Consider the following 57,671-nt stretch of genomic DNA (forward strand, 5'->3'; position numbering starts at 1 on the left):
TTGATCTATACGACCAATATGATTGAGAGTTACCATCGGCAACTCCGGAAGGTGACGAAGGGCAAGAGCATTTTCCCCACCGATGAAGCCCTGCTCAAAATGCTCTATTTGGCTACCATGGACGTCATCAGGAAGTGGACTGGACGAGTGCAGAACTGGGGGCAAATGCTCCTCCAGCTCTCCGTTTTCTTCCCGGATCGGATCGGCCAATACTTACGCTAGTTTTTTATTCCAAAAGGGTTTACACAAAATACTGGACAGACCCGTGTAAACTTGATTTACAGTTCCAACAACAAGATAGTACAGTACAACTAACAAGCCAAACACCAAACTATTCAAATACTTGCTAAACTTTCAAAAGCTCTTTCCCACTTGAACCATGAGTAGGAGTGAGCTTTTTTGCATACAAAAAATTCAACCGGAAGCGAGTGTCTGCCACGCGTTTCTGCAATTTTTGACCGCGTTTGGGCAGGATTGCATCGATCCATTCGTGAAAGACGGGCAGTACAGACAGGAAAATCTGCACGGCGGCTTGTGGACCCGATCGGTAGAAGAAAGCTACGCCAAAGGGCAAAACGACTTCAAAAAAGACATGATGCTAGTGGAAGCCGGGTTGACCGTCTATAGCGGTGGCATGGGCACAGCGGCGGTGAAGACTGGGAAAGCAGCCGCGAAGCTGGACGTAGACGCGCCAAACACCCATAAAAAGCAGCCCCATGGCGAGGGTGACGCAGACGGCGGAAAAGGAAAAGGAAAAGGGAAAGGCGGCCCTCTGCACGGCTCAGCCGTACAAGAAATGCTGGAAGCCGCACCACTCAAGGACGGGAAGTTTAAGACGAAGGCCAAGGTGCTTGATGAATAGTAGCACTCTAAACTGATTTTGCCAAAATTTTAAACCAGGATCGTTAACTAGACTAAAATTACCGAGTAGGTGAGGAACGAAAAACCTGGTTCCATCCACAAGAAGGTAGTACTTATGGAGAGTGGAACTCGCCTCCTTGACGGACCTCAAGGAATATATCAGCTTGTAGGATAAAAATTCAACTTCCAGGAAAAATTCTCCAGAAAAAGCGAAAGGAAGAACCTTGACCGGCTTTTGCGCCCACCAAGGTTCTTTTGCTTTATACCAACTTCGCCTTTTTCACATGCTTTTTCAACATTAAATGGCCAAAATAGGCGCCGAGCAGCCCGCCAGCAGCAGAAATGGCGCACATGAGCAGAATCATGCTGGGCGTGTCGAAATAGTAGAGCATGTCGGCGATTTGTTCAGGGGTGTAGCCTTTTTCCAGCGTCGCCATGTACGACTCGCGGAAGAAAATGAGCGGAACGACCCCGCACAGCGTATAGCCTACGTAAAAAACGGCATAGGCGATGGCGTTGCGAACCGAGCTGAGGTACGCGTCTTTACCCCAGAGGATCAGCTCGCCGATGAGCCCCATGACAGCGAGCGTCAGCAAGTAGTTGGCGTAGCCGAAGCCGACGAAGTACAGCCCGGTTATGATGGCAGTGAGAAACAAAGTGCCGCGCTTGCGGATTTTGTTGGACATGACCATGTAAAACGGGCCGTTGAGCAACGCGGTGATGCCTCCGACCAGGAGGGGAGACACAATCGAAACAGCCGGGCAAAACGTCATGATGATGAGCATGATGACGTTGAAAATCGCCAAGGTAATAAAATCGCGCATGGTCCATCTGCTTGGGACAGCCAGCGTTTGTGCTTGCATGTAGCATCCTTCCTCTTCTCCAAAATAGTATCCGCCGGTGTTTGACCAGACGGATGAGAGCAGCCAGTCCTCTTCATTCCTCCCTTTTTGCAATGTTCCTATTTCCGAAATGCCGCACAGCCAGCCCAAGTGGCTGCAAGACTTGCGTCCAGGTCGCAGAAGCAAGAATAAGTACAAGATATTGATAATGATAATCGTTGTCAAAATAAAAGAAAAGCTAAAATTTCTATATTTTGGGATGTTTTGTCCCGGAAATCTCCAAATATCTCCTTTTTTTGCCTCTTTTCTGCCCGAAGCGCCTTTTTTTCGACCACTGCGAAACGGAAAGAGAGACAGATTCATTCAAGAAATGTAAAAAAATGACTATGAGTGATCTAGCGCGAGCATAGGGGAGAAAGACAGCGCGAATATGGGGAAAAATCAGGCAGACAGGGATTGTATAATTTTGCAACTGAATATGATAATCATTATCGTCTATTAACCAAAAGAAAGCGGCGGTTGGGCAAGCAAGCAGAGCAAGCAAGCAGAGCAAGCCTGGCAAGCAAGTAAGCAAGACAAGCAAAGCAAGCAGAGCAAGCCTGGCAAGCAAGTAAGCAAGACAAGCAAGCAAGCAAGACAAGCAAAGCAAGCAGAGCAAGCCTGGCAAGCAAGTAAGCAAGACAAGCAAAGCAAGCACAGCAAGCCAGGCAAGCAAACCAACCAAACCAACCAAACCAACCAAACCAACCCAACCAAGCCAAGCCAAACCAAGCATAACTACTCCAACCACCATCAACAACCAAATGGAGGAATCGACAATGAAAACGGTCAAACCGGCGGAACGTTGGCTGCTGGCCAAGCCTGATCCGGCAGATAAAATCCGTCTGTTCTGCTTCCCTTTTGCCGGGGGAGGCGCTTCGATTTACAGAGGCTGGGGTGAGGAGCTGCCGGCAGGGGCAGGCGTGTACCCGATTCAGCTTCCGGGCAGGGAAAACAGGCTGATGGAGTCGGCCATACGGGATATGGACGCGCTGGTCGAAGGGATTTGCGAGGCGATTCACCCGTACCTGGATCGCCCGTTTCTTTTGTTCGGCTATAGTCTGGGCACAAAAATCGCGTTTGAACTGGCGAGAGCCGTTCGCAGAAAATGGCAGCTCGCCCCGCGCGGACTCTTGGTCGCTGCTGGCCGCGCTCCGCACATACCGGAGCCAAGGCCGCTGTACCATTTGCCGGAGGAAGAGTTCGTCCGGGAGCTGCGGCGTTTTTCCGGCACGCCTGAGGCGATTTTGCAAAGCAAAGAGCTGATGGAGCTGTTCATGCCGCTTTTGCGTGCGGACTTTACGCTCGACGACACGTACCGGTTCACGGAGGAGGCGCCGCTGGAATGTCCGATTTCCGCTTTTTGCGGCACGCGCGACCCGGAGGCGAGCGAGGAGGAAATGGCGGCCTGGGCCAGACATACGCGCGGCGCCTTCGCGTTGGACATGATCGAGGGGGAGCATTTTTTCCTGAACAGCAACCGGGAGCAACTGCTGCGGCTGGTCTCCGCAATTGTTGCAGGACACCTAAAAGCGACAGCGCAAGCCGAAGAGCGGTCATGAGGACAGGGGGCGTGACGGGGCCGAAAGTAAAGACGGCGGAGTGGGGCGTCGCCGAACTGATGGAAACGACAGCGTTGCATCTGGCTGAAGACGACATCCACGTCTGGCTCGCTTATGTGCCTGCCTTCCAGGAAAAACGGGGCGAGCTGCAAAGGCGTCTGTCCCCGGAGGAAAGCGCGCGGATGGAGCGGTTTTATTTTCCCGAGGACCGGGAGCGGTTTGCCGTTGCCCGGGCGCTGCTTCGCTCCTTGTGCGGGCGGTATGAGAACATTCCGTCAGAGCAGCTCGCACATATTCGTATGACAACCGATCGCTACGGAAAGCCGCTGCTGCACAGCGAGCGCAAAGCGGGGAAGCTGGCGTTTAACTTGTCGCATTCGCGGCATTTGGTGGCGGCTGTTTTTTCGCGGGAGCGGCAAGTGGGCATTGATGTGGAATGCGTGCGCGATGTTCCCGAATGGCCCGAGCTTGCGCAGCATTTTCATCCGGACGAGCAAGACAGGTTGCGCGCGGTCCCGGCTACAGAGCAGCAACGCGCCTTTTTTGACTGCTGGACGCGAAAGGAAGCGTTTGTCAAAGCGACAGGGGAGGGCTTGTCTCGCCCTCTCCATTCCTTTTGCCTGACAGCGGACGAAAAGGAGGGGCTTTTTCGGGTGCAGGGAGACGGGCCAGGCTGGGACGAATGGAGGATTTTAGCGTTTGCGCCAGCGGCGGGCTATGCGGGGGCCATCGCGTTTGAGCAGGGAAAACAAAGCGGGATTTCCTTGTTCCCGAGACGCTGAGGAACGGGGAAAAATCCCGACTCCGACGAGAATCTTTCATTATACATATCACCTTTCTTGGTTTTAAAAATAAACAAATAAACGTGTAAGAATATGGTAATTTCCTGTCGATAAACGAAGAAATAGAGAGAAAATGGAAGAAAATGCGTTGCAATTTGCCAAAATGTAGAAAAATTAGCCGACACAAGGAATTGACAATGAGAATCAATATCAATATTTTGGTTGGTAGACAAACCAGCATGAGCTTCAGCGAAGTTGGCATGATCCTGCATCATTCAGCTTGGGGTATTCGAATGCGCCCGTAGCTACTTTGGAGGAGGAACGAATGAGAGCAAGCACGGAATGGTTTGAGCAAGCAGCAAAAACTTATGAACAACGCGGGTATTGGGAGCCGTTTACCCTCGGGGAGCAGTTGCGCAGGTGGGCAGACAAGTACCAGGACAAAGTGGCCTTGGTCGAGGAAGAGGAGCAAATGACCTACCGGGAGCTGGACAGCAAGGCGGATGCGCTCGCTTCCGGCTTTTACCGGATGGGGATTCGCAAAGGCGACAAAGTCGCGGTCCAGCTCCCGAACCGGATGTCTTTTGTCCTGACATGCTTTGCCCTGTTTCGCATCGGCGCTGTGCCGATTCTCGTCTTGCCTGCTCACAGGGAAGCGGAGCTGGACGGGATTTTTTCGCTTGCCAAGCCTGTTGCCTATATGATTCCGACGACGTTTTTAGGCTTTGACTACACCAAGCTGGCGGAACATTTGGTGAAAAAGCACGCGTGCGTCCAATTCGTCTGCACAGACGGGGAAAGCAGCATCGGCACGAATCTGGCTACGATCAGCGGGCCGAAGATGGAGCTGGAAGGTCCAGCGTACACGGACACGGCGCTGTTGCTCTTGTCCGGCGGAACGACCGGCACGCCTAAGCTGATTCCGCGAACGCACGCCGATTACGCCTACAATGCCAGGGCGGCGGCCACCCGCTGCGAGCTGACGGAGCAAAGCGTCTACCTCGCCGTCCTGCCGATCGCGCACAATTTTCCGCTCTGCTGCCCGGGCATTCTCGGCACCTTTTCTGCGGGCGGCAAGGTCGTCTTGTGTAAAACGACAAGCTGCGACGAAGCGTTTCCGCTGATTGAAAAAGAAAAAGTGACGATTACGGCCTTGGTCCCTGCGCTCGTCAACGTCTGGCTGGAGGCGCGGGAATGGGATACGGAAAGCGACCTGTCCAGCCTGCAGGTGTTGCAGGTAGGCGGCTCGATGCTCGATGACAAGGTAGCTGGCCGCATCATGCGGGAATGGACGTGCAAGCTCCAGCAGGTGTTCGGGATGGCGGAAGGCTTGATTTGCAGCACGTCGCTGGACGATCCCGACGAGGTCATCATCACGAGCCAGGGGCGTCCGATTTCCGAGGCGGACGAGGTGCGGATTGTCGATGAGAACTTGAACGATGTGGAGCCAGGCGAGTACGGAGAGCTGATCGTCCGCGGGCCGTACACGATTCGCGGCTACTACCTGGCGCCGGAGCAAAACCGCGAGAGCTTCACTCCGGACGGCTTTTACCGTTCCGGGGACAAAGCGCGGATGACGCCAGAGGGCAACATCCAGGTCGGCGGGCGGATCAAGGAGATGATTAACCGCGCAGGCGAAAAAATCATGCCGGCGGAGGTCGAGTCGTATTTGCGCATGCACCCGGACATCCGGGATGCGGCGCTCGTCACACTGCCCGATCCGGTGCTGGGCGAGAAAAGCTGCGCGTGCGTGATCTCGGACAATCCGGGGCTGACACTTGCGGACATTCACGCCTTTTTCCAGGAGAAAGGGGTTGCCCGCTATAAAATGCCGGACCAACTGGAGCTTGTTCGCAGTTGGCCGCTGACCAGCGTCGGAAAAGTCAACAAAAACAAGCTCAAGGAGATGGCCATGACAAAACAAGAAATGGCCGTTGCGCCAATCACTTCATACCGGGAAGAAATGTTTGCTTTTGCGGGAGATGTCCATCTGGCGGCGGCTGAAATCGTGGAGCGCGGACTTTTCGAGAACTACGTGCTCTACGAAAACGGAGAGGAGCTGTCCATCGGGCTTGGCATTCATGCCTTGGCTACCGTGGACGCGCAGCAGACGAAGCTGGCCTACGACGGCCAAACGTTCACATACGAAAACAAAGAGCTGAGCGAGACGATCGACCGGGCGTTTGCCGCGGTGCCGATTGCCGACTGGCGCGCTTACGGAACCGTGAACTTCGGCATGGCTCGCTACTATAACGGGCTGCCGCAGTCGAGCGAAGATCCGAATCTGCTCAAGCTGTTCATCCCGGAGGTCGAGGTGCGCTTCCACAAGGGCGAAGTGCTGCTGCGGACGCTGACAGAGGAGCATGGGCACCAGGTTGGGCAGCTTTTGCACGACGTGTTCGCCGCCATCAACGGGCAGAAAAGCAGCCTCGCGCAAAGGGCGGAGCAGGAAAAGCTGGCGGTTCCCCAGGCGGATACGCACGGTGCCGAGACGTACATGCAGGGCGTAGCGGAAGCGGTGCGCGAGATTTCCGAGCGCAAGTACCACAAGGTTATTTTGTCCAGAAAAATTCCGGTGCACGAGGAGCTGGACATGGTGGCGAGTTACCTCGCAGGCCGCAGAGTCAATACTCCGGCGCGCTCCTTCCTGCTCTCCCTGGAAGGCATGAACGCAGCAGGATTCAGTCCGGAAACGGTTGTAGAGGTGGACAGCGAAGGCTGGGTCAGCACGTATCCGCTGGCAGGCACGCGCTCCAAAGGGACGAGCGAAGCGGAGAGCGACAGGCTGAAAGCAGAGTTGCTGAACGATCCGAAAGAAATTGCCGAGCACGCGGTTTCCGTCAAGCTGGCGTTTGAAGAGCTGCGGAGCGTCTGCGATGCTTCGTCGATTATGCTGACCGACTTCATGACGGTCGCAAGCAGAGGCACGGTGCAGCACATCGCCTCCAGGCTAAAAGGCAAGCTCAAGCCGGAGTGCAACTCTTGGCATGCGTTCCGGGCGCTGTTCCCTGCCGTGACTGCCTCGGGCATCCCGAAAAAAGAGTCGATCGAAGCGATTGGCAGGCTGGAGAGCACGCCGCGCAATCTGTACAGCGGGTGCGTCATGACGTACGACCAGAGCGGAGCCATGGACGCGGCGCTCGTGCTGCGGACGATCTACCAGAAAGACGGCAGCGCGTGGCTACACGCAGGAGCGGGGGTGGTCGAGATGTCGCTGCCAGAGCGCGAACTGGAAGAAACGCGGGAAAAACTGAGCAGCTTTTCCCGCCAGTTGGTCGTCACAAGCCGCGAGCTTGCAGCCGTGAAACAAGAATAGGGGCACATTCGTGGAAAGGAGGAAACCGTGATGAAGCAAGTGCTTGACGACAGCAATTCCGCAGGCTCCGTTTCTTCGCTTGGCTATGAAGAGGTGCGCCGCCAGGTTCAATCTTTGCTGCCTGTGGCTGTCGAGATGGACGACGAGCAAAATCTGATCGAGCTGGGGCTTGATTCCTTGCAGATGATGCGGATGGTCAACAAATGGCGCAGAGCAGGGGCAAAAGTGACGTTTGCCGAGCTGATCGCTTCTCCGCGCCTCGGCGATTGGTGGGCGCTGCTGCAAAAGGGCGCCCAGCCTGACGCGGCAGCCAAGGCAAAAGCGGGCAGGGAAGCCGTTTCAGAGCCGGAGCAGGAGCAGACTGGCGTGCAAGAAAAGACGCCGTTTGCCCTGACAGACGTGCAGTACGCGTACTGGATCGGTCGCCAGGATGACCAGCCACTCGGAGGAGTCGGCTGCCATGCTTACCTGGAGATCGACGGAGCAGGCGTAGAGCCGAAGCGGTTGGAGGCGGCGTGGAAAAAAGTGTTGCTGGGCCATCCGATGCTGCGGGCGAGATTTTTGGCGGATGGGCGGCAGGAGGTGCTGGATGCGCCGTATGAAAAACCGATGGCTGTCCACGATCTGCGAGCGCTCCCGGAGCACGAGCAGGAAAGCGAGCTGGGGCGGATTCGCGAGCGGCTCTCCCACCGTAAGCTGGCAGTAGAGCAGGGGGAGGTTGCCGGACTGGAGCTGAGCCTATTGTCGTATGGCCGGACCCGGCTGCATTTTGACCTCGACCTGCTTGTTGCGGATGTGCAAAGCTTGCACATCATCCTCAGAGATTTGGCGGCTGCCTATGCGCGTGGCGCGGAGCCGCTTGCCCCTGCCGACTGGAGCTTTGCCCGCTATTTGCAGCAGGAAACGGCGCGCCGGGCAGCAGACAGGGAGGAAGCCGCCCGCTATTGGCAGGACCGACTGGCCTCGCTGCCGGGAGCGCCTGGCTTGCCGCTTGCGACGAAGCCGGAAATGATCGGGGCGCCTGTCTTTGCGAGAAGGACCCATCGTCTGAGCGAGTCGGACTGGACGCGTTTGCAAAAGCGGGCACAAGCTTACCAGGTCACGCCAGCGATGGTTTTGCTGACGGCTTATGCCGAGGTGCTCGACCGTTGGAGCACGCATTCGGAATTTTTCATCAACATCCCGCTGTTTGACCGTCAGGCGAGCGAGCCGGGAATCGAGGACGTCGTCGCTGACTTTACGAATCTGCTGTTGCTGGCCGTGGACATGAAGCAGCCGGCGGCGTTTCTGGAGCGGGTCCGCGCTGTCCAGACGCAGTTCCACCAGGATGTGGCGCACGCCGCTTACTCCGGGGTGCAACTGCAGCGCGAGTTGGCCCGCGTCCGTCAGGGAGAGCGCGATTTCGCCCCTGTCGTGTTCGCGTGCAATCTGGGCACGCCACTCATTAACGAGGAGTGCCGCCAGATGCTGGGCGAGTTGTCCTACATGATTTCGCAAACGCCGCAAGTGTGGCTCGACTTCCAGTTGTACGAAATGAACGGCGGACTGCTCCTGGCGTGGGATGCGGTGGAGCAGTTGTTCCCGGAGGGCATGATCGACCAGATGTTCGCGGCGTTTTGCGAGCTGATGGAGTGGCTGGTTGCGCCGGAAAACGACTGGCAATCGGCACCGCTGCTGTTGTCCGGTCTGGCGGAGCGGCAGCAGGCGGAAGACGCCAAAGCGACAACGGCGTTGGACAACGAGCCGCAATGTTTGCACGAGGCGTTTTTTGCGCAGGCGCGCCAACAGCCGCTGGAAACGGCGTTGATTGACAGCAGTACCGCTGCTTCCGTGACGTATGGCGAGCTGGCGAAGCGAGCCTTGCAGGTGGCAACGTTTCTCCGGCAGCGCGGAGTCGGCAGCGGCCAGCCAGTGGCGGTCAGCCTGCCGCGCGGGACCGATCAGGTCGTGGCGGTGCTTGGCGTCGTGGCGGCTGGCGGCTGCTATGTTCCGGTCGGGATCGGTCAGCCGGCGGCAAGGCGCGAGCGGATCCACCAAAAAGCAGGCGTCCGCTACGTGCTAACGGACGCGCAGCACGTACTAGAGCTGGAATGGCCGACGGACGCGGTCGTGCTGACGATGGAAGAGACAGCAGCCAGCGAGCCTTTGCCTGCGCCTGTGCCGACTCCTGCGGAAAGCCTGGCGTACATCATCTTCACCTCCGGCTCCACAGGCGAGCCAAAAGGGGTAGAAATCAGTCACGCCGGGGCGTGGAACACGATTGCCGAGATCAACAGGCGTTATCGCATCGGGCCTGGTGATCGCATTTTGGCGGTGTCGTCGCTCGATTTCGATTTGTCCGTCTACGATTTGTTTGGATTGCTCGGCGCTGGCGGGTCCGTCGTCTTGATCGGCGAAGAAGCGCGCCGGGACGCGGCCAAGTGGGCAGAGCTGGCGGAGCGCCACCAGATTACGCTCTGGAACTCTGTGCCGGTGCTGTTGGATATGCTGTTGATCGCAGCCCAGAGTGCAGGCTACGAGCGGTTGCCGTTTAGGCTTGCGATGCTGTCCGGCGACTGGATCGGGCTTGATTTGCCGGAGCGGCTGAAGCAGGCGGCGCCGGACAGCGAGCTGGTAGCCATGGGCGGAGCGACAGAAGCGTCGATTTGGTCGAATTTTTACGATGTGAAGCTGCCGCTGCCTGCGCATTGGACCTCGATTCCGTACGGACGGCCGTTGGCGAATCAGGCATACCGCGTGGTCGACAGCAAAGGCCGCGATTGCCCCGACTGGGTAGCGGGCGAGCTGTGGATTGGCGGAGCGGGTGTGGCGCTCGGCTATCGCGGCGATCCGGAGCTGACCGCCGAACGGTTCGTGCATTGGCAAGGCTCGCGCTGGTATCGCACGGGCGATCTCGGGCGGTATTGGCCGGACGGCACGCTCGAATTTCTCGGGCGAAAAGACTTCCAGGTAAAAATCAGGGGGCACCGGATTGAGCTGGGCGAAATTGAAACTGCGATGAAGCAGCATCCGGGCGTGCGCGACGCCGTAGTCGCCGCTGTCGGCGATCCGCGCGGCAACCGCCATCTCATCGGCTACGTCGTTTCCGGGCAAGCGGGCGAAGCCGCTCTGTTTGACACCGTATGCGCCGATCCGGCCAGCAGCGCGGAACTGTGGGCAGCCGTGGTGAAGGCCGGAGCAGGCCAGGTGGAGCAGCGGGGCTTTGCGGCGGAAACAGACAAACCGGATCAATTCCCGGCCTTTTGGTCCTACTTGGAGCAGCTCGCCGTCCGCGCGATGTGCCGGGCGCTGAAAAAAGTCGGCGCGAAGCTTGGCGGGCAAGCGAGCTTTTCGCTGGATGAGCTGATGCAGCGCTGCGGCATCGTCGAGCGTTACCGGCCAGTGGTCCAGCAATGGCTGCGTTCGCTTGAAGCCGAGGGCTTTGTCAGGAGCGGAGAAAAGGGAGCCGATCCATACGTTTTTATACGGGAGATTCCGGACGACTGGTTCTCCGCCCCATCGGCAAGCGAGGCGCCGCCTGCATGGGAGCGTCATGCGCAGGCGCTGCTCGCCTATTTGCAAAAGCTGGATGACGTGCAGCGCGGGCTGTTGACGGGCGAGGTGGAGCCGCTGGCTGTCTTCTTCGCGGCTGAGTCCGGGCTGGCGCCGAGCGAGTTGATGCAGGCGCTCCCCGGCGCGAAGCAAAGAGAGCGCATGGCTCAGAGCGTGCTGCAGCAGGCAGTGCGCAGTTTGGCAGACAAGGGACGGCCTGTACGGATTTTGGAGATTGGCGCGCGAAACACTGCCTTGACCGAAGCGCTTTTGACTGTGCTGCCGCAGGACGCGGCCGAGTACACGTACACGGACAGCTCGGCCTTCTTCCTGCAGGCGGCCAAGGCCAGGCTCGACGCCTATCCGTTTGTGCAGGGCCAACTGCTCGATATCGAGCAAAACCCGCTCATGCAAGGCTATGAGGCTCACCAGTACGACGTGGTGATCGCCGCCGATTCCTTGCACCGGGCGAAGGACGTGGAAGCGGCTATCGGCCACGCGCAGGCGCTGCTCGCGCCGGGCGGTTTGCTCGTGATGCTGGAGCTGACGCGCAACAGCCGCGTGCAGCAGGTCAGCACCGCTTTTCTGGAGGATGGCTTTACCCGTCTGCAAGACGAGCGCCGCCACGAGCAGCAGCCGCTCATGGCGGCAGAAGCGTGGGAGCGCGCACTGCAGCCGTCGTTTGCCCAGGTTATGGCGTTTCCGCGGCCGGATGATCTGGCGAATGTCTTTGGGCAGCACGTCATCGTGGCGCAAGCGCCTGACCGTGGCAAGCGCTTCAATCCGGCGCGGCTGGCCGACTTTTTGAGCGAGAAGCTGCCGGATTACATGGTGCCGACCGCTTTCCTTTTGCTGGACGCCTTGCCGCTTTCGGCAAACGGAAAAGTCGATCGACAGGCGTTGCCGACTCCGGACAGTCTGCTTAAGGGCAAGGCGGAAAAAGCTTTTACCGCGCCGCAAACGCCGCTGGAAACAGAGCTTGCCGCGATTTGGCGCGAACTGTTCTCCGTGGAGCGGGTAGGCATGGACGACAATTACTTCGAGCTGGGCGGCGATTCGCTTTTGGCGACGAGGCTTTCCGCGCTGGTGCGCAGCAGGCTGGGCGTGGAGCTTTCGCTGGGGAAAATTTTTGAAAAGCCGACGATTGCCGAGCTGGCGCTGTACGTACAGACGCTCGTGGAAGCGGTTGAACAAGAGGCTCGGCCTGTCGCCAACCTGCCGCAAATTGTCCCGGCAAAAGAGAAGCGGCAAGAGCCGTTCCCGCTTACGGACATCCAGCAGGCGTACTGGCTGGGGCGCAGCGGGGTCTATGCGCTCGGGAACGTTTCGACGCATTGCTACTTTGAAATCGACGGGCGAAGCCTCGACTTGGAGCGGATCGAGGCGGCATGGCAGCGGCTGATCGACCAGCATGAGATGATGCGCGCCGTCTTTTTGCCAAATGGTCTGCACCAGCAAATTTTGCCGCAAGTGCCGCGCTACCGGATCGCGGTGAACGATTTGCGTGCGTGCACGGAAGCGGCAGAAGCGGAAGCCTTGCTGGCGATACGCGAGGAGATGTCGCACCAGGTGCTGGCAACCGATGTGTGGCCGCTGTTCGACGTGCGGGCATCGCGCCTGCGGGACGGCCGGGTCCGCCTGCATATCAGCTTCGACAACCTGATTTTTGACGGCTGGAGCATGTTCCACCTGCTGAGCGAATGGACGCGGCTCTACCACAAGCCCGACGCGCCTTTGCCTCTGCTCAACCTGTCTTTCCGCGATTACGTGCTCGCTCTGGAAGAGCTGAAATCGACCGAGCTGTACAAGCGCGATCTGGCATATTGGACGTCGCGTCTCGACGATTTGCCGCCTGCACCGCAACTGCCGCTCGCGCAAAATCCGGACACGATGACCGAGCAGCGCTTCGGCCGTCTGGAAGCGCGGCTGGAGCGCCGAACGTGGCAGCGGCTGAAGGAGCGCGCGGCGGAATTCGGGCTGACGCCATCGGGCGTGTTGCTGACCGCGTACGCCGAGACGCTTGGCGCGTGGAGCAGAAGCAACCGTTTTACGATCAACCTGACGCAGTTCAATCGACTGCCGCTGCATCCAGAGGTCAACGCGATTGTCGGAGACTTCACGACCTTGACGCTTCTGGCCGTGGAGCTTGGAACAGGCACCTCGCTTCTGGAGCGGGGACGCAACCTCCAGCAGCAGCTTTGGCGCGATCTGGATCATCCGCTTGTGGGCGGCGTCCAGGTACAGAGGGAGCTGGCGAAGCAAAGCGGGGAGCATCACGGCGTGTCCATGCCAGTCGTCTTTACGAGTGCGCTCGGCGTCGACCAGTGGAGCGGCGGCGAGTCAGGCGGAAAATGGCTGGGCAAGCTCGTGTACAACATTACCCAGACGCCGCAAGTGTGGCTCGATCACCAGGTGGTCGAGCAGGACGGCGAGCTGCTGCTGATTTGGGACGCTGTCGAAGGGCTGTTCCCGGACGGCATGCTGTCAGACATGTTTACGGCCTATTGCCAGCTTTTGCACCGTCTGACGGATGAAAAGGCGGCTTGGCAGGAGCAGTCGCCGAGCCTGATCGCGATTCCGCGCCTGGAAACAAGGCGGGCCGCGAATGCCACCGCTGCGCCGATTTCGGATGAGACGCTGGGCGGACTGTTCGCGAAGCAGATCAAGCAGCGCCTGAACCAGCCTGCCGTCGTCTCGTCGGGACGGACATTGACCTATGCGGAGCTGGCGGCTGCGGCGCAGACGATCGGCAAGTGGCTGAACGAGCAAGGAGTCGAGCCTGACACGCTGGTTGCGGTCGTGATGGAAAAAGGCTGGGAACAGGTCGCGGCGACACTCGGCATTTTGGCGGCGGGGGCGGCTTACCTCCCGATTGACCCCGCCCATCCGGAAGAGCGGCGTGCGGGGTTGCTGCGAGACGGGCAAGTCCGCTTCGTGCTGACGCAGTCCTGGCTGGATGAAGAGCTGGGCTGGCCGGACGATGTTCGCCGTCTGTCTGTGGATCGGTTGGGCTTTTCCGCTGCCGATGCACTCGCAGGCGTGCTTGCGTTCCCGGGGCGGCCGGAAGATTTGGCCTACGTCATTTACACATCCGGCTCGACTGGGGCGCCAAAAGGCGTCATGATCGACCACCGCGGTGCGGTCAACACGATTCTCGATGTGAACAAGCGCTTTGCCGTAGGCGCGGATGACAAGGTGCTCGCCTTGTCCAACCTGAACTTCGATTTGTCCGTGTACGATATATTCGGCTTGCTCGCCTCTGGCGGAACGATCGTCATGCCGGATGCGGCTAAAGCGAAAGACCCGGCGCACTGGATCGAGTGGCTGGAAGCAGAGCGGGTGACCGTCTGGAACACGGTTCCGGCGCTGATGCAAATGCTCGTCGAATACGCCTCCGGGCAAAAGGCGAGCGTAGCGCCGAGCCTGCGCCTGGTCCTGCTCAGCGGCGACTGGATTCCGCTCGATTTGCCGGACAAAATCAAAGCCTACTTCCCGCAGGCGCAAGTCATTGGGCTGGGGGGAGCGACAGAGGCGTCCATCTGGTCGAACCTGTACCCGATTGAACAGGTCGCGTCGGAGTGGAAGAGCATCCCGTACGGCCGCCCGATGGTTAACCAGCGCTTCCACGTGCTGGATGAATGGATGAACGATTGCCCGGTCTGGGTGCCAGGGCAGTTGTACATCGGGGGCATCGGCCTTGCCAAAGGCTACTGGCGGGACGAGGAAAAGACGAACGACAAGTTTGTGCTCCACCCGCGCACAGGCGAGCGGCTGTATCGCACGGGTGACCTGGGACGGTACTTGCCGGACGGCAACCTGGAGTTTCTCGGCAGGGAAGACTTCCAGGTAAAAATCAGGGGGCACCGCATCGAGCTGGGCGAGATCGAGACGATTTTGAAGCGGCAGGACGGAGTGAAGGAGGCCATCGTGGCCGTCCCGGATGAGGCGGGCGAAGAAAAGCGTCTCGTCGGCTACATCGTGCTCGACGGGCAACAGGCAACCGGGCTGTTGGAAGAAAAAGCGGCCGATCCGGCTCTCTGCAGCGCGCGCTTTGCGGCGATCAGCGACACAGGGAAAACGCAGGCTGCGCATCTTTCGCAAACGATCGAGGTGGAGACGGTTCAGACGTTCCTCGGCGAAGCGGAGTCGATCAGTACCGCGTACATGTGCCGCACGCTGGAACATATGGGCGCGTTTTCCAGCGGGGACGAGAGCTATTCCCTAGATGAGCTGATGCAGCGTTTTCAGATTCATCCGCGCTATCGCAGCTTGCTGCGGCATTGGCTGGCAGCGCTGACCGCTGAAGGAATCCTGGAAAAAGCAGAAGGCGGGACATACAGGAGCATTCGCGCTCTAGGAGAAGGGCAGACGGGCGCTTCCTACCGGACAGAGGCGGCGAGAGCGCTGGAAGCCGTTTACCGCCGGGATTATCCGCTCTTTATCGGCCTTTTGACGGGCGAGCTTGACCCGCTGGAGCTGTTTCTCGCGGAAGAAGCCTTCCTCACGCCAGCAGGCTTGAGTCAGTTCGACCTGACCCGGGAGTATTATCAAAGCCTGACAGCGCAAGTGCTGGGCACGATTGCAAGCAGCCATCCGTCCGGCAGCGAGCTGCGCGTGCTGGAGATTGGCACGCGGGCCGGAAGCATGACGCAAGCGCTGGTGTCCGCATTGCCTGCGGAGCGAAGCAAGTATTTGTACGCGGACGAGTCGAGCTTCTTTACGGACAGAGCGAAGCAGGCATGGGGCGAAGCGGCGCCGCTGGAATACGGCCAGTTTGACATGAATGTCTCTCCGCTCGCGCAAGGCTACGAGCCGCACTCCTTTGACGTGATCGTGGCCGACAATACGCTGCACCGCGCCCGCAATCTGGACGCGACCCTCGCCTATTTGCAAGAACTGCTGGCACCGGGAGGCATCCTCTTGCTGGTGGAGTCGACCCGCAACAGCCGCTTGCTGTTGACGACCGTCGGATTTTTCGAGGATGGCTTCTCCCGTCTCGAGGACGAGCGCAAGGCAAGCGAGCTTCCGCTGCTCGCCGTCGATCAATGGCGCGAACTGCTTGCCAGACACGGCTATACGAGCATCGCGGCTTTCCCGGGCGAGAGCGAGGCGGCCGAAGCGTTCGAGCGGCATCTGATCGTGGCGCAGGCACCGTTTGCCGCGAAGGTGTTCGCGCCGGAAAAACTGGCGGATGCCGTCCGGCACAGCTTGCCGGACTACATGGTTCCGTCCGGGTTCGTGCTGCTCGACAAGCTGCCGCTGTCTGCGAATGGAAAAGTCGACCGCAAAGCACTGGCGCAACTCGGCCGGAACAAGGCGAGTCTGCCAAGCAAAACGCACGTCGCTCCGGCGAGCGAGATGCAGACGATCATTGCCAGCGTATGGGAAGAAGTGCTCGGATGCTCGGACATCGGCGTGCACGACAACTTTTTCATGCGCGGCGGCGATTCGCTGCGAGCGATCCAATGCCTGAACCTGCTGAAAGAAAGGCACCAGGTGGAGTTGTCCCTGCAAAACTTGTTCGAAGCACCTACGCTCGGCCAGCTTGCCGCGTTCATTGAGGCGAACATCGCCGAGAGCGGACAGCTCGGGTCGGAATATGACGAAGGAACCATTTAGGAAAAGATAGCCTGCCCAAAATACTGGATCGCACGAAAATTTTTTGTTGACGAAAGGGAGAAGCAGGCTGCGCACTTGGGCGCAAGCGCAGTCGCAGTCGCAATAAAGGCGCAGCCTCGCTTTTTCGCCAAAAAACGAATGCGAAGAACAGGCAGGAGAGGGAGAGAACACGTGGAGACAAAAACAGTCGGCATTCTCGGAACGACCGGAGTGGTAGGCGGCGCTGCGTTGCAGACGATCCTCGCATCGACCGGACATCGGCTCTTGCTCGGCGGGAGAAATCCCGAGAAGCTTCGCGAGCAGCTCGCAGGAAGCGAGGACAGAGGCGACTGGCTGCAAGTAGATGTGTTCGATGCAGGGCAACTGGCTGATTTTTGCGGCCGCTGCGACATCGTCATCAATTGCGCTGGCCCTGCCAAGCAGGTAATGGACAAAGTGGCAGTGGCGTGCCTGGAAAAAGGGGTTCCGTACGTCGATGTATCCGGCGACGAGCACCTGTATCGGCATCTGCTCAGAAGAAAAGCAGAGATCGAGGCAAAAGGACTGACCTTCATCATTTCGGCAGGGGTTTACCCCGGCTTGTCGGAAGTTTTTCCCGCCTATGTCGCCGAGAAAGAGCTGGACCGCATCGAGCAGTTGGAGCTGTTTTTTGCGGGGCAGGGCGGCTTTTCCTTGAACGCGGCCTACGATATCGTCTGCAGCATTGAGGAAGATACAGGCTGGGGGATGAGCTATTGCAGAGAGGGAGCGGTGCAAAAAATAGACGGGCCGTTCCACCGCAGCTACACGCTGCCGCAGCCGGCAGGCAAGCGGGACACGTACCCGGTGCTGACCGAAGAGTTTTGCCAGATGGCGAGGCAGCACAGCATCCCGGTCGCCTATTTTTACAACAGCTACCAACACAGCGGCATCCTGAACCAGTTTGTGATGATTAAGGCGCTGCAGCAGTACAAGACCGAGGAACAAAAGCGGCTCTCCGCCAACATGCTGCTGAAGCAGTTCGAGACGAAGCAGCCGGGCGTGGAGGACTTTACGATGTTCCACCTGAATGCGACCGGATTGCGCGCCGGAGCGAGCGTGCGGCTTTCCTCCACGCTGTTGTATCGCGGGGACTGGAACCGTTTGTCCGGAATGATCGCGGCGAAGGTGGCACACCTGCTCACAGAAGGGCACGGCAGCAAGCCGGGCTGCTATTTCGCGGCAGAAGGCGTATCGGCGACGGCGCTGATCGAGGCGCTGCGCGAACAGACGATGGAGCTTACGCAAGAAGTGAGCGAACAAAAAGGGGGAGGCGGCCGATGACAGAGACTCGCAAGCTGCGCACCGTTGTATGCGGTTCCCGCTTCGGACAGTTTTATCTGGAGGCTGTCCGGGCACTGCCGGAACAATTTGAACTGGTCGGCTTGCTGGCAAAGGGCAGCGAGCGCTCCAAGCAATGCGCAGAGCGGTTCGGCGTCCCGCTGTACACAGACGTGGAAGAGCTTCCTGCCGATATTGATCTGGCCTGCGTCGTCCTGCGTTCGACCGTTATGGGCGGACAAGGCACGAAGCTGGCTTTGGAGCTGCTGGGCCGCGGCATTCACGTCATTTCCGAGCAGCCGATCCACCACAAAGACTTGGCCGCATGCCTGAAGCAAGCCCGGCAATCCGGGGTTCAGTTCATGACAGGCGACTTGTACGTACACTTGCCTGCCGTGCAGCGGTTTGTCGCATGCGCCAAGGAGCTGCTCGCCAAGCAGCCTGCCTTGTACATCGACGCCGCGTGCGCCACACAAGTGTCGTACCCGCTGATGCACATTTTGCAGGAAGCTTTGCCGACGATTCGCCCGTGGAAAATCAGTCATATCGTCAAGGATGAGGGGCCGTTTCAGGTGCTGGTGGGGCAGCTCGGGAAAATTCCGATTACGCTGCGCGCCCACAACGAGGTCGACCCGGACGATCCGGACAATCACCTGCATTTGCTGCACAAAATTACGATTGGCGTAGCGGGAGGGAGCTTGTCGCTTACCGATACGCACGGCCCGGTCGTCTGGCAGCCGCGTCTGCATGTGCCTGATCTGCCCGACATTCACGGGATGCTCGCGGCTGATCCACCCGCTTATATGCTGGCGAGCAGTACGGAGGTGCTCGGCCCGAGCGAGACAGCGAGCTATCGCCACATCCTCGCGAAGCAATGGCCGCAGGCAATCGGACGCGATTTGTCCGCGATGCGCGACATGATTCTCGGCAAGCTGGACAGGACGGCTGTCGACGTGCGCGCGCAGCAGGAGCTGCTTTGCTCGCGGCAATGGCAAGACTGGACGCAGGCGTTGGGCTACCCGGTGCTGCGATCGAACGGACAGCACCAGCCGATTGCGCTGGAAGTGCTCAGGCAAGCAGCGATGAGCATTCCTGTCGAGTTGCCGGAAGCAGGCGATTTGTCTGCCGAGGCAAAGGAAGCGAGCCGCGATGTGTTTGCGTGCACGGCGGCGGCCGAAAGCGAGCTGGCCGGGATTGATGCGAAAATGGTGCAGGCAGGCGTGGAGCGTCTGGACCAGGCTTCGCTCGCTTCCATGCTGTTCGCGCTGCAAGCGCAAGGAGCGCTCGCTGACCCGGAGCAGGCGTACAGCGAGGCGGACATTTTTTCGCTGGCACAAGTCGCCCCCCGGCATGAGCCGGTCATACTGCGCTGGCTGCAAGTCTTGACGGAACGCGGCTATCTCGTCCGGCGAGACGGTACATATCAATGCGCACGACAGATGACAAGAGAAGAGGTGGAGCGCCGCTGGGCCTTGGCAAAAGAGGCGTGGAGCGGCAAGCTCGGCTCTCCGCTCGTCATCGACTACTTGAAAAGCAATGCGGATCGGCTCTCCGGGCTGATGAACGATACCGAGCAGGCCGCGCTGCTCTTGTTCCCGGAAGGGCGGATGAACGTCGCAAACGCGCTCTACCGCGAGACGCTCATTGCCAAATATTTGAACAAGTCTGTGGCAGAGGCGGTCAGTCGCATCGCGGCGGACAAACAAACGCTGCGCATCCTCGAAGTAGGAGCAGGGACGGGAGCCACGACAGATGGCGTCGTAGCAAGGCTGCGCACGGCGGTCGCAAAAGGCTTGCAGGCCGAGTATTTGTACACGGACGTATCCCACTTTTTCCTCGCCTCCGCGCGGGAGCGGTTCCAAGATTGCTCGTGGATGAGCTTCGGGGTCGTCGACATCGACAAACATTTGTTCAGCCAGGGACTGAAGCCAGGGAGCGTAGATGTCGTGATCGCGGCAGGCATGCTGAACAATGCCCGCGACACGGACGAGGTCGTTCGCGGCCTGCTCGAGTGCCTGGTTCCGGGAGGCTGGATGCTCATTACGGAGCCGACCAGAGAATTTACGGAAATGCTCATCTCCCAGGCGTTCATGATGACGCCCCCTGTGGATGACCGGAGCAAGACGCAATCGACCTTCATGACCGTTTCCCAGTGGCTCGACGTGTTTGCCCGCGCAGGTGTCGGAGAGCTTGCGGTGCTGCCCAAGGACGATCACCCGCTGGCGCTGCTCGAACAGAAGCTGTTTGTCATCCAAAAAGGCCAAGAAACAGAGCAGGACGGGCAGGGAAAAGATCGTGCCCGCAGCCGCAACGATCTGGCCAAGCTGACCAATTAGGAGTGTATGCATATGTCCCAAAACCTCAAGATCAGTAGCATCGAGCTTTTGACGCGGCTTCGCCAGGAAGGTGTTTCCTTGTGGGAAGAGGCGGGAAACCTGCGGTACAAAGCGCCAAAAGGCAGCCTGGCTCCTGAAGATTTGCAGGCGTTGCGCGAGCAGAAAGCAGAGATCGTGGCCCTTCTGCGGGCAGAGGCGCAGCCTGTCATGGTCGTGCCTGACCCGGCCGCCCGCTTCGCTCCTTTTCCGCTGACAGATGTGCAGTCCGCTTACCTGCTGGGGCGGTATGAGCTGTTTGGCTACGGCGGTGTGGCGTGTCATATATATTTGGAGCTGGACTATCCCGAGCTAGACCCGGTCCGGACAGAGGAAGCGTGGAATCAGTTGATTGCCCGTCACGACATGCTGCGGGCGACGATTGATTCCGACGGGCAGCAGCGCGTCATGGAAACGGCGCCACGGCTGGAAGTGCCCTACACCGACACAAGCGAGCTGGATGCGGCAAAAGCCGAGGCTGCGCTGGAAACCATTCGCGAGAGCATGGGACACCGCGTCTACGATACGGCCAAATGGCCGCTGTTTGGGATCGCCGTGACCAAGACGGCCGATCGCGCGGTGCTGCACGTCTCCATGGAGTTTCTGATCGCGGACTGGGCGAGCATCTGGCTGCTTCTGGCCGAATTTGAGGCGCTCTACAAAGAGCCGAAAAAAGCGTTGCCGGAGCTGCCGATCACGTTCCGCGATTACGTGCTGGCCGAGCGCACCTTGCGCGAGACGGACGCTTATTCCCGCGACAAGGCGTACTGGCAGGCGCGGATCGACGACTTGCCGCAAGCTCCGGACCTGCCGCTTGCCCGAGTAGAAGCCGACAGTGGGCCAGCGCGGTTTCGCCGGCAGTTCATCCGCCTGAACCCGGCGGCGTGGGAGCTGTTCAAACAGCGGTCGCAAAAGCGCGGGCTGACGCCGACGGCTGCGGTGATGACCGCATTTGCCGCCGTGATCGAGCGCTGGAGCCGCAACAGCGCGTTTTGCCTGAACTTGACGCTGTTGAACCGCCAGCCGCTGCATGGGCGCGTGCATGATCTCGTCGGCGACTTCACCTCCGTCAATTTGCTGGCGGTCGACTGGGGTGCCGAGCGCTCCTTCCAGGGCAGGGCCAAGGCGATCCAGAAGCAGTTGTTCGAAGATTTGGACCATCGGCTGTACTCCGGCGTCGAGGTCATGCGCGAAGTCGCGCGCAGGCGCGGGCGCGAAGCTGCCCTGATGCCGATTGTGTTCACCAGTGCGATCGGGCTGGTCGAGCCGACCGAAGGCGCACGGCTTTCCGGAAAAATCGCCGGACACGGCATCAGCCAGACGCCGCAAGTGTTTATCGATTGCCAGGCGATGGACAGCGCGGAAGGGTTGCAGGTCAACTGGGATGTGCGCGAGGGCGTCTTCCCTGAAAAAATGGTCGATGACATGTTCGCCGCGTTTTCCGACCTGCTGCACGCGCTGGTGGACGACGAGCAGGTGTGGACAGAAGGCAGCGAGATCGCCCTGCCGCTCTGGCAGCAAAAGGAGCGGCAGCAAATCAATGACACGCAAGCGCCCTTGCCAGACTACGGCCTGCATCAGCCGATCGTGGCGCAAGCGATGGCGACGCCGGATCGCCCGGCTGTGATCGACAGCGAAGGCCAGCTCACGTATGCGGAGCTGGTGAAACGCGCCGCCGCAGTGGCCGGAGTGTTGAAAGAGCTCGGGTGCCGCGAGCAGGACCGCGTCGCAATCGCGATGGAAAAAAGCGCCCATCAAGTCACGGCTGTACTGGGCACGCTGTTTGCCGGAGCCGTTTACGTGCCGATTGATCCCAGGCAGCCGCTTCCCAGACGGCAGGCGATGGTGGAGCAAGCGGACATTCGCTATATGCTGAGCTTGTCGACAGTGGCGGCCGAATGGCCCGAGGGGGTGCAGAGCGTGGCGGTCGATCAGGTCGTGCCGCAGCAGACGCCGTTGATTTTGCCTGACCAAAATCCCGACTTGCCAGCCTACATTATCTACACGTCCGGCTCCACGGGACAGCCAAAAGGCGTCGTCGTCAGCCACCGCGCCGCCGCCAACACGATCGCTGACATCAACCGCCGCTTTGCGATCAATGAAAACGACAGGGTGCTCGGCCTCGCCCAACTCAGCTTTGACTTGTCCGTCTACGACATTTTCGGCCCGCTGGCGGTCGGCGGCGCGCTCGTTCTCCCGCAGGCCGACCGGCAGACAGACCCGTCCCATTGGGTGGAGCTGGTGCTTGCCCACGAAGTTACGGTGTGGGATTCGGTCCCGGCGATGATACAGATGCTCGTCACCTATTTGGACGGCATCCCGGAAGTGTGCCTGTCCAGCTTGCGTCTGGCGCTGCTCTCCGGCGACTGGATTCCGCTGACGCTGCCCGATCAGATGGCAAAACGTCTGCCGTTTGCCCAGACGGTCAGCATGGGCGGTGCCACGGAAGCGGCGATCTGGTCTATTTACCATCTGTACAAAGGACTTTTGCCAAACTGGCGCAGCATCCCGTACGGACGTCCTCTCGCCAACCAGGGCTTCCGGGTGCTCGACTCGCAACTGCGCGATTGCCCCGTGTGGGTAACGGGCGAGCTGTACATTACCGGACACGGCCTGGCCCAAGGGTACGTGGGCGACGAGAAGCTGTCGGCAGAGCGCTTTTTCCTGCATCCGGCAGATGGACAGCGGCTCTATCGCACAGGAGATTTGGGCCGCTATACGCCGGGCGGCGAAATCGAGTTTTTGGGCCGCGAAGACAACCAGGTCAAAATTCGCGGCCACCGCATCGAGCTGGGGGAAATCGAATCAGCGCTACTCAAGCATCCGGCAGTAGCCGCAGCAGGCGTCGTGCTGGATGAGGCGAGCGACGAGCCGGCTTTGCTCGGAATCGTGGAGACGGCCCGCAAAAAGGACCGTGACCGCACAGCCGAAGCGGCCGAATTTGCGCAACTGACGAGCGGCATCGGCGAGGCGGCAGGGGAGATCGCGGCGCACATCAGCGCCCGGCAAATCGAAGAAGCGATGGCCAGCCTGGATCGGGCCGTGCTCCATTCGATGCTGCGCGCGCTGCAAACGCTCGGATTTTTTGCAAAAGGCCAGGCGCAATCGCTGGAAGAAGTGCTGCAAGCGGGGAGCATCCTGCCGAAATACCACTGGCTGGCGCGGCGCTGGGTGGCGAAGCTCGCCGAAGCGGGCATGCTGACCGAGCAGGCGAAAGGGCAGTACCGCAGCGAGCTTGCCGTAGACGACGAGCTTGTCCGCGAGAACTGGACAGAGGCAGAGGCGATCTGGACGAACATGCTGGGGACGGCAGGATTTACCGCCTACGTCCGCAAAAACGCCGAGAAGCTGCCGGAGCTGCTCGGCGGCCAGGAGGACCCGGTAGCGCTCCTGTTCCCGGAGGGCAAATTCGACCACGTCCATACGCTGTATATCGAGCACATCATGGCGAACTACCTGAACAAATGCATGTGCCTGCTTTTACAGCGCATCGCCGAAAAGCAAGGGAGCAATCCGCTGCGGATTTTGGAGGTCGGAGCCGGAACCGGAGCGACGACAGGACATGTCCTCAAGGCGCTCGAAGGCTACCCGATCGAATACGTCTTTACCGATGTGGCCCCGTTTTTCATTCCGGGCGCCAAACAGCGCTTTGCCCAGTATCCGCACGTAAGCTTCGGCGTCTTTGACGTCGACCAGGACTACCGCGCCCAAGGCTTTGCGCCGAACAGCTTCGACGTCGTGCTGGCAGCCGGGGTACTGGAAAATGCCCGCGACATCCCGGCGAGCATGCGCAGGCTGCGGGAGCTGATTCGCCCGGGCGGCTGGTTCGTCTTCACCGAGCCGACTATCGAGCATTTGTGGATTTTGGCCTCGCAGGCGTTCATGATGATGGAGCCTGGAGACGAGCTGCGCCTGGAGACGTCCTACCTCGATCGCCACGACTGGCTGCGCCAGCTTCAGGAAGAGGAAAACGAGCCGCTGCTGCTGCTGCCGCAAGAGGACGACAAGCTGACCGCGCTCGGGTTCCACCTGTTTGCCAAACGGATGAAGCAGGAGCGCCTGGCAGTGGAGGCGACGGAGCTGGAAGCGTTTTTGGCCGGACAGGTGCCTGCCTACATGCTGCCTCAGCACTTGCAAGTAGTCGATGCGCTGCCGTTGACCGGAAACGGCAAGGTAGACCGGCGCACCTTGGCAAAATGGCGTCCTGCTGCCAACGGGACACAGGTGGCGGCGGCTTTCGTCGAGGAAGGACTGGACGCGCTGGAAACAGAGCTTGCCCGGCTGTGGGCGGAAGCGCTCGGCCTGGCTGGCATCGGCAAGTCGCAAAGCTTTTACGAACATGGCGCCGACTCGCTCATCATGGCGCAGGTGGCAGGAAAGCTGCGCGACAAGCTGGCGGAGGACCCGGAGCACGAAGCGATTCCGTTCGACGCCCTGCTGCGGCAAATGCTGAACTACCCGACCGTCGCCGATCTGGCCGAGTTCATCCGCTCGCGCAGACAAGTTACGGAGCGCGAGAGCGTAGCTGTGTGGCCCGGCAAGCAGGACGGCTCCAGCAATGCCGTGCTGATTCCGTACGGCAGCGCGCAGGAAGGGCCGCTCCGCGTCGTGTTCCACGCCGTTTTGGGCACGATGGACATTTTCCGGCCTCTGCTTTTGCACCTCCAAGCGCAAAAAACGGGCAGCATCGTAGGGGTGGCAATTGCCGATATGGAAAAATACTGCTCACTGGAGCCGTCCGAGCTGATCGAGACTGTGGCTGACGACTACGCCGAATGCCTGCTGGCAGGCGGCCACAGCGAAATGCAGTTGATCGGCTACTCCCTCGGCGGCCTGATTGCCGTCGAGGTCGCCAGACGACTGATGGAGCGAGGGATTCAGGTCGTCGATCTCGTGCTGATCGACATTCCGCCGATCTTCACCGAAGTGGATGACGATCTGCTCGTCGAAACGCTGTTTGTGCCCAACCTGAACATCACGCTGGCGCAGGCAGGCTTTGGGCAGGTCGATGAAAATGACCTGGCGCGCGGCGTCATGAAGCTGGTTGAACAGCATGGGGACTGCATCCCGCAAGGCGCCGCCGTGACCATCGGCGGAGACGCGGGGCTGGATCGGGTCGGAGAGCTGTTCCGCAACATGGCGGCTGTCAGCAAACGGGAGCGCTTCGCGGCTTACGTCTGCGCGAAAGCCAAGGCAACCGGGGAAGAGATGCCGATCGAGATGGCGGAAGGCTTGTGCCAGGTGTTCCGCCAAAGCTTCAAGGCCGCCCGTTATACGCCGCTGCCGTACATGGGCGACATCCGCTTCCTGTTGGCGAGCGAGCCGTTCTTGTTCCTGCCGCGCACGGATGATACGACTCTTGCGTTCTGGCAAGATGTGTGCCTGGGCGAGCTGGAAGTGACGACGATCGCAGGAAACCACTTCAGTTGCATGGTCGAGCCGAATGCAAGCAAGCTGGCGCAACTGCTGGCAGCGCCGTTCACGCAAAAATAAACGCCCGCAACCTCGGGAAATGAAGAGCGACAATGCGTCTTGAGAGGGATGGCTCCGCTGTGCGTGCTAAAAAAAGCAGGACAGCAGGGAGCATCCCTCTTCTTTTTTTCGGAAGGCAGACGCTACCGGGCAGCTTTTTTCCTGCTTTGGTCCCAGGGGGAAAAGGCTGCGCTGCCTAGGCATTCGTGGTACCCTATTGCCAACGAGTCAACCAATTCCGCTCCAGCAACGATTTTGTCGGCCCAAGCGGGCGAATGAGAAAGGATGGTACCGATGAGCCATAGCGACTCCCCGATCAAAGAGCAGTCGCCCCTCTGTCAACGCACCAAACAGATCGGCAACAGAACCTTCGTCGTGACCTGCCGGGAGTTTCTGGCAAAGCAGGCCGATTTTTTGCTCGATCTGTTTGCGGATGTGGAAAACGAGAGCGGGCCGCTGCGAAACGGCGCGAAAATTCAAGTAGGCTGGACGATTTTAATTTTCAATGAACGAGAGGGACACGAAGGACAAATGGAAATTGTCGCACCGGACTACGACACGAATCCGTTTACAGAAACAAACCGCGACTTGTCCGTGTCCCTCTACGTCCAGATGGCGCAAAACCACTGTCTGCAAACGTTGCAGCTCGCAGGAGAAACCGCGCTGTTCCAGGACAAGATCGTGGTGGCAAAAGGGGCGCTAGAAGAGGAGCACGTCTATTTGCAGCGCGCCGAACAAGTAGAAGCAGGCGACTCCGGCTGGTATCTCGGGCCTGTACAGGGCGAGGTGGACAGCGACGGGCTGGAATCGTACTACATTTTCCAACTGCTAAAACGCCGTCCGTCTCTTTTGCAGGCGTTGGCGCTGCCGCGCGGCTACATCGCCGTGCTCAAGGGTGACCAGATTGAGGCGGTGCTGGACGAACATGACGAAAACGTGTGGCCGACGCTGCACTAGAAGCGGCCAGGATACCGACAACGTTTGCAACGACGCACCAGCGCGTAAATGGGCTACTGGCGGTCTTTATTGAAGCCAGCAAATGGTGATGTTATCATGGGTGGGGAAAAAGCGAGCACGAAGAGACAGGGGAGGTAGCACGTTGTGAAAATCGCAGTAGTAGGAAGCATCAATATGGATCTCGTCTCCCACGTCCACCATCTGCCCAAGGCAGGAGAAACGATTTCCAGTCATGACTTCCGGCTGATTCCAGGCGGCAAAGGGGCCAATCAGGCAGTGGCCGCCGCGCGTCTCGGCGCACACGTTTCCATGATCGGGATGGTGGGCGAAGACGAGAACGGGAGCAAGATGCTGAACAGCTTGACAGAGGCGCGCGTTCACGTGGAAGGAATCAAACGCTCGGGGACGACGGGCATGGCTTTTATCAATGTGAGCGATGACGGGGAAAACAACATTGTGCTCGTCCCGGGAGCCAATGCGCAAATGAGCGTGGAGCACATCGAGCAGAACCTGTCCATTCTTGTGGAGAGCGACGTCGTGCTGCTGCAACTGGAAATTCCGCTTCCCGTAGTGGAGTACGTCGTGAAAAAGGCGTCCGGACTCGGCAAGCTGGTTATTTTGAATCCGGCTCCGGCGCAGGCGCTGTCACCTGAGCTGCTGCAGTACGTCCACACGTTGACGCCAAACGAGACAGAGCTTGCGAGCTTGAGCGGCATGCCGACTGCTACGCTTTCAGAAGTCGAGGCGGCGGCGAAAAAGCTCTTGGCAAGCGGGCCCAAGCGGGTTATCGTGACGCTGGGCGAAAAAGGCGCTCTGCTGGTGACCCCAGACGGGGCGACGCACGTCCCTGCTTGCCGGGTAGAGCCTGTGGACACGACGGCGGCTGGCGATTCGTTTACCGCGGCTTTTGCCGTCGGGATTGCCAAAGGGATGCCGGAAGCAGAAGCGGCGGCATTCGCCAGCAGAGTGGCGGCGATCGTCGTGACCAGACGCGGGGCGCAGCCGTCCCTCCCGACGCTTGCGGAAGTAGAGGCGCACGCGTTTTAAGGAAACCACAATTCATGCAGACCAAACGAAAAAGCAAACGGTTTTTGGAGCGAACAGTTCCAAAGGCTCGTTTGCTTTTTGCTTTTCCTTGTTCGTTATCCGCGCTTTTGCAACAGCTCCAGAACCCATTCGCACCAGGCGATGTCTTCTTTCATCCGCCGCGCTCCCCACGAGAGCAAAATGTACTCGCCAAACGCCGGATGGTCCGGGTGGTCGGGCGGGTGGGGATGGTCGACAGCATCAGCCTGGTACTCCTGAATGTAGTGCTCGTACATGTCCAGATGCTCGCGGCATTGCTGGATGCGCTCGACAAACATCGTCGCAGCGGCATTTTCATCAGCGAGCCCGAGGCAGTACGTTTTCAGGACCAGCTCGTCCCGGACGACAGGCTCTGCTGCCGGCTCACTGAGCCAGACTTGCAGCGCGATCTGCCCTTTTTCTGTAATCGAATACACTTTTTTATCAGGACGATCCGTCTGGTGGATGCGAGTGAACTCCAGGTAGCCCTCCTGTTCCAGCTTGGCCAGCAGCGGGTAAATCTGGCTGTGCTTGGCCTGCCAAAATGGTTGAAGCTGGAGCATCAAATCGTAGCCAGAACTGGGCGTGCGGGCGACCAGCCCCAGGAGTCCATACGCGAGTGTGTTCAAGTGAAAAGCCTCCTGACTTTTACGAATCTCAAGATCATTATAGGAAGGGTTTTTCGGCGAGGCAATAGCGAACCTGCGTCCTGCTTAGCTTTTCCCAAGCTTATGTGCAAAATCCAAAGAAACCCTCTTGAAAGTCAAAGAAGGTCAAACTATAATAAAGTCATCGAAGGTCAGAGAAGGTCAAACGACACTGAACCTTCCGGGAATCAAAACGTGCACGTCAACATTCCAAAATAAACATTTTGGGGGTATGAAAACATGCAATGCGAAATCTGCAAACAACGACAAGCAACTGTTTCCGTTCATATACAAGTGCAAAACAACCGGCAAGCCTACCAGCTTTGCAAGGAATGCCACGCCAAGCTGGGCAGCAAAATGGGAATCGGCATGGGCATGGGCTTCACTCCGTTTTCCTCCTTCTCCGGTCTGGACGAGTTCCTGCAAGGCTTCGCCCAGGCGCAAGCGAAGGGCGGCAAGCCTAAAGCGCAAGAGCCGCAAGCACCGGACCGCGGCGGCATTCTCGACGAGCTGGGCCGCAATTTGAACGATGCGGCGCGCGCCGGGCTGATCGATCCGGTGATCGGACGCGACCAGGAAATCGAGCGCGTCATCGAGATTTTGAACCGCCGCAACAAAAACAACCCGGTTCTGATCGGGGAGCCAGGGGTAGGGAAGACGGCGATTGCGGAAGGACTGGCGCTGCGCATTACCGAAGGGCAAGTGCCTGCCAAGCTGAAAAACAAGCAGGTGTACGTGCTGGACGTCGCTTCGCTGGTAGCGGGCACAGGGATTCGCGGGCAGTTCGAGGAAAAGATGAAGCAAGTCATCGCCGAGCTGCAAGCGCGTAAAAACGTCATTTTGTTCGTCGATGAAATTCACCTGCTGGTAGGCGCTGGCTCTGCGGAAGGCTCCATGGACGCAGGCAACATCCTCAAGCCTGCCCTGGCGCGCGGCGAGCTGCAGTTGATCGGGGCTACCACATTGAAAGAGTACCGCATCATCGAAAAAGACGCTGCGCTGGAGCGCCGCCTGCAGCCAGTGATGGTCAAAGAGCCAACAGTGGAAGCCGCCATCGAAATTTTGCAAGGGCTGCGTCCGAAGTACGAGGCGTTCCACCAAGTCTCCTACTCCGACGACGTGATCCGGGCTTGCGTGGAATACTCGCACCGCTACATTCAGGACCGTTTCCTGCCTGACAAGGCGATTGACCTGATGGATGAAGCGGGCTCGCGCCTGAACCTGCGTTCGTCCGGGGCAGACACCGCCCACCTGCATGAGCGGCTGGCGCAAATCAACCAGGAGAAAAAAGCCGCGACCGAGCAAGAAAACTACGAGCAAGCAGCCCGCCTGCGCGACGAGGAAGCAGAAATTCTCGCCAAGCTCGATCAACTGGATGGAGCGGCCAATCGCGTGCAGGTCGAAGTGGCAGACATTCAGGAGATGATCGAGCAAAAGACAGGCATTCCGGTCCGCAAGCTGCAAAGCGACGAGCAAGAGCGGATGAAAAATTTGGCGGCGCATCTCGAAGCCAAAGTGATCGGCCAGTCCGAAGCCGTCAAACAGGTCGCCAAGGCGATTCGCCGCAGCCGCGCCGGACTGAAGCCGAAAAACAGACCGATTGCCTCCTTCCTGTTCGTCGGGCCGACTGGCGTAGGGAAAACCGAGCTGTCCAAGGCGCTCGCCGAGGAGCTGTTCGGTACGCGCGATTCGATGATCCGTCTTGACATGAGCGAGTACATGGAGAAGCATTCCGTCTCCAAGCTGATCGGTTCGCCACCAGGGTATGTGGGCCACGAGGAAGCAGGGCAGTTGACCGAGCGCGTGCGCCGCAACCCGTACAGCATCATTTTGCTCGATGAGATTGAAAAGGCACACCCTGACGTCATGCACATGTTCCTGCAAATTTTGGAGGACGGCCGCTTGACAGACAGCCAGGGCCGCACCGTGAACTTCAAGGAAACCGTCATTATCGCGACGAGCAACGCGGGTGTGACCGAGCGCAAAATCTCCGTCGGCTTCGGAGCAGAGTCGCCTAAGCCTGGCACCGTGCTCGACTCGCTGGGCGCGTACTTCAAGCCGGAATTTTTGAACCGCTTCGACTCGATCATTTCTTTCGCTCATCTGGAAAAACACGATCTGGTCAAAATCGTCGAGCTGCTGCTGCAAGATGTCATGGCAAATCTGAAAGAGCAAGGCATGGAGCTTGCCGTTACAGACGCCGCCAAGGAAAAGCTGGCAGAGCTGGGCTACAACCCCGCATTCGGGGCGCGTCCGCTGCGCCGTGTCATTTCGCAGTACGTAGAGGACGGCATCGCCGACCTGGTGATGGAGGAAGCGGATGTACGCTCGATCGTAGTCGATGTCGAGGAAGACCGCATTCGCGTGAAAAAAGCATAAAGACCCGCCAGACGGCAGGTCCCGAAACGAGAAGAACCCCTTTTGCCGAGGCCACTGAAGAACTTAGGTTTTGCCGGTGACTTGAGATTTTTGTAAAAAAATAAGCGACACCTGTTCCGTTTTTCCTGGCAGGTGTCGCTTTTTTGTTACTGCATTTCCCTTTTATTCGTCATATATAAAGGAGAAATCCACAAGTTCATTGATTTGGCGCAACATGTTATCTTTAGGGACAACAAGGTCATAGAGTGCGGTGTAGGGACTAAACGCAAATGAGATCTGTGGCTGGAACATGGGGCTTCAACCCTTTCGCCGTGAAGCTTTAAGTATACATAGAAAAAGGTACAGCCGCCTCAAAAATGAGGGGACTGTACCTTCTTTGTAAGTAAAGACTTTTTCAGTGGCCTCTTTTGCCGGGGGGTTCTTTTTTGCTTGCGGACGATTCAGTCATTTCCCGCTTGCTTGTTCACCGTATGCAGCAGTTGTCTTTTTGCCCGAATTTTTCGCACCAGGAGTCCTATCAACAAAATCGGGATCATCAGCAAAAACACGTACAAGGAGACATGACCGACCATGTTTTCCGCCATCCGCCCATAATAATAAAACAGGAAGCCGACGACGTAAAATTTGACAGCCCTTCCGATGGCCGCGTAGCCAATCAGCTTCCAGAGCGGGTAGTTCAGACAGCCGGACAAGATCGTAAACACTTTGAACGGGATCGGCGTAAACGAGCCGACAAAAATGGCGACTTCGCCCCGTTTTTGAAACATCTCCGTCGCCGAGTCAATCCATTCTTTTTTGAGCAGTTTGTACAGGACAGAGTGACCCAAGAGTTTGCCGAGATAGTAACCGACTGGTGTTCCAAGCAGACAGGCGATATATCCTGCCGTAGCAATCCATAAAGCCGAGGATGGATCGATCAGGCTTAATGAAACCTGCAGAAAGAACACGGGAACGGGGAAGATGATGGCGTCTGCAAACGAATGGATGACGACTCCCCAAATGCCGTATTCCATCAAAAAATCTAAAACGTTCTGAACCATTTCATTCTCCTTTGTCCATCTCTCAAAATCCGCCTGCTGCGGCGGAAAAAATGGGTAGAGTCATGTTGCGAACCGCCAATCAAGCTCGCGCCGGATTTTTACCTTTCTTCATTATAACCGCATCGCATGCAATACCGCCATCAACTGATTGATTCCTTTTTCAACCGCTTCTTCCTTGACGTTGGATACGTCTAGCTTCAATATATTTTCTCTGGGGAAATCAGGAAGATAATGCCGGTCTGCCGCTTCCAGCAGGATCGAGCGCTTTTTCAACTGCTGGATGAGACGGGAGACATGAATCCGCTGATCGAGGACAAGATGCGTGTGAATCCCGGGATACGGCAGCGGATGAAACGTGAACAAGGCGTCTGGGCGCGCGGCATGAGCGAGCAGGGCGGCGGTCAGCAGGTTGGACCTGTGCTGGTAAGATTGGCGTATTTTTTGCCGGTGCCGCTCAAACATTCCGCTTTTTAAATAAATTTCCAGCGCGGCCTGGGAGAGCATGGAGCTGTCGATGTCGAGAAGGCGCTTGTACGCAAGAAACGTCTCGCAGAGCGCATCGGGAATGACAGCCGCGCCCAGGCGCAAGCAGGGAAAGATAATCTTGGAATAGCTTTTCAAATAAATCGTGCGGCCGAAGCGGTCGTAGGCGAACAGCGGGTCTGCCTTGCTGTCGTGCTCCAGATCCGCCATATGGTCGTCTTCCACGATGTAGACGTCGTATTGCTGCGCCAGCTCGGCAATCCGCTGTTTTTCTTTGCGGCTGTACGTCGTTCCGAGCGGGCTGTGGAAGCGCGGCATCGTGTAAAAAAATTTGATCTTTTCTGTACGAAACAGTCGTTCCAACTCGTCCAGATCAATCCCTTGCGCCGTTCGCCGGATGCCTTTTACCGGAAGCTTGTGCAACTGCACATATTCGATAAACAGGTGGTAGCTTGGCTGCTCGATCAGCACGGTTTCCCGGCCGTTCGGAAACGGGATCGTACACAAGATGGACAGCGCCTGCTGAACGCCTGCCGTGATGAACATGTTCGCAGGCTTGGCAAACACCTGATGGTTCGCGAGGTGCCTGGCGATCACGGGGATCAGCGTCGGCAAGCCTTTGGGAGTGCCGTACAGAAACAGATCGTTGCGGTACGTCTCAATCGCTTTATTGATACAGTGCTGGAAGTCGAGATAGGGAAACACGTCCGGATCAGGGGCAGAGGTGGCAAAGTCGATGATGTCTGTATCCTTTTGCTCGGCTTCCCGCTCTTTTTTCACGACGTAAAAGCCGCTGCGGTCTACCGAGTAGATGAGGTGACGCTTTTCCAGTTCGTTCAAAGCCGAAATGACAGTGCTTTTGCTGCATTGATACCGGGCAGACAGCTCGCGGATGGAGGGCAGCTTGTCTCCGTCCTGGTAGGCGAGGCTTGCGATCAGCGTCTCCAGTTCGTTTTGCAACTGCAAATATTTGTGCATAAAACCCCTTCCCGGTGTGTGGATTGTGTATCGGTACAGATCGGCTTTTTTTGCATTGTAGCACGATTGGCGCCACATTACTATGAAAGCAAGAAGAACAGTTGCATATGCAACGATTGAGGAGAGATTTGTTTGAAAGATCAACCAAAAGCGATACTGGCTGCCCTGCTGAATGCCCTGATCGTCGGCCTGTCTTTTCTTTTCGTCAAAATGGCGCTCACGGCAGCAAGTCCGCTTGATACGATGGCGCACCGCTTTACCGTGGCGCTTGTCGCAGCTTCGATTCCGCTTGTGTGCGGCTGGATTCGGCTGTCGATCAAGCCGCGGGATATGTTGTCCATTCTGCCGCTTGCCTTGCTCTATCCGGCGCTCTTTTTCGGGCTGCAGACGTTCGGGCTGGTCTACACGACATCGTCGGAGGCGGGCATTATTACGGCGACAGTGCCGATCTTCACGATGATAATGGCCGCCTTGTTTCTGAAAGAGACGTCGACCTGGCTGCAAAAGCTGTCCACGCTCCTGTCTGTCGCGGGCGTCGTGTTCATTTTCGCGATGAAAGGAGCGGGGGTGGGGATGGGCGACAGCATCGGGACGGTTTTGATCCTGCTGTCGGCTCTTTCGCTGGCCGGGTATAGCGTGCTCGCCAAGAAGATGACAAAAGCCTTCCATTATATAGACGTAACGTATATGGTTTCGGTTATCGGTTTTGTGTCATTTAATGCGCTGGCTTTGATCCGGCACGGCTCGGAAGGAACGCTGTCCGCCTTTTTCGTGCCGTTCAGCCATTCGCCGTTCGTCATCGCAATCTTGTACTTGGGGGTGCTGTCTTCGTTGGTGACGTCGTTCATGACGAATTTTGCCCTCTCGAAAATGGAAGCGTCAAAAATGAGTGTATTCAACAACCTGTCTACGATCGTGACGATTGCGGCTGGCGCGCTTTTCCTGCAAGAACAGCTCGCCTACTACCACCTGCTCGGCGCTCTCATGATTATTTTGGGCGTAGTCGGGACCAATTTCCTAGGGAACAAACAGCGCGCAGCACAGGTTGGGCGCACGCCAAAATCGCCTTCGCTGTAGCGGGCAGCGGGCAATCCGAACAGGCGACGGAGCAGAGAACATTGGTGCTGCTCCGTCTTGTTTTTGTTCGGTTTTGTCTGGAAGACGATCTGCAAAAAAAATCAGGGGCCAATGCGGGTGAAACTGTTTACAAAAACCAGCTAACACGATATAGTTACCTAGATTGCTATGAGTATAATGACATATGGTGAGATGACAGAATGAAAACGATTATTCATCTGGATTCAATTGAAAAAAGCTTTCACGGTTCCATCGTCGTCCCCTCTTTTTCTCTCTCCATTGAAGAAGGGGAGTTTTTGACGTTGCTCGGCCCGAGCGGCTGTGGCAAGACGACGCTTTTGCGGATGATTGCTGGATTTGAGGAGCCGACCTCCGGGGAGATTTTTCTCGACGAGAAGCCGCTCACCCATGTGCCTCCTTACCAACGGGACATGAACATGGTGTTCCAGCAATACGCCTTGTTTCCGCACATGACTGTCGAGCAAAACATTTTGTTCGGATTGAAAATGAAAAAGGTAAGTGCCAGTGAGCAAAAGAAGCGCCTGGAGGAAGTGTTGCAGTACGTGCAACTGACCGAGCTGAGAAAGCGCACGCCGAAGCAGCTCTCTGGCGGACAGCAGCAGCGGGTAGCGATCGCCCGGGCGATTATCAACAATCCGCGCGTCCTGTTGTTGGACGAGCCACTTGGCGCCTTGGACTACCAGTTGCGCAAAAGCTTGCAGTTGGAGCTGAAAAACCTGCAAAAAAACCTCGGGATCACGTTCATCTACGTCACCCATGACCAGGAAGAAGCGATGGCGATGTCAGACCGGATCGCGGTCATGAACAAGGGACGGATCGAGCAGATTGCTTCCCCGGCAGAGATTTACAACCATCCGCAAACGCTGTTTGTCGCTACGTTTATCGGCGAGAACAACATTTTCCGCGAAAACGGCACGAACACAGCGGTCCGTCCGGAAAAGATCAAGCTGTATCAGCCGCATACGGAGCCTGAGAAGCACAAGAAGCAGGGGACGATTACCGACGCGGTATTCCTCGGCAACCTGCGCAAAGTGTTTATCCGCCTGGACAGCCAGGACATGACGGTAATGGCGCATCAGTATGCGGGCGACGGTCTGGACTGGAAGGTGGGAGATCGGGTAGCTCTTGGTTGGGCGCAGACGGACGAGGTGATCCTGACTTGTTGAACAAAAAGCCGGTAAAACTGCTCGCGGCACCCGCCCTTTTGTGGATGGGTGTGCTTTTCGTCCTGCCCATGCTCCTGATTGCGCTGTTATCGTTTTTAAAAAGAGGCACATACGGGCAAGTTGTCTATGAGTTTACGCTGAACAATTACATTCGCATCCTGGACCCTTTGTACGGGCAAATTTTCGCGGACACGCTGGTGGTCGCCATCCTGACGACGTTTTTGTCGATCGTCTGCGGCTATCCGCTCGCGTACTACATCTCCCGGCTGGAAAAGTCTTCGCAGCAAATTTGGCTGCTCTTGGTGATGATTCCGTTCTGGATCAACTTCCTCGTCCGGTCCTACGCCTGGGTCATCATCCTGCGCTCGCAAGGCGTCGTCAATACGATTTTGCAGTCGCTGGGGCTTATCACGGAACCGTTGCCGCTGTTGTACAATTCCGGCTCGGTGCTGCTCGGCATGGTGTACACGCTTTTGCCGTTCATGGTGCTGCCGATTTACGTGTCGCTGGAGCAGATGGACCGCCGCAAGCTGGAAGCCGCTTACGACCTCGGGGCGACTCCGTGGAAAGCGTTCTGGCATGTGACGTTGCCGATGACCAAAACAGGCGTCGTCACCGGATCAATTCTCGTGTTCGTCTCCTCCATCGGGATGTTCGTCGTCCCGGATGTGATGGGCGGAGCGAAGTCAGCCCTGATCGGAAACGTCATCCAGAACCAGTTTCTCTCGGCGCGTGACTGGCCGTTTGGCTCGGCGCTGTCCATCGTGCTGATGCTTCTGTCGATGCTTCTCATTCTTCTCTACTTCCGCGCGGTCAAAGCGGGCGAAGCGAAGGAGGGAGCAGCATGAAAACATGGCGCAGACATACGCTGACCGGCTACTCCTGGCTGATGCTCGCCTTTTTGTACTTGCCGATTGCCATTCTCGTGCTCTACTCGTTCAACGATTCGCGCATCAATGCGACGTGGAACGGATTCACCTGGAAGTGGTACGTATCGTTGTTTGACAACCGGCAGGTGATGCAGGCCTTGACGAACAGCCTGTCGATCGGCGTCATCAGCAGCGTGCTGGCGACTGTTCTCGGCACGGCCGCATCGCTTGCGATCAAGCATTATTCCTTGCGCTGGCGCAACATCGTCAACGGGCTGATTTACTTGCCGATCGTCATTCCCGAGATCATGATGGGACTGGCCCTATTGGTTTTGTTCAGCCAAGCGCACATCGAGCTTGGCAAATGGACCCTGATTATGGCGCACGTGACGTTTTCCATGCCGTACGTGATGGTCATCATCTCCGCCCGCCTCGCCGATATGGGCAAGGAGCTGGAGGAGGCCGCACAAGATTTGGGCGCGACCCCGTGGGAGACGCTGCGCCATGTGACGCTGCCCTTGATTATGCCTGGGATCGTCGCCGGCTTTTTAATGTCGTTTACGCTATCGCTGGATGATTTCATTATTTCGTTCTTCGTGGCTGGTCCGAATTCGACCACCTTGCCGCTATACATTTACGGTTTGGTGAAGCGAGGCGTGTCGCCGGAAGTCAATGCGCTTTCGACGCTGCTGATCGTAAGCACAGTGCTTTTGGTCATCATCGCCGAGCTGTTCCGCCGCAAGGATTCCAAAAACGGTCAGATTCATTTTTAGTCGACCGAAAAAAACATCCCATACCGATTTGGAGGTTGAGAAGAAAAAATGAAACGTTTCAAGTCCATGATGATCGGCGCCCTGACCGCCGTCCTCGCGGTGACAGCAGTCGGCTGCTCATCGTCCGAGCAAGAACAGCAAGTATTGAACATCTACTCCTGGGCCGACAACTTCGACCTCGACGTCATTAAAGATTTTGAGCAGAAGTACAACGTCAAGGTCAACTACGACATCTACGGCAGCAACGAGGAAATGCTGGCGAAAATCCAGGCGGGCGCCTCGGGCTACGACCTGATCCAGCCGTCCGATTACATGGTCGCGACCATGATTCAGCTCGGCCTGTTGGAAGAGCTGAACAAAGAGAACATCCCGAACATGAAAAACATCGTGTCCACGTTCAAGACGCCTCCTTTTGACAAGGAGAACAAGTACTCGCTCGTCTACACGTGGGGCATTACCGGGATTGCCTACAACAAGAAGTACGTCAAAGAAACCCCGACAAGCTGGAGCGATCTGTGGAACGAAGCGTACAAAGGCCGCGTCATCATGCTGAACGACCCGCGTGAAGTCATGGGGATGGCTTTGATTAAAAACGGCTTTTCCAACAGCACAACAAACAAGGACGAGTTGGAAAAATCGTTCGCGGACCTGAAAAAAATGTTGCCGGGCGTCATGGCTTTTGATACGGACAACATCAAGCAAAAAATGATCGCGGAGGAAGCGTGGATCGGTACGGTCTGGTCTGGCGACGCTGCGATCATCAACGGCCAAAACCCGGATGTGGAGTACGTCATTCCAAAAGAGGGCGCAACGATCTGGGCGGACACGCTGGCGATTCCAAAAGGAGCCAAGCACAAAGACTTGGCCGAGAAGTTCATCAACTACCTGATGGACCCTGAGGTCAGCGTGAAAAACTACGAATCCATCGGCTACAGCAACCCGAACGAGCAAGCATACCCGCTGCACAGCGAAGAATACCGTTCCAACAAGATGATCTTCCTGGACAAAGCGGACATCGACCGCGCCGAGTGGCTGGTCGACGTCGGCGATACGCTGCAAGAATACGACCGCTACTGGACAGAGATGAAGAGCGGCAGGTAACAACGAAGACCGAGGCTGGGAGAAATCCCGTCTCGGTTTTTTTGTTTCTACTGTAAAGCAGCAAGCGGTTGCTTGCGAAAGCCCTGCCTGTGCAGCGTTGGTTGGACAAACAAGAAGCAGAGATGAGATAGTATACGGAAGGAGAGGTGAAAAATATGGAAACTGGACAAGCAGTCGATTCAGGCTTTCTGGAAGCGAATGGAACGCGGTTTTACTACGAAATGGCTGGGGAAGGCGAGCCGCTTCTGTTGATTCACGGGTTCAATCTGGACAACAGGATGTGGGATGAGCAGGTAGCGGCTTTGGCGGAATCGTACAAGGTGATTCGTTTTGACCTCCGCGGCTTTGGCAAAACACCTGCGACGAATTTGCCTTTTACGCTATACGATGATGTACGTGCTGTATTGGCCGGATTGGGCATCGAAAAAGCACACGTGGCGGGTCTTTCCTTTGGGGGAATGGTAGCCCAGGAGTTTGCGCTTGTGTACCCGCAAATGGTGAAAAGTCTGGTTTTGATCTCGTCGGGGCTGTTTGGCCATTCGAGAAGCGAGCAGAGATTGCGGGATATGGAACAGTTTCATCAACTGCTGGAAGCCAAAAAGACAGAGGAAGCGCTGGAGCAGAATACCCGGATGTGGTTTGACGGACCTGGCTGTGCGGCGAATACCAAGCGGGCAAAAGCGCGTGAGCTGTTTGCAAGCATGAGTCGAAACGCCTTTTCTTTGCCTGCTTTTGGAGAAGGACTCGTGGGACTCACTCCCCCTCCAAAAGAGCGTCTGGAGGAAATCAAGGCCCCCACGCTGGTCATTGCGGGAGCACGCGATTACATCGACTTTTTGCAAATCGCTGACGAGCTGGCTGAGCGGATCGAGCGGGCTGAAAAGGTCATTTTGACAGATTCGGCCCACATCCCGCCGATGGACCAGCCAGAAGTGGTAAACGAGCTCATTCTGCGCTTCCTCAAGCAGCAAAGCGACGAGTAATGCATAGACGTGCAGCAAAAGAAGACACCACGCGGGAAAAACTACTCGTAGGTGTCTTTTTTTGCTGGTATATTCGGCTGCTTCAAAAAATCGTCACAGCAGATAGCCCGATGTAGCCATACAGATTCACAGACGATTTTGATAGGATTAGTGACGAAAAGGCGAAGGAAGTAGGTGATTGGCTGATGCACAGCATGAAGCGACTATGGACCGTGCTTTCGCTGGCCTTTTTTCTTGTGCTTGCGATTGGAACCAATTCGGCCTATGCCCATGCAGGCATGATGGGCAGCACTCCGAAAGACGGCGAGGTGCTGCAGGCGAATCCGGGACAAATTTCCATGCGCTTTACCGAGACGCTGGAGCCGGATCTCGTCACCGTACGCCTGTTTGACTGGGACGGCAAGGAAATACAAATGCAGCGACCGACCTTGCAGCCGGGAGATGCTTCGCAGGTGAATGCGCAGTTGCCGGCGGATTTGGCGGAAGGGACGTACTCGGTGATCGTGGCGGTCGTATCCGAAGACGGCCATCCGGTTGAGGAGCGCCTGACCTTTTCCATCGGGCAAAAAAGCGCGGTCGTGGTGCCGCCCGGGGCAAAGCAGACGGATACGAATTATTTGATCGTCTATCGTTACCTTGCGCAAGGGATTATTTTGCTCGGCGGCGGTTTGTATCTGATTGCCGATCGAGGACAGCGCTACGGTTTGCCGACGCTTCGGGCGCTGATCGGGATTGGCAGGCAGATCGGCTGGGCGCTTGCGCTCGTGGGACTTGTTTTTCTCTGGTTTTTGTACGACGAATCGTTGACGGCCGTTACCTTGACGCAAGCCCTGTGGCGGTTTGACAGCCATTTGCTCGCGCAGTCTCCGTTTGCCGTCATGCTGATCGTCTCCTTTCTGCTCCTGCTGCTATTGGCTATTCCGAACATGGTATCTGGCTGGTACGCGGGAATTTGGGTACTGCTGATTGGCGCGCAAGCTTTTGGCGGCCATGCCTGGGGGATTGCTCCTGTCTGGCTGTCGATCGTGCTGCGGCTGTTGCACGTCCTGACAGTGGCGCTATGGCTTGGCGCGCTCGTCTACCTGCTGCTGGTGGCAAAAGAAACAGAGCGGGGCAATGCGCCGTTCAAGGCCTTCTTCTTGCGCCTGGTTGCCGCGGCGGCCGTACTTGCCGTCGTGACGGGAGTGCTCATGCTGATCGTGCAGACCGATGTAGCGCTCATTTGGCAAAGCTCGCTTGCCTGGAGCTATTTGCTCTACGCCAAAATCGTCAGCGTCTGCATCATGCTCGCGCTCGCCTATCGGCAAACGAAGCGCTGGCGGGCGAACGGCAGTCTGCTCATGAAATGGCTGCGCTGGGAAATCATTTTCGGTATCGTCGCTGTGCTGGCAGGGCTTTGGATGAGCCAGACCAACTATCCGACTGACATGAATGACACGACAAACACACAAGCCGCAAAACAAACGGCGACAAACTAGGAGGGTTTTTTGCATGAAGATGAAAAAATGGCTGAGCAGTGTATTGGTGGCAGGAGCAGTTTTGACGCTCGCGACTGCGGCGCAAGCGCACGTCAACGTCTATCCGAAAGAAACCACTACCGGCTCTTATGAAAAATATACCGTTCGCGTACCTGTGGAAAAGGACGTCAACACAGTAAAAGTGAAGCTGGAATTTCCGGCTGGAGTGAAAGTGAACACCGTACAGCCAGTTCCGGGCTGGAGCTACGAGTTTGAAAAAGACAAGGACGGCGTGAACACAGCACTCGTCTGGACCGCGACAGACGGCGGCATCAAGGCGCATGAGTTCATGGAGTTCGCTTTCGTGGGCGCGAACCCGAAAGAGGAAGGTGCACTCGCATGGAAAGCGTATCAGACTTACGCGGATGGCGAAGTAGTTGAGTGGACCGGAGACAAGGATTCCAAGACGCCTGCGTCCGTGACTACAGTGAAAGCGGGCGTTGGGGAAGCCGGACACGATCACGGGCACGACGCTGCTGCACCGGCGGCAAGCCCAGCCCAAGATCAGGCGGCGGCAAGTGCAGGCGGCAGCAACACATTGCCACTGGTGCTCTCCGGACTGGCGCTTCTGCTCTCCATTGTGAGCCTGTTTAGAAAAAAAGCGTAAAACCAAACGGCGGAAATGCCGTGCAGCTAGTCGATATGCTGCACGGCATTTTTCATTTTTTCTCTACCTATTTTTCCGGAATCACTTTATAATGAAGGCTAATTACTTTCGGAGGTGTTAAATAATGTCAATCACAATCAAATTGGCGCAAGCGAACACAAGAGTAGGAAAACAATACGAGTGGCAGTGTGGCACGTGCGGATTTTCTCCGCGATAACGAGCAGTAATCTAGCGGCATCACGGCTGGAAAGACGGAACGTGTCATCTGCCCAAAGAGGTGGAGACTGTTTCCATGGTTATGAATGCAACGCATGTATATATGACGAAACGATTTGCGACGTCGCTCGCCAACGCGACGATGTTTACGACCTACGCGCTCTACTACATTGCGGCGCTGGGACTGAATCCGTTTGAGCTTTTGCTGGTCGGCATGGTGCTGGAGCTGTCCGTGCTCTTGTTCGAGGGCGTGACGGGTGTGGTGGCGGATACGTACAGCCGCCGTCTGTCTGTCATTATCGGGATGTTTTTGCTGGGGACGGCTTTTGTTCTGCAAGGTATTTTGCCTGCCATTGATGGTGTTTTGCCGTTTGTCTCCGCGTTTATGTGGGTGTTGGTTGCCCAAGTGTTTTTCGGCGTGGGAGACACGTTCGTCAGCGGGGCCGATACGGCCTGGATTGCGGACGAGGTGGGGGAAGAAAAGCTCGGGAGCATCTTCATGCGGGCGAAGCGCTACTCTTTGCTGGCGAATATGCTCGGAATCGGGCTGAGCGTTTGGCTGTCCACGCTGGCTCCAAACTTGCCCTATCTGGTCGGGGGCTTGATCTATTTGGGGCTTGGCGTGTTTTTGATCCTGTTCATGCAGGAGACGGGCTTTACGCCCAGGGAGCGCGAGCGAGGCGCTTCCCACTGGCGGGAAATGGCCCAGACGTGGCTGTCTGGCGCACACGTCATTCGCAGGCAGCCGATCTTGCTGTTGATTTTGCTTGTGACGCTGTTTACGGGCGCAGCTTCCGAGGGATACGACCGCCTGCGGGAAGCGCACTTGATTTCCGAGATTGGCTTCCCGCAGCTTGCGGGCATTTCGATGGCGATGTGGTTCGGCATCATTGCCGCCCTGTCGAGCCTGCTCGGGCTGTTCGCGGTCAGCTTTGCCGAGAAGCGGCTGGATGTCAACAACGGGCGTGTCGTCATTGTCGGCATGTTCGTTTTGACCGCGCTGAAAATTGCGGCGTTGATCTCCTTCGCCATGGCTCCTGATTTTGGCTGGGCGCTGGCCACCTTGCTGCTGATCGGAGCCATCGAGTCACTTATCAACCCGCTGTACGACACGTGGCTGAACCTGAACATCGAAAGCAGCGTGCGGGCGACCGTCCTGTCGATGATGAGCCAGTCCAACGCGTTTGGACAGACGGCAGGAGGACCAGCAGTCGGCTGGATCGGAAACCGCCTGTCGATCCGCGCATCCTTGCTGACGGCGGCGCTGCTACTGCTGCCGATCCTGGCGGTGTTCGGGCGGGTGCTGCGCAGGCGTTAACTGGCGCAAAGAGTTTCAGAGTAGTTCGCGCGATGTATATAAGCTTACGGTTCAAGGTGATACTGTCATTCAAGGTTTAATATCCTTGGAGCCAAACGAACTGTAGGTAGATGTATATGTAGCAGAAAGCGCCCTATGGAACATAGGTAGCGCAAAAAAAGAGTTTGTTGGTGTTGGCCCTCATCTTTTTGCCATTGCGTGCAAAAAAAGTTTTGATTTAGGATTCGGTGGCTGGGTAGCATTTTTTGCAAAGACGAATCTCATTGAACATTACGTTCAATCTTTACGCGCACAGAGTATCGGTCACAGAATTGTAATACCGCCGCCGTCAGCTTTTGAATTGGTTCAGGCTTTGGATAGGAGGATGGCAATATGGGAAACAAGTTTTTAATCGATCTTCGAATGGAGAAGCTTGAAGATGTCGCAAAAGGTATCCTTGCCATACCGTCTGTAACCGAGGCTGAACGTAAAGAAAGCGATGCGTTGTTAAAAAAGTTGATTCTAAATTCGAAGGAAAAAGTGAAATAGCAGCCTGGCCACTAAAGGTGGCCGGGCTTTTTTGTGCAATACCGCACCGTCTCTTTTGAAAAGAGGCTCATCCAATTGTCGCGAGCCGAAGAGGACGCAGCCATAACGATCCCGGTAGCAAGCAGGGAAAAAAACCAATTTGCGAACATGAGTTCTCTTGTGTTAGGATGTTTTCAACAGCAGCTAGGCATGGGGAGACGGCTGCGCGTCCAATCAATCATGTCTTTTCATGAGGCGGTGACAGCTTTGGTGTTGGCGGATTTGAAAAAGTACAGAGACAGACAGCAAGCGGTTGAGATCATTTATTTGAACAAGCGGGGCCAGACGAGCAGGCGAATCATCCGGATTCTTTTGCTGGATGAGGATAAGGGGCAGCTCAAGGCGTATTGCTATACGAGAAAGGCTTGTCGGGTGTTCGCGATTGCCGGCATTTTGGCGCTCGCGCCAGTTGCCGGGCAGTTTGTGGGGTGAGGTGGCAGGTCACGGGAGGTCGCGAGGGTCAGGAAGGGCAGGGAAGTCAGCCAAATGGTTAGATGGCTGGACAGTCAGGAAGTCGGAAAGTCGGGCGGCCGGAAGCGGAAGCCATAACGGCCGGGGAGTCGGAAAGCCGTGCAGTTGGACAGTCGGAAAGTCGTGCAGCCGGACAGTTGGAAAGCCGTGAAGCCGGAAAGCCGGAAAGCCGTGCAACCGAACAGCCAGACAGCCAGAAAAGCTGCCCCTCTGACACCCCGACCCCGAGGCAGTCAGCTCCCCTCCCCACCAACGCCATCCTTTTCACCCATCCTGTTCCAAAAGTGTTAGCCAGCTTGTGGTATAATGAAAGTGAACACAGTATTCCCCTTAGGGGCGGAGAGGGCGTGGACGCTGATGGAGTACGTTATTCTCATCGTCGTTTTTCTCGTAATCGCAGTGACTCTCTTTTCGATCAGAGCCGTCGCAAAGAGCGGAAGGAGACGCTCGTATTCGTCGTCCTCAGACAGTGGCGGAGCCTTTTATGTGGACAGCGGCCATCATCACCATCATCGCCACCACGACTCGGATGGATATGGATGCAGCCACGACAGTGGCGGTGGAGACAGCGGAGGCGGAGGCGGCGGTGGAGGTGGAGACTGAGGCTTTTTCCATGCCTCCTGATGTGTTACAATGATTGGGAAAAAGTTGATTCCAAACCATGAATGGTGCGGGCTTGAAAAAGGAGAGATGTATTATGGCAAACATCAAATTCGTACAGAGTGTAGGAACGTCCGTCGCAGGAATCCTCCTTTCAAGCGAACAGTAGCACCGTTCAAAAAAATGAGGATTCGACTGCGACTGGTTTTGGCGTAGGGCCAATCATACAACCATTTGCAGGGGGAATCCGTTTTGAATCACACAACCAATCAATCTGTTTTGCAAACTTTGGGCTGGAATGAGCATTTTGCCAATCTGTTCGCCCCTTATGCCGAGAAAGGCTACAGCGTGGGCAGAATCACGCTGGAACATAAACGCATTTATCGTCTGTTGAGCGAGCACGGCGAGCTTTTGGGCGAAGTCACGGGCAAGTTGCGCTATGAGGCGACTGGCCGCGAGGATTATCCGGCGGTAGGAGACTGGGTCGTCATCACGGCGCGTCCCGAGGAAAAGAAAGCCTCGATTCATGCAGTGCTGCCGCGCAAGAGCAAGTTTTCCCGCAAAGCTGCGGGAGACAGCGTCGAAGAGCAGATCGTGGCTGCCAACGTCGATACCGTATTTTTAGTGAATGCCTTAAACAACGATTTTAATATACGCAGGATGGAGCGCTATCTCATCCTCGCCTGGGAAAGCGGAGCCAATCCGGTGATCGTGCTTTCAAAAGCCGACTTGTGCGACGATCTGGAGCAGCGCATCGCGGACGTAGAAAGCGTCGCGATTGGCGTGCCTGTGCACGTAGTCAGCGCAGAGCGGGGAGAAGGGCTGGAACAGCTTGCCCCGTACCTGGGGTGTGGCCAGACAGTGGCGCTCATGGGGTCCTCTGGTGTCGGCAAGTCTACCTTAATCAACAAGCTGAGCGGAGCAGAGCAGCAAAAAGTAAACAAAGTGCGCGAGGGAGACGACCGCGGCCGCCATACGACTACTCACCGCGAACTGTTCCAGCTTCCGGACGGCGCTCTCATGATCGACACGCCGGGCATGCGCGAGCTGCAGCTATGGGAAGCGGATGAGGGGTTCCGCGGAGCTTTTGACGATATCGAGCAACTGGCGGAAGCGTGCCGATTCAACGATTGCCAGCACGGGCGGGAGCCAGGGTGCGCCGTTCGGGCGGCGATTGAGGACGGTTCGCTGGAAAAAGCTCGCTTCGACAGCTATTTGAAGCTTCAGCGCGAACTGGCCCATCTGGCTCGCAAGGAAGATGCAAGGCTGGCAGCAGCAGAGAAGGACAAGTGGAAAAAAATCACCATGCAAGCACGAAGCAAAAAGCCGAAGCGATAAAACGCAAGAGTCCTCGGACAACCGGGGGCTCTTTTCGTTTGGAGACAGGGCAAGCGCGCGGCTAGACTTTCAGAAATTTACGCTTGATTCCAGCAAGCCAGTTGTGATAGATTGGGGCAAGACCCAGCAATCGTGCTGGATAAACCGCATACGAAGTGCTCGTATAATTTTGGGAATAAGGCCCAACAGTTTCTACCGGGTGACCGTAAATCACCTGACTACGAGTGAAATCGCGTTCCATCGACTGCGCTTATCGCTGTTTCCTGTTCCATGTGACAGGAGGGAGTGGGTCGTCTGGTCGAAAGGACGCTGACACGCTTTTTTGTGGCGTGTTATACCTGAGGGAGAAAAGCCCCGAGGGACAGTTTCACTTGGCGTTGGTTTTATCACCTGAGCCTGCCTGTGACCTGTCCGTTCGGGGCTTTATTTTTTTTCGTCGATGGAATCCAGAAAAATGGATATCGACAAAAAGGACAAGCGCCGTTCGCCCGAACAACTCGGCGAAGCGAAGTGTTCTCATTTGGTTGGACTAGCGTCGTTTGCTGGCACGCTAGAGTTGATGGAGGAGGAAGAAAACATGAAAGAATTGCAAGAACGCATCGTACAAGACGGCAAGGTGCTGTCCGCATCCGTGTTGAAGGTGGATGCGTTTTTGAACCATCAGGTAGACCCTCAATTGACGATGAAGATCGGCGAGCGTTTCGCCCAGCTTTTTGCCGACGAGAAAATTACGAAAGTCTTGACGATCGAGGCGAGCGGCATTCATTTTGCGCTGGCGACGTCGTTCGCTTTGGGTGTGCCTTTTGTGTACGCGAAAAAGAAAAAGGCAGTGACGCTGACAGAAGAGGTGTACTCGGCTCCTGTCCACTCCTTTACCCGCCAGGAAACATATCAGATCAGCGTGTCCAAGCAGTATTTGTCGCCGGATGACCGCGTGCTGATCGTGGACGATTTTCTCGCGACCGGGGCTGCGCTGATCGGGTTGACCCAGATTATTAAAGACGCCAACGCTCACCTGGTCGGCATCGGAGCCGTGATCGAGAAAAGCTTCCAGGAAGGCCGTGGATTGCTGGAGCAAGCGGGTGTCCGCATTGAGTCTTTGGCGCGCATCGCGTCCATGTCTCCAGAGGGCATTCAGTTCATTCAAGCGGAAACTGTCCGTGTCTAAATCCTATTACTAGAGGAGAGTAGAATACCTCATGCTATCCAAACAGAAGATAGTTACTTTAGGTCTGCAGCACGTACTTGCGATGTATGCGGGTGCTGTCGTCGTACCGCTTATCATTGGCGGGGCCCTGAACCTGACTCCTGCGCAGATTGCTTACTTGATCGCCGCCGATTTGTTCACGTGCGGGATCGCTACGTTGCTGCAAGTCATCGGGACGCGCTACACAGGGATTCGTCTCCCGGTTGTGCTTGGCTGTACGTTTACTGCCGTAGGTCCGATTATCGCGATTGCCTCTACGAGCAATCTGGCCACGGCTTATGGAGCGATAATCGTCTCCGGTCTGTTCGTCGTCTTGGCTGCTCCGTTATTTGGCAAGCTGCTGCGGTTTTTCCCGACCGTGGTGCAAGGCTCTGTCGTGACCATTATCGGTCTGTCGCTCATTCCTGTGGCGATGAACAACGCCGCCGGTGGACAAGGCATGCCGGACTTCGGCTCTCCGCGCAACCTGCTGCTCGCGCTCGGAACATTGGCTATTATTTTGTTTATTAATCGCTTCTTTACCGGATTTATTCGCGCGATTTCCGTCTTGCTCGGCCTTGTCGTCGGGACAGTCGTCGCGTACATGATGGGCATGGTCAGCTTCGCCAGCGTGGCGGAAGCGTCCTGGTTCAGCGTAGTCGAGCCGTTTTACTTCGGCGCGCCGCAATTTTCGATTGTGGCGATTGTGACGATGATCTTGGTCAACATCATTAGTATGGCAGAGTCGACTGGCGTTTATTTTGCGCTCGGAAAAGTAACCGAGACGAAAGTAACGGACAAGGACGTCGTCAAAGGCTTGCGCGGCGAAGGAATCGCGATTGTTCTGGGCGGCATTTTCAACGCGTTCCCATACACTGCCTTCTCGCAAAACGTAGGGCTCGTTTCCTTGACGGGGATCAAAACCCGCGACGTCATGATCGGGGCTGGCGGATTGCTGGTTGTGCTGGGGCTTTTGCCAAAGCTGGCTGCGCTGACGACGGTCGTCCCCAATGCCGTATTGGGCGGCGCGATGATCGCGATGTTCGGGATGGTAGTCGCATCCGGAATCAACATTTTGTCGCACGTAGATCTTCGCCAAAATGAAAATCTGCTGATCGCCGCTTGCAGTATCGCGGTCGGCCTCGGCTCCGCCGCTGTGCCGAGCATGTTTGACCAACTGCCGACCATGGTGAAAATGATGCTGCAAAACGGTATCGTGACAGGCTCGCTGACAGCGGTTGTGTTGAACATTTTGCTGGTGCATACGAATAAAAAAGTCAACCAGGCTGCCGTGCCAAGCACGATCTCGGAAGCGTCCTGATCGGCTTAACCAAAGCTTCGACAGCTTCACTCATACATGAACCGCCATTCTCTCGCTTGCGTGCAGAGGATGGCGGTTTTTTCGCTTCTACAAAGTGACGATGGCATCCGAAAAATTGCAACCGAACGAGAAGGGGCAGGTCGCATGGGACATGTTTGTCGGGGAAGTGAGGTTTTGTGGAAATGGGAGGCGGGGAAAGCAGGATAGCAAGGCAGCAGCAAGGCAGCAGCAAGGCAGCAGCAAGGCAGTAGCAAGGCAGCAACGCATCCACTAGCTAGCTCATAAAAAAGGCTCTCGCGAGGTTGGCAAGCGTCCAACGGTCTTGGCCAAGTCGGACATAGGATGGCTATGTACGAAATCACTTGGGAAGGACAGATGAGTGTATGGCTACCTTTCGAGAAGCGTTGAGAGCCAAGAATCACCTGGTGAAGAGGTGGAAGCGGATGCCTGGTGTCATGGGGATCGGCGTCGGATATGTAAACGGCAAGAACAGCAAAAAAGGAGCTTGCGTCGTACTGTACACGCTGGACGCGAGCGCGGCGGTGAAAAAAGGCTGCCCGAGCTGTGTCGCCGTCAAACGGAAAAAGGGCGGGAAAAGTCCGAGAATTACGTCGCACGTCGCGGTTCCCGTGCGGACGGTTACCTCCGGCAGATGCACTAGCCATCAAAAGCTGCGCTCGACTGCCAACTATCGCCGGAGAATCCGTCCGGTGATAGCGGGCGCAAGCGTCGGATATCCCGGGGCTTCGGGGACTGCGGGCTTGATCGTGACAGGAGCGATCCGCCGCGCCCAGCGTTTTTTGCTGAGCAACAACCACGTTTTGAACCGGAACAACTCGGGCGGCTATTCCGAGACGATCCAGCCGGGAGGGGCGGATGGCGGGCGTTCCGGGCGCGATCGGATTGGACAACTGTACCGCTTCGTCCGGCTGCGGAAAAATGCAGTGAATGAGATGGATGCGGCACTGAGCATTCCCACTTCGAACGACCTGCTCGCTCCGCGCTATGCGAAAATCGGCACCGTTCCGGGCTACGTCCACTCTTACGCTATCGGGAGCCGCTTGAAAAAGGTCGGCCGCTCGACAGGCTTTGTCAGTGGCATCGTGGAATCCACCCACACGGACATCAACGTCGATTACGGCGACTACGGCGGTCTGGGAACGATCCGCTTCCGCAACCAGACGGTCATCAGAAGCGCGGCGCCGATTTCGTTGCCGGGAGACTCCGGTTCGGTCTGGCTGACGGCAAACAATTACGCGGCCGCGGTCAACTTCGCAGGCTCCGCCGATGGCAGACTGTCGATCACGTTTCCGATCCACAGGGCGATGCGCGCCTTTGGGGTGCGTGTAGCGCAGCCAACGACGGCTCCGTCCAGAAAACGGGGCAAGCGCCGCAGACGGCGAAACGTCAGGAAGTGACCTGCAGCTCGGAAGCGAGATCATCCAGACAGGCGAGCACTTCGTCCGAACGCGCTTCGAGGACGGCAAAGGCCATCTCCGCTTCCTTTTGCTTGCCGGAGGAAGCGAGCGTGTAAATGTGGCGGATAGCTTCGTGAAACCGTTTGTGTGGCTCTGCCAGTCGGCGGAAGGAAGCAAGCGAGCTGATCGCCTGGTTTTGTTTCGCTTCGTCGTACCAGACGCCCAGGCGGCAGCGGTGATGGTCGACGAGATCCTTTTCCTCGATCGTATGATAGCCGAGCAGGAAGTTGTACACCCACCATTTCCACAGGAGATGATCGGTCTTGACGATGCGCAGGCTGTGCTTCGTTTTTAGACGGGCCACCTGGCTGATGCTGCCTTTGTGCAGGCTGTTGATGCCTGCCCCGATTTCGTAGATGTTTTTTCCGGCGTGGGAGACGTGGTTGAAAATCTGCTCCATATTGCTCTCCACCTGGGATATGCGCATGTAAATATCTTCGGTAGAGGCCGACTGTTCTTCTGTCAAAGAAGCGATATGTCCGGTCGCATGCCCCACTTGCTCGACATTTTGCACAATCTCTCCCAACAGCTCGATAGCTTCGCGTGTTTGCGTCGCTTTGTCGGTGAAGTGGACGCCGAGCAGCGCGGCTGTTTCCTTCACCTGATTGGCATCTTGCCGGACGGCTTCCATCGTGCCGGAGATGCTTTGCACGGATTGCTTGGTTTGTTCGGCGAGCTTGCGCACTTCTTCTGCGACGATGGAAAAACCTCGCCCGTGCTCGCCTGCCCGAGCGGCTTCAATCGACGCGTTTAAGGCGAGCAGATTCGTCTGATCGGCGACGCTGCGGATCACCTGCACCACCTGGGAGACGGCTTCGATGGAACTCATCAGGGAGGAGATTTTTGTCTGCATCTCCGCAAATTCCTCCGCCATGGACAGGAAGCTTGTCAGCGACGTCTGAATGATTTGTTGGCCCGCAGTAGCCTGCTCTATGGTCGTAGAGGCATTTTCTGCTACCTGGACAGCGGATTGGGCCACTTTTTGCACCGATTCTGACAATTGCTCGGCCGCCTGTCTGACATTACCCGCCTCCACCGTGGTTGTGTCGAGAGTATCCAGCACATGCTTGATTTTGTCGATTTGCATGACCAGCTCCAGGACATTCCCCAGCCGGTCAATGACTTTATAATCGTTATCCTCCTGGTACGCTTCCAGAACGATCTGGGAATCGAGAGTGAGCAGCTTGATTAAAGCCAGCAAAGTCGAGGACAACTCGTCCGGCTTTCTGGCATACGTGTCTACGATGGCGGGAATCAAAAATTCGTACAGCCGCATGTAAGAGCCGGTGTACCATTCCGGGGCAAGTCCGATTTTGCTGTGGACTTCCCCGATTTTTTCCCGTCCTGCTACATAGGCTTCGTTCAGTTGGGCGTCGGGAAGCGATTGCAGGTAATGGCGAAAAGAACCTGCAAGACGGCCCACTGTCGTATTCGCTTCAATGATTTTCATCAAATTCGCATAGTGGCCGAGCATCTGGTAATGACGCTCAGTAATGGCATCGAGATGCTCGGTAATGAGCGGTTCGATTTGTGCGAGTCGTTTGAGATCCTCGCTGTTCATTTGCAAAAAGTTCACCTTTGCTCGCAACTGCTCGGTCATCTGAATATCGCTTTCCTGAATCGGGGCAGTCTGTGATCGCGCCCAACGCTTCCCAAACATAGAATCCCTCCGCTTTTTTATGAAAAACTGACCGATTCTTGACGCAGAAGAGGCCAGTTGCTGTAATGGAAATAGGTCAAACCGCCTACCTGATTATACCATTTAAGGAAGAATTGAACCTGTGGAACTACTGGGAATTTGTGAAATGTTTATGTAAGTCATGAAAAAGATCGAAAGCGTTATCAATCGAAAAACGTCATATGCGGCTTTGCTTCCCGGTAATAGGCGAGACGATCCTGCAAGCTGCCTGTGTGCAGCTCGAACTTGTGCCCGTCGGGGTCTGTGAAATAGAGGGAGCGCTTGTCCCGCTCATCGCGCTCTCTGCCGGGGAGAATGTGGACACCGTGCTGCTCCAGATGGCGCTTCCAGTCTGCAAAGGCTTCTTCGGCAACGGAGAAGGCGATATGGGTGTAGGACAGGGCAATTTCGTTGCGGGGGATGTCGCGCTCTTCGTTCAACGCCAGCCAATAGCCGTTCCAGTCGAAGTAGGCCAGCTTTCTGCCGCGAACGAGCGGCTTGGCGCCGAGTACATCGCGGTAAAAACAAAAAGAACGCTCCAGGTCGGAAACAGAAAACAGGAAATGGTTGATTCCGGTCAATGGCTGCATGACATCGCCTCTTTCGCTTTTTTGAATGTACCTTCTTGATCGTGATGAGATCATTGTACGTCAGCGAGACGACTGTTTGCCATGGTAGAACAGCAGGGCCGACGAGCAATAGGCAGCCCTTGATTGGCAGCAAAACAGGCAGCCCGATAGCATCCGGTCTGCCTGTTTTGCCTTTTTGCGAAGCAGTATGCTTACGACTGGGATTGGCCTTGCTGCGCTTGCGCCTGTGTTTGCAGCGTGGACTGAACCTGCGACACCATTGTTTGCGCCTGGGCAATTTCCTGCGAAGCCTGTTTCAGCGCTTCCTCGGCGAGCTGCGGATTGGCAGCGGATTGCTCGATGGCTTGCGTAATCATATTTTTCGCGAGAGTGGTCGCCACTTCGGCTTTTTTCAGCGAATCAGTGTTGATTTGCGTTGGCATGTCAGTTCCTCCTTGGGCAGAAGATTGGTTTGGCACACCGTTATAATTTCTCCCGTTTGGCCGCGATTATGTATGAAAAGGCACGTGCCCAACCGTTTGCAGCGCAGGCTGCATACCTTTGTAGGAGGGGAGGAATGGGTGATGAAGAAAAAGTGGGTAGGGGTTGTCCGGCAGGCGGAGCAGGCTTTTTGGACCATTGTGTTTTCGGCACAGCGGCGAGTCGGGGAACGGGGCAGAATTTTGCCCAAGCGGTTTAATTCGAAAAACAAAATTCGCCGGTTTTTGACCCGGTTCATGACGCCTTGCCTCGCGAATCGCGTGATCGGCAACCTCGATCTGAGACGGATCAAGGGACGGCTGGCCGTTCCGGTAGGAGATGGAATCGGTGCGGCGCCGATTGTCAAATCACAAATTTTGAAGAAAAGCGAGAGGTGCGTGACGCTCGCTGTCTGGTTTCAATTTGACCCGAGCGACCGCTTTTTTCTTGTCTACCAGTTGAAAAAGCAGCCGGATGGGCGCTGGATCGTGGTAGGCCGCCATCCGCTGGACTATCCGTTCAATCGGCCTGGACAGCTTTTCCGGATAGTGCCTGGCTGTTGCAAGCCTTGTGTGCGGGGATGCAAGCGGGTGAGAAGGAGGGTCCGGCGAAGGTGAGCGTGGGGGAGGGAAAACAAATTTTTGGAGAGAAGTGGTAACATTTTGCGCCTGACTTCGTTTGTATGAAAGGGAGGTGGGAGATGAAGGCACAACTATGGAGCGAATGGTTCGCCGAATACCAGCAGCCGCTGTACCGCTATTTGTACCGGATGTGCGGTTCGCGCGAGGTGGCCGAGGAGCTGTTGCAGGAGACGTTTTACCGTGCCATGCTCTCCCTCTCGATTCAGGATGCCCGACAGGCGCGGGCGTGGCTCTACAAAGTGGCGCGGCATTTGTACATCGACTGGCTGCGCAAACAAACGTCGGAAAAAAGCATGCTGGAAAACATCCGCCGTCTGTTCAGCGCGTCCTCGCGCACGTATGAGCCGGAAACGATGTATCGCCAAAAAGAGGACAAGCAGCGGGCAGAGTGGATTTTGCAGCAACTGCCGGAGCGGATGAGGACGATCCTCTACCTGCGCGAGATCGAGGAATTTTCCTATCAGGAGCTGGCGGATACGCTTGCGATGAGCCTCGATCAGGTAAAAGTCACGCTGCACCGGGCGCGAAAAAAATTTCGCGAGTGGGAGAAGCGAGTGGAAGGAGGAATGGACGATGGAGGATGACAAGCTGCGCGAAAGGCTTGATGTGTCCGAGATAGTCTGGGACGAAAAAAGGGCGCGACGCCTGATCTGGCGGTCGCGGTTTGCGCTGTGGAGAAATATGGCGCAAGTATTGCTCGCCATATGGTTTTTGTACATGCTCTACATGCTGGTGATTCAGATCGGCTATGCGAAGCTGGGCAAGGAGGACGACCTGGTCCGCTACGCCGCGACCTTGGTCGAGACGCATTACCCGGGCTTGAAGGTGAACAAGTCGGGGCACACGCCGGTGTCGCTGTCTCCCTGGCTGACGCAAGAGACGACGCTTCTCCTGTACAAGCAGCTTGGCAAGTGGGAGGAGGTCGTCGGCACGGTGACGGTCAAAAAGCCGCTCTGGGGCAAGCTTGCGTACGACATCCACTATCAGCAAAAGCAGCTCGACGACCGGGACGGAACGTTTCGTTTTGCCCTGCCGGTGTCGTTGCTCGGCAAAAAGCCTCTGGAAGTGCGCGAGGAGCAGAACGAGCTGTGGGAGCAGCTCGCCCATATGGAGGACGGCTACGTAGCGGAGATGGCGTTTTCCACGCTGCAGCCGTACGAGCCGCTGCAACTCTTCAAGCTGCTGGAAAAGTACGATCTGTCTGTGCTGCAGATGGCCGTGTACGGAGGCGAGCTGAAAACCTTTCAGCCGACGCATACGCGAAGCGGCAGTACCATCCGCGTCCCGCACCTGGTGCTGAGGCCGGCAGTTCACTACAGCGAGGGAGGAAGCATGAGCTACGAGACGACGATGGATTTGCCCGAATCGGTGGAGGAGGCGACCAATCAGCTCATTCCTGATTTGGAATGGATGCAGTCCTATGCGCCTGATGAGTTCGATGTGTATGACGACAAGCGTCTCGCCTATTTGCGCGAAAACGGAATCACCGTCTATGGCGCCGTCGTCACAGGACCGATTCGCGAGTTGGAGAAGCTGCGTGCCGAGCCTGAGCTGCACCGCTTTCAGTTGGGCAGGATTGCCGTATGGAACTGGTAGCCACATTTTTTTAAAATCCGGTCTTGATTTTGGGACGACTTGCCTGTAAAATACGTAAGTGTTGCGGCACTTTGCAGATTTTGTCGAACAAAGTGGAGCAACGTCGTGTGAGCAAATCGGGAAGTAGCTCAGCTTGGTAGAGTACTTGGCTTGGGACCAAGGGGTCGCAGGTTCGAATCCTGTCTTCCCGACCATGATGCACACGAACGGGCCGGTATGGCGGAATTGGCAGACGCGCGCGACTCAAAATCGTGAGGGAAACCGTGGGGGTTCAAGTCCCTCTACCGGCACCAGCAATCCATACATATGGTTTTTGTTATAAGGTGGGGAACAGCGAGCAAATCCTGTTTCTCACTTTTTTCATTTTCGGGCGCCGCTTTGAGATACAAATTAGTGAAAATGGACAAAGAAAAAGTCAACGATGAGAGTTGACTTTAGGAACCATATATCTTCTACTGAAGTGTCATAAAGATAAAAGCTATTGTAACCAGCAGGAAGAGGACAAACAAAACCCCAAACACTATAGAGGTGTTTGCTGCTTTATTAAATCGAGCAATATTAGAGTTCTTTAATGACTCAATAGAACTAAAAAAACTTTTCATTGCCCCCACAAAAAACAACAGTGTAAAAAAAGCAAAAAAATATAGCAAGATCATCCCTTCCTCAATACATTAATGTTTTCTTCGTTTTTCTCGCTCTTTCGCATGTTTTCATCTTTGACGCACGAAGCGCTTGAGGATAATATTTGACGGAGAGTGAATATATGGAATGGACCTGTTGGCGGGAATGTAATAGACATTCTTTTGCAGGAAAAAGGGGATTGCGACTGACTAAGTACGACTTTGCGCACTTGAAATAGTCTTTGCTTAACAATGTCACTGCTGTTCTTTATTATGAATTTGAGACAAGCTTCTTCTATGCAAAGAGAAAAAGGAGGCGGATATCGTGAGACTTGCGGGAAAACGTGTAGTCTGCTTTGTAGAAAGCGAATTTGAAGATTTGGAGCTGTGGTACCCGGTGCTGAGGCTGCGCGAGGAAGGGGCGACTGTCCATTTGGCGGGGCCGCAGGCGGGACACGCCTACATCGGAAAATACGGCGTGCCGTGCGAGGTGGACAAGGCATTGAGCGAGCTTGATCCGGCGCAGTACGACGGCGTGCTCGTGCCGGGTGGCTGGGCGCCGGACAAGCTTCGCCGCTATCCGGAGGTGCTTTCGTTTGTCCGTGCCATGCACGAGGTGAAAAAGCCGATCGGCCACATTTGCCACGCGGGCTGGGTGCTCGCCTCGGCAAAAATTTTGGCCGGAGTGAAGACGACCTCTACGCCTGGCATCAAGGATGACATGGAGAACGCAGGAGCAGTGTGGGTCGACGAAGAGGTGGTCGTCGATGGGCACATCGTCGGTTCCCGCCGTCCGCCTGATTTGCCGGCGTACGCGAAGGCTTTCGCGGATTTGTTGGCTGAAAACTAAGGACAAGCAGCGCAGTTGCAACAAAAATAGGCACGCTCGTTGACAAAACGCCAGGCGTGCCTTTTTTTTATGAGCTTGGCCTCTTGGTGTTCTTCCAGGGCGGGTCCCCCCACTCGTGGATTTTGTTGCTGGCCGTGTAAAACAAAAACGGGATCAAAAAAGCGAGCAGCGCGCCGCCAAAGGTGAGAAACGGGGGCAGCGAGCCCAAATATTTCATCATGCTGGTCACCTTCCTTCTACTTTTTCCGAACGGTTGATGGAGCCGACATTTCGCAAGTACACCTTGGCTTCGACGTGGATTTCGCTCTTTTCGTACAGGCGCTGCCCTTTTTCCCAATCGTGCTGGATCTGCTTCCAGAGCGAGTAGTCTTTTTGGCGGATATTGCTGCCCAGCTTGATGACATCGGCTTTCATTTCCTTGTGCACTTTCTGGATCGTATCCCGGCACATCCGCTCGATTTCTTTTGCGAACGCTTGCTCCAGCTTCTTCGTCTCTTCCTTGCTGAGAAAATCCATCAGCGCGTAGGCTTCTGCCAAAATGCCCTCGCACTCGATTTGGATCGTGAAAATAAAGTGCTGCTTGTCGCGCAAATCTTGTACGATAGAATGCTTCGTCCCCTGGATGTTCAGGACGACCAAATCGTTTTTGACCTTGGCTTTTAACAGTCCCCCGTTAATATTCCCCGTCAAGAAATTCAAGCCCTCGGTTTCTTCTTCGCCAAGAAAGCCGACCATTTGGTTGCGATTGGAAAACACAGCGCTGCCCGCCATTTTGATTTCGTTTTTTTCCGCCCGCACTCTCGGAATGACGAAGCTGAACGGGTTGAGCAGCTCCTCGTGAACATCTCCCACTCTGACCTCGGGAAGCATGCGCGCATTTCGATCGATGTTTTCACCAATCGAGTTGATGTAGAGCGCGGGCAGCTTTTCCGTTTTCGGCTTGACCTCGATAATGCTTTTGGCCGGGCCATTGGAGATAAAGACTTTGCTGCTTCGCCTGGAATCGGGATCGCGCAGCAAAAAATCCATGGCGTTGGCAAAGCCGTTTTCGGAGCGGGCCACTTCTTCCGAGATGACGAGAACCTTGAGGTGCTGGTAAAACGGAGCGCGACTGGTTCGGGTAGCCAGCTCGCGGGAAACCTCGAAAAGCGAATCCCCCTCCGAGGAGAGGTTGAGAAACGCTTCGTTCGTCGTGTTTTGTCCGCCACCGCCGCCCTGGTTGCCTGCGATCAGTCCGCCAGGGATGACGAGCTGGTGGGTGACGAGGAAGCGCTGCTTGACCCGTGGTTTTCCCGGCGATTCTTTCGCAGCCCGTTTTTCGGCCTCGTTGGAGCGGGGGGCATCAATGGCGACACCGACGACAAAGCCGCGTTCCTCGATCTGC

The 57,671-nt window shown here is 56.6% G+C and carries 42 protein-coding genes, 2 tRNA genes and 1 riboswitch (1 of these 45 running past the window's edge); of the genes, 33 read left to right on the top strand and 11 right to left on the bottom strand.

Annotated features, from left to right (window positions below):
- Both AC27IT_RS15465 and AC27IT_RS15470 read left to right on the top strand, forming a co-directional pair.
- Positions 1-222: transposase (locus AC27IT_RS15465; protein WP_487091897.1), on the top strand; the 222-nt coding region annotated here is incomplete at its 5' end.
- Positions 223-490: 268 nt separating this feature from the next.
- Positions 491-862, top strand: coding sequence for a hypothetical protein (locus tag AC27IT_RS15470; protein ID WP_283858105.1), 372 nt, complete (start codon positions 491-493; stop codon positions 860-862).
- Positions 863-1,121: 259 nt separating this feature from the next.
- Here AC27IT_RS15470 and AC27IT_RS15475 read toward each other — a convergent pair whose 3' ends face one another.
- Both AC27IT_RS15475 and AC27IT_RS15480 read right to left on the bottom strand, forming a co-directional pair.
- Complete coding sequence (locus AC27IT_RS15475; RefSeq protein WP_283858104.1) at positions 1,122-1,724, bottom strand: MptD family putative ECF transporter S component; 603 nt, start codon at positions 1,722-1,724, stop codon at positions 1,122-1,124.
- A 226-nt stretch (positions 1,725-1,950) separates the two neighbouring features.
- Complete coding sequence (locus tag AC27IT_RS15480; RefSeq protein WP_487091898.1) at positions 1,951-2,478, bottom strand: hypothetical protein; 528 nt, start codon at positions 2,476-2,478, stop codon at positions 1,951-1,953.
- Between the two features lie 43 nt (positions 2,479-2,521).
- On the opposite strand from AC27IT_RS15480, the gene AC27IT_RS15485 reads away from it, so the two are divergent.
- From AC27IT_RS15485 to rbsK, 9 genes are all read left to right on the top strand, one after another.
- Positions 2,522-3,304 (top strand): thioesterase II family protein, encoded by a 783-nt coding sequence (locus AC27IT_RS15485; RefSeq protein ID WP_283858102.1) that lies wholly within the window; start codon positions 2,522-2,524, stop codon positions 3,302-3,304.
- 11 nt (positions 3,305-3,315) lie between these two features.
- Complete coding sequence (locus AC27IT_RS15490) at positions 3,316-4,086, top strand: 4'-phosphopantetheinyl transferase family protein (protein WP_487091899.1); 771 nt, start codon at positions 3,316-3,318, stop codon at positions 4,084-4,086.
- Between the two features lie 325 nt (positions 4,087-4,411).
- Positions 4,412-7,402, top strand: a complete 2,991-nt coding sequence (locus tag AC27IT_RS15495) for a salicylate synthase (protein ID WP_487091900.1) — start codon at positions 4,412-4,414, stop codon at positions 7,400-7,402.
- 30 nt (positions 7,403-7,432) lie between these two features.
- A complete protein-coding gene (locus AC27IT_RS15500) occupies positions 7,433-16,552 on the top strand; it encodes a non-ribosomal peptide synthetase (protein ID WP_487091901.1) in 9,120 nt (3,039 codons plus the stop codon).
- A gap of 171 nt (positions 16,553-16,723) precedes the next feature.
- Positions 16,724-17,854: a saccharopine dehydrogenase family protein gene (locus AC27IT_RS15505; protein ID WP_283858098.1), complete on the top strand. Its 1,131-nt coding sequence runs from the start codon at positions 16,724-16,726 to the stop codon at positions 17,852-17,854.
- Entirely contained in the window at positions 17,851-20,187 is a 2,337-nt protein-coding gene (locus AC27IT_RS15510) for a bifunctional Gfo/Idh/MocA family oxidoreductase/class I SAM-dependent methyltransferase (RefSeq protein WP_283858097.1), read from the top strand. Before AC27IT_RS15505 ends, AC27IT_RS15510 begins: the two co-directional genes overlap by 4 nt.
- A 12-nt stretch (positions 20,188-20,199) precedes the next feature.
- A complete protein-coding gene (locus AC27IT_RS15515) occupies positions 20,200-25,716 on the top strand; it encodes a non-ribosomal peptide synthetase (RefSeq protein ID WP_327944674.1) in 5,517 nt (1,838 codons plus the stop codon).
- 273 nt (positions 25,717-25,989) lie between these two features.
- Complete coding sequence (locus tag AC27IT_RS15520; RefSeq protein ID WP_283858095.1) at positions 25,990-26,652, top strand: immunity protein Imm33 domain-containing protein; 663 nt, start codon at positions 25,990-25,992, stop codon at positions 26,650-26,652.
- A 144-nt stretch (positions 26,653-26,796) separates the two neighbouring features.
- A complete protein-coding gene (rbsK, locus tag AC27IT_RS15525; protein ID WP_005831532.1) occupies positions 26,797-27,699 on the top strand; it encodes a ribokinase in 903 nt (300 codons plus the stop codon).
- A 95-nt stretch (positions 27,700-27,794) separates the two neighbouring features.
- Here rbsK and AC27IT_RS15530 read toward each other — a convergent pair whose 3' ends face one another.
- A complete protein-coding gene (locus tag AC27IT_RS15530; RefSeq protein ID WP_005831534.1) occupies positions 27,795-28,346 on the bottom strand; it encodes a PadR family transcriptional regulator in 552 nt (183 codons plus the stop codon).
- Between the two features lie 258 nt (positions 28,347-28,604).
- Here AC27IT_RS15530 and AC27IT_RS15535 point away from each other — a divergent pair, with 258 nt between their 5' ends.
- Positions 28,605-30,743 (top strand): ATP-dependent Clp protease ATP-binding subunit, encoded by a 2,139-nt coding sequence (locus AC27IT_RS15535; RefSeq protein ID WP_005831536.1) that lies wholly within the window; start codon positions 28,605-28,607, stop codon positions 30,741-30,743.
- 440 nt (positions 30,744-31,183) lie between these two features.
- On the opposite strand, the gene AC27IT_RS15540 is transcribed toward AC27IT_RS15535, so the two are convergent.
- Positions 31,184-31,783, bottom strand: coding sequence for a YqaA family protein (locus AC27IT_RS15540; RefSeq protein WP_007785911.1), 600 nt, complete (start codon positions 31,781-31,783; stop codon positions 31,184-31,186).
- 111 nt (positions 31,784-31,894) lie between these two features.
- Positions 31,895-33,244 (bottom strand): aminotransferase-like domain-containing protein, encoded by a 1,350-nt coding sequence (locus AC27IT_RS15545; RefSeq protein WP_283858094.1) that lies wholly within the window; start codon positions 33,242-33,244, stop codon positions 31,895-31,897.
- Positions 33,245-33,376: 132 nt separating this feature from the next.
- On the opposite strand from AC27IT_RS15545, the gene AC27IT_RS15550 reads away from it, so the two are divergent.
- The 11 genes from AC27IT_RS15550 (at position 33,377) to AC27IT_RS15600 (ending at position 43,891) form a co-directional block, all read left to right on the top strand.
- Entirely contained in the window at positions 33,377-34,321 is a 945-nt protein-coding gene (locus AC27IT_RS15550) for a DMT family transporter (RefSeq protein ID WP_026557808.1), read from the top strand.
- Positions 34,322-34,521: 200 nt separating this feature from the next.
- Complete coding sequence (locus tag AC27IT_RS15555; RefSeq protein ID WP_005831545.1) at positions 34,522-35,508, top strand: ABC transporter ATP-binding protein; 987 nt, start codon at positions 34,522-34,524, stop codon at positions 35,506-35,508.
- A gap of 44 nt (positions 35,509-35,552) precedes the next feature.
- Positions 35,553-36,356 (top strand): ABC transporter permease, encoded by an 804-nt coding sequence (locus tag AC27IT_RS15560; RefSeq protein WP_051556831.1) that lies wholly within the window; start codon positions 35,553-35,555, stop codon positions 36,354-36,356.
- Positions 36,353-37,150, top strand: coding sequence for an ABC transporter permease (locus AC27IT_RS15565; RefSeq protein WP_487091902.1), 798 nt, complete (start codon positions 36,353-36,355; stop codon positions 37,148-37,150). The genes AC27IT_RS15560 and AC27IT_RS15565 overlap by 4 nt, the downstream gene beginning before the upstream one ends.
- A 48-nt stretch (positions 37,151-37,198) precedes the next feature.
- Positions 37,199-38,251, top strand: coding sequence for an ABC transporter substrate-binding protein (locus tag AC27IT_RS15570; RefSeq protein WP_005831550.1), 1,053 nt, complete (start codon positions 37,199-37,201; stop codon positions 38,249-38,251).
- A 155-nt stretch (positions 38,252-38,406) separates the two neighbouring features.
- Positions 38,407-39,234 (top strand): alpha/beta fold hydrolase, encoded by an 828-nt coding sequence (locus AC27IT_RS15575; protein WP_007785927.1) that lies wholly within the window; start codon positions 38,407-38,409, stop codon positions 39,232-39,234.
- A 194-nt stretch (positions 39,235-39,428) separates the two neighbouring features.
- Positions 39,429-40,712: a copper resistance CopC/CopD family protein gene (locus AC27IT_RS15580; RefSeq protein WP_235694641.1), complete on the top strand. Its 1,284-nt coding sequence runs from the start codon at positions 39,429-39,431 to the stop codon at positions 40,710-40,712.
- A gap of 13 nt (positions 40,713-40,725) precedes the next feature.
- Complete coding sequence (locus tag AC27IT_RS15585) at positions 40,726-41,358, top strand: YcnI family copper-binding membrane protein (protein WP_025844452.1); 633 nt, start codon at positions 40,726-40,728, stop codon at positions 41,356-41,358.
- A gap of 292 nt (positions 41,359-41,650) precedes the next feature.
- Positions 41,651-42,892, top strand: coding sequence for an MFS transporter (locus tag AC27IT_RS15590; RefSeq protein WP_005831556.1), 1,242 nt, complete (start codon positions 41,651-41,653; stop codon positions 42,890-42,892).
- 372 nt (positions 42,893-43,264) lie between these two features.
- Positions 43,265-43,420: a hypothetical protein gene (locus AC27IT_RS15595; protein WP_007786033.1), complete on the top strand. Its 156-nt coding sequence runs from the start codon at positions 43,265-43,267 to the stop codon at positions 43,418-43,420.
- Positions 43,421-43,609: 189 nt separating this feature from the next.
- A complete protein-coding gene (locus tag AC27IT_RS15600) occupies positions 43,610-43,891 on the top strand; it encodes a WYL domain-containing protein (protein ID WP_235694640.1) in 282 nt (93 codons plus the stop codon).
- Between the two features lie 501 nt (positions 43,892-44,392).
- On the opposite strand, the gene AC27IT_RS15605 is transcribed toward AC27IT_RS15600, so the two are convergent.
- Entirely contained in the window at positions 44,393-44,545 is a 153-nt protein-coding gene (locus AC27IT_RS15605) for a hypothetical protein (protein ID WP_155808555.1), read from the bottom strand.
- A 237-nt stretch (positions 44,546-44,782) separates the two neighbouring features.
- Here AC27IT_RS15605 and rsgA point away from each other — a divergent pair, with 237 nt between their 5' ends.
- From rsgA to AC27IT_RS15625, 4 genes are all read left to right on the top strand, one after another.
- Complete coding sequence (gene rsgA / locus AC27IT_RS15610; protein ID WP_238504396.1) at positions 44,783-45,868, top strand: ribosome small subunit-dependent GTPase A; 1,086 nt, start codon at positions 44,783-44,785, stop codon at positions 45,866-45,868.
- Positions 45,869-46,007: 139 nt separating this feature from the next.
- A riboswitch (purine riboswitch) is annotated at positions 46,008-46,109 on the top strand.
- A gap of 336 nt (positions 46,110-46,445) precedes the next feature.
- Positions 46,446-47,036, top strand: coding sequence for a xanthine phosphoribosyltransferase (locus AC27IT_RS15615; protein ID WP_025844447.1), 591 nt, complete (start codon positions 46,446-46,448; stop codon positions 47,034-47,036).
- Between the two features lie 31 nt (positions 47,037-47,067).
- Positions 47,068-48,375, top strand: a complete 1,308-nt coding sequence (locus tag AC27IT_RS15620; RefSeq protein ID WP_005835584.1) for a nucleobase:cation symporter-2 family protein — start codon at positions 47,068-47,070, stop codon at positions 48,373-48,375.
- Positions 48,376-48,758: 383 nt separating this feature from the next.
- Entirely contained in the window at positions 48,759-49,793 is a 1,035-nt protein-coding gene (locus AC27IT_RS15625) for a chymotrypsin family serine protease (protein ID WP_025844444.1), read from the top strand.
- Here AC27IT_RS15625 and AC27IT_RS15630 read toward each other — a convergent pair.
- The 3 genes from AC27IT_RS15630 to AC27IT_RS15640 form a co-directional block, all read right to left on the bottom strand.
- A complete protein-coding gene (locus AC27IT_RS15630; RefSeq protein ID WP_007786024.1) occupies positions 49,783-51,513 on the bottom strand; it encodes a protoglobin domain-containing protein in 1,731 nt (576 codons plus the stop codon). The genes AC27IT_RS15625 and AC27IT_RS15630 overlap by 11 nt on opposite strands.
- Before the next feature lie 182 nt (positions 51,514-51,695).
- Positions 51,696-52,121, bottom strand: coding sequence for a metallothiol transferase FosB (gene fosB, locus AC27IT_RS15635; protein ID WP_197186820.1), 426 nt, complete (start codon positions 52,119-52,121; stop codon positions 51,696-51,698).
- Between the two features lie 191 nt (positions 52,122-52,312).
- Positions 52,313-52,543: a hypothetical protein gene (locus tag AC27IT_RS15640; protein ID WP_005836625.1), complete on the bottom strand. Its 231-nt coding sequence runs from the start codon at positions 52,541-52,543 to the stop codon at positions 52,313-52,315.
- Positions 52,544-52,684: 141 nt separating this feature from the next.
- Here AC27IT_RS15640 and AC27IT_RS15645 point away from each other — a divergent pair, with 141 nt between their 5' ends.
- The 6 genes from AC27IT_RS15645 to AC27IT_RS15670 all read left to right on the top strand — a co-directional run bounded on the left by AC27IT_RS15645 (position 52,685) and on the right by AC27IT_RS15670 (position 56,287).
- Positions 52,685-53,197 (top strand): DL-endopeptidase inhibitor IseA family protein, encoded by a 513-nt coding sequence (locus AC27IT_RS15645; RefSeq protein WP_005836623.1) that lies wholly within the window; start codon positions 52,685-52,687, stop codon positions 53,195-53,197.
- Between the two features lie 83 nt (positions 53,198-53,280).
- Positions 53,281-53,805 (top strand): RNA polymerase sigma factor, encoded by a 525-nt coding sequence (locus AC27IT_RS15650; RefSeq protein WP_026557812.1) that lies wholly within the window; start codon positions 53,281-53,283, stop codon positions 53,803-53,805.
- Positions 53,795-54,817, top strand: coding sequence for an anti sigma factor C-terminal domain-containing protein (locus tag AC27IT_RS15655; protein ID WP_487091903.1), 1,023 nt, complete (start codon positions 53,795-53,797; stop codon positions 54,815-54,817). The genes AC27IT_RS15650 and AC27IT_RS15655 overlap by 11 nt, the downstream gene beginning before the upstream one ends.
- Before the next feature lie 117 nt (positions 54,818-54,934).
- Positions 54,935-55,011, top strand: a tRNA-Pro gene (locus AC27IT_RS15660).
- A 16-nt stretch (positions 55,012-55,027) separates the two neighbouring features.
- A tRNA-Leu gene (locus AC27IT_RS15665) sits at positions 55,028-55,110 on the top strand.
- A 652-nt stretch (positions 55,111-55,762) separates the two neighbouring features.
- The gene (locus tag AC27IT_RS15670) at positions 55,763-56,287 is read left to right on the top strand and encodes a type 1 glutamine amidotransferase domain-containing protein (protein WP_487091904.1); all 525 of its coding nucleotides are present in this window, start codon (positions 55,763-55,765) and stop codon (positions 56,285-56,287) included.
- A 67-nt stretch (positions 56,288-56,354) separates the two neighbouring features.
- Here AC27IT_RS15670 and AC27IT_RS15675 read toward each other — a convergent pair whose 3' ends face one another.
- The gene (locus AC27IT_RS15675; protein ID WP_005831649.1) at positions 56,355-56,507 is read right to left on the bottom strand and encodes a hypothetical protein; all 153 of its coding nucleotides are present in this window, start codon (positions 56,505-56,507) and stop codon (positions 56,355-56,357) included.
- Positions 56,508-56,512: 5 nt separating this feature from the next.
- On the bottom strand, positions 56,513-57,671 hold the 3' portion of the coding sequence (locus AC27IT_RS15680) for a Ger(x)C family spore germination protein (protein ID WP_025844433.1). The gene runs 74 nt beyond the window's last position; only the last 1,159 of its 1,233 coding nucleotides appear in the window; the start codon falls outside the window, past its right edge; its stop codon occupies positions 56,513-56,515.

The sequence above is a fragment of the Brevibacillus sp. YAE8 genome (genome assembly GCF_057543335.1).

What these genes read in the sequence shown, in the direction of transcription:
- AC27IT_RS15475 (WP_283858104.1), bottom strand. Translation starts at nt 1,724, where the DNA reads ATGCAAGCACAAACGCTGGCTGTCCCAAGCAGATGGACCATGCGCGAT.
- AC27IT_RS15480 (WP_487091898.1), bottom strand. Translation starts at nt 2,478, where the DNA reads ATGCTTGGTTTGGCTTGGCTTGGTTGGGTTGGTTTGGTTGGTTTGGTT.
- AC27IT_RS15485 (WP_283858102.1), top strand. Translation starts at nt 2,522, where the DNA reads ATGAAAACGGTCAAACCGGCGGAACGTTGGCTGCTGGCCAAGCCTGAT.
- AC27IT_RS15495 (WP_487091900.1), top strand. Translation starts at nt 4,412, where the DNA reads ATGAGAGCAAGCACGGAATGGTTTGAGCAAGCAGCAAAAACTTATGAA.
- AC27IT_RS15500 (WP_487091901.1), top strand. Translation starts at nt 7,433, where the DNA reads ATGAAGCAAGTGCTTGACGACAGCAATTCCGCAGGCTCCGTTTCTTCG.
- AC27IT_RS15510 (WP_283858097.1), top strand. Translation starts at nt 17,851, where the DNA reads ATGACAGAGACTCGCAAGCTGCGCACCGTTGTATGCGGTTCCCGCTTC.
- AC27IT_RS15515 (WP_327944674.1), top strand. Translation starts at nt 20,200, where the DNA reads ATGTCCCAAAACCTCAAGATCAGTAGCATCGAGCTTTTGACGCGGCTT.
- AC27IT_RS15520 (WP_283858095.1), top strand. Translation starts at nt 25,990, where the DNA reads ATGAGCCATAGCGACTCCCCGATCAAAGAGCAGTCGCCCCTCTGTCAA.
- AC27IT_RS15535 (WP_005831536.1), top strand. Translation starts at nt 28,605, where the DNA reads ATGCAATGCGAAATCTGCAAACAACGACAAGCAACTGTTTCCGTTCAT.
- AC27IT_RS15540 (WP_007785911.1), bottom strand. Translation starts at nt 31,783, where the DNA reads ATGGTTCAGAACGTTTTAGATTTTTTGATGGAATACGGCATTTGGGGA.
- AC27IT_RS15545 (WP_283858094.1), bottom strand. Translation starts at nt 33,244, where the DNA reads ATGCACAAATATTTGCAGTTGCAAAACGAACTGGAGACGCTGATCGCA.
- AC27IT_RS15555 (WP_005831545.1), top strand. Translation starts at nt 34,522, where the DNA reads ATGAAAACGATTATTCATCTGGATTCAATTGAAAAAAGCTTTCACGGT.
- AC27IT_RS15560 (WP_051556831.1), top strand. Translation starts at nt 35,553, where the DNA reads ATGGGTGTGCTTTTCGTCCTGCCCATGCTCCTGATTGCGCTGTTATCG.
- AC27IT_RS15565 (WP_487091902.1), top strand. Translation starts at nt 36,353, where the DNA reads ATGAAAACATGGCGCAGACATACGCTGACCGGCTACTCCTGGCTGATG.
- AC27IT_RS15570 (WP_005831550.1), top strand. Translation starts at nt 37,199, where the DNA reads ATGAAACGTTTCAAGTCCATGATGATCGGCGCCCTGACCGCCGTCCTC.
- AC27IT_RS15575 (WP_007785927.1), top strand. Translation starts at nt 38,407, where the DNA reads ATGGAAACTGGACAAGCAGTCGATTCAGGCTTTCTGGAAGCGAATGGA.
- AC27IT_RS15580 (WP_235694641.1), top strand. Translation starts at nt 39,429, where the DNA reads ATGAAGCGACTATGGACCGTGCTTTCGCTGGCCTTTTTTCTTGTGCTT.
- AC27IT_RS15585 (WP_025844452.1), top strand. Translation starts at nt 40,726, where the DNA reads ATGAAGATGAAAAAATGGCTGAGCAGTGTATTGGTGGCAGGAGCAGTT.
- AC27IT_RS15590 (WP_005831556.1), top strand. Translation starts at nt 41,651, where the DNA reads ATGGTTATGAATGCAACGCATGTATATATGACGAAACGATTTGCGACG.
- AC27IT_RS15595 (WP_007786033.1), top strand. Translation starts at nt 43,265, where the DNA reads ATGGGAAACAAGTTTTTAATCGATCTTCGAATGGAGAAGCTTGAAGAT.
- AC27IT_RS15600 (WP_235694640.1), top strand. Translation starts at nt 43,610, where the DNA reads ATGGGGAGACGGCTGCGCGTCCAATCAATCATGTCTTTTCATGAGGCG.
- AC27IT_RS15605 (WP_155808555.1), bottom strand. Translation starts at nt 44,545, where the DNA reads ATGGAAAAAGCCTCAGTCTCCACCTCCACCGCCGCCTCCGCCTCCGCT.
- AC27IT_RS15615 (WP_025844447.1), top strand. Translation starts at nt 46,446, where the DNA reads ATGAAAGAATTGCAAGAACGCATCGTACAAGACGGCAAGGTGCTGTCC.
- AC27IT_RS15620 (WP_005835584.1), top strand. Translation starts at nt 47,068, where the DNA reads ATGCTATCCAAACAGAAGATAGTTACTTTAGGTCTGCAGCACGTACTT.
- AC27IT_RS15625 (WP_025844444.1), top strand. Translation starts at nt 48,759, where the DNA reads ATGGCTACCTTTCGAGAAGCGTTGAGAGCCAAGAATCACCTGGTGAAG.
- AC27IT_RS15630 (WP_007786024.1), bottom strand. Translation starts at nt 51,513, where the DNA reads ATGTTTGGGAAGCGTTGGGCGCGATCACAGACTGCCCCGATTCAGGAA.
- fosB (WP_197186820.1), bottom strand. Translation starts at nt 52,121, where the DNA reads ATGCAGCCATTGACCGGAATCAACCATTTCCTGTTTTCTGTTTCCGAC.
- AC27IT_RS15640 (WP_005836625.1), bottom strand. Translation starts at nt 52,543, where the DNA reads ATGCCAACGCAAATCAACACTGATTCGCTGAAAAAAGCCGAAGTGGCG.
- AC27IT_RS15645 (WP_005836623.1), top strand. Translation starts at nt 52,685, where the DNA reads ATGAAGAAAAAGTGGGTAGGGGTTGTCCGGCAGGCGGAGCAGGCTTTT.
- AC27IT_RS15650 (WP_026557812.1), top strand. Translation starts at nt 53,281, where the DNA reads ATGAAGGCACAACTATGGAGCGAATGGTTCGCCGAATACCAGCAGCCG.
- AC27IT_RS15655 (WP_487091903.1), top strand. Translation starts at nt 53,795, where the DNA reads ATGGAGGATGACAAGCTGCGCGAAAGGCTTGATGTGTCCGAGATAGTC.
- AC27IT_RS15675 (WP_005831649.1), bottom strand. Translation starts at nt 56,507, where the DNA reads ATGATGAAATATTTGGGCTCGCTGCCCCCGTTTCTCACCTTTGGCGGC.